Origin of the sequence: Microbacterium pullorum, assembly GCF_014836535.1 — a bacterium.
GTDB classification, from domain to species: Bacteria; Actinomycetota; Actinomycetes; order Actinomycetales; family Microbacteriaceae; genus Microbacterium; species Microbacterium pullorum.
Map to the genome: position 1 here is coordinate 57,672 of NZ_JACSQP010000005.1, position 57,671 is coordinate 115,342.

Genomic DNA, 57,671 nt, shown 5'->3' on the forward strand with positions numbered 1-57,671 from the left:
CGACAACGTCATCGTGGACGTCGGCGGGGTCGGCTTCTCGATCGCCGTCACCCCGCAGCTGTCGCGCGGGTTCCACGTGGGCGACGAGATCGTGCTGCACACCCACCTCGTCGTGAGAGAAGACGCATTGGCCCTGTACGGGTTCGAGTCGCGCGACGAGCTGGCCGTCTTCCTGCAGCTCATCAGCGTCTCAGGCGTCGGGCCGAAGTCGGCACTGGGCGTACTGGCGTCACTCACCGTCCCGCAGATCGCGCAGGCCGTTGCCGACGAGGACGACGCCCCGTTCCGCCGAGTCTCGGGTATCGGCCCGAAGACGGCGAAGCTGATCGTCGTGCAGCTCGCCGGCAAGTTGAAGGACATCGCGCTCAGCGCTGGGGGAGCCGGGCACGCCGCTGCGGGCGGCTCGGCGCACGAGAAGGTCATCGCCCAGGTCGTGGCGGCGCTGGTGAGCCTCGGCTGGAGCGAGCGCATCGCCGCCGAAGCAGCACGGCCGGTCGCCGATGCGGCATCCGACGGCGATCGCACCGACGTCTCCGCGCTGCTGCGACTGACCCTCGCGCAGCTCGGACCGGCACGCAAGGAGCCCACCGGTGGATGAGACCCGCGACGTCGCCGAGCCTCAGGACGAGATCGAACTCGCCGTCGAGGGTGCGCTGCGCCCCCTCTCGCTGGCCGAATTCGTCGGCCAGCACAAGGTGCGCGGCCAGCTGCAGCTGCTGCTGGATGCCGCGCGCATCCGCCAGCGCCCGGCCGATCACATCCTGCTGTCGGGCCCACCAGGACTGGGCAAGACCACTCTCGCGATGATCGTCGCGCATGAGAGCGAACGGCCACTGCGCCTCTCATCGGGGCCTGCCATCCAGCACGCCGGCGACATGGCCGCACTCCTGTCGAGCCTGACACCGGGCGAAGTGCTGTTCATCGACGAGATCCACCGCATGGCGCGTTCCGCCGAGGAGATGCTCTACCTCGCGATGGAGGACTTCCGCATCGACATCATGGTCGGCAAGGGTGCCGGCGCCACCAGCATCCCACTCGAACTCGCCCCCTTCACTCTCGTCGGCGCGACGACACGGTCGGGCATGCTGCCCAACCCGCTGCGCGACCGGTTCGGCTTCACGGCGCACCTGGAGTACTACGAGCCCGAGGAGCTGGAGCAGGTCGTGGAGCGCTCGGCGATCGTGCTGGGCGTGGGCCTGCCCCGCCACGCGCGCGCCGAGATCGCGCGCCGCTCCCGCGGCACACCCCGCATCGCCAACCGCCTGCTGCGGCGCGTGCGCGACTATGTACTGGTGCACGGCCAGTCCGGGCGCGCCGGCGGCGCCCCGGGCAGCCCCGCCGCGACGCAGGCCGATGTCAACGCGGCTCTCGAGCTCTACGACGTCGACCCGATCGGGCTCGACCGCCTCGATCGTGCGGTGCTCGATGCGCTCGTGCGCCGCTTCCGCGGTGGCCCCGTCGGACTCAGCACGCTCGCCGTGACGGTGGGCGAGGAGGCCGAGACCATCGAGTCGGTCGTCGAGCCCTATCTGGTGCGCATCGGGTTCATGGGACGCACCCCGCGCGGGCGAATCGCGACCCCTGAGGCCTACGCCCACCTGCGTGTCCCGCACGGCGACGGGTCCCTGCGCATCGATGACCTATAATCGCTGAAGGCTGTCGCCGCACTCTCCCTTGCGGGCTGCCACTTCGCACGCCCGAACCGAAAGGTGATCTCACCTCCATGGAATTCGCTGCCTTCTTCGCCGAATACGGCCTCATCGTCCTGCTCGGCCTGCTCCTGGTCTTCATGTTCTGGAGCTCGCGTCGCCGCATGCAGAAGCAGAAGGCCGAGCAGGAGGTCAAGGCACGCCAGACCGTTCCCGGCGCCGAGGTGCTGCTGCAGGGTGGTCTCTACGGAACGATCGTCGCGTACGACCCGGAGAACCTCGACCAGCCCGCGATCGTCGAGATCGCCCCGGGCGTCGACATCAAGGTGCACAGCCAGGCGATCCTCCGCGTCGTCGACCCGGCTGAGGGCGTCGTCACCGAGGACGAGCTCATCGAATCCGAGGCCGAAGAGGCCGAGTACGTCGCCGACGTCGCAGACGGCGACATCACGTCGATCGACGACGACCGCACGCGCGCGTCGGGCGATTCCACCGACACCGACCCGGGAACCAAGCCCCAGGCCTGATCCGCCCGCCGCCCCGGCGGCGTCCGAGAAAGCTGACCACTCGTGGCCACACCCACCCCCGTCCGGCACGCCTGGCGTGCGCTGACCGGACTGCTGGTCATCACCGCGGTCCTCTTCGGCATCAACGCCCTCGGCGTGCACGTGTTCGGAAAGAGCTCTTGGCTCCCCGAACTCGCCCTCGACCTGCAGGGTGGCACGCAGATCGTGCTCGAAGCGCAGACCGAGGACGGCGCGAACCCCAGCGCCGAGCAGATGGACCAAGCCGTCACCATCATCCGCCAGCGCGTCGACGCGTCGGGCGTGGGTGAGGCCGACGTCACCACCGAGGGCGGCCGCAACATCGTGGTGCAGATCCCGGGCGAGGCCGACGCCGCCACGCGCGAGCGCATCGAGGCCTCCGCCCAGCTGCAACTGCGCGCGGTTCTGTACACCGGAGCACCGGCGAACACCTTCGTCGGCGAGGACGGCACGGCGACGCCCTACCCGACTCCTGACCCGGCACTGCCCGCGACGCCGACGGCGGAGCCCACCAGCGGCAGCGACCTGGCGTGGGTCACCCCGGCGCTCGAGGCGCAGTTCCTCGCATACGACTGCGCCGACCCCGAGAACGATCCGGCATCCGCACCGGCCGACCAGCCGCTCATCACCTGCGACCCCTCGGGCACCGTGAAGTACATCCTGGGCCCGGTGGAACTCGACGGCTCGTCGATCTCCGACGCGAGCCACGGCATCGTGCAGCAGAACGGACAGTGGGCGGTCAACCTCGTCTTCGACGGCGAAGGCGCCAAGACCTTCGGCCAGATCAGCCAGCGCCTGTACAGCCAGACCCCGCCGCTGAACCAGTTCGCGTTCGTGCTCGACGGTTACGTGCTGTCGGCTCCCTCGATGAACGCGGTCATCCTCGACGGCAAGCCTCAGATCACCGGAAGCTTCACGCAGGAGTCGGCGCAGGTCCTCGCCGACCAGCTCAAGTACGGCGCCCTGCCGCTGAGCTTCGAGGTGCAGAGCTCCAGCACGATCTCGGCGACGCTCGGTTCGCAGCAGCTGCAGATCGGTCTCATCGCCGGGCTCATCGGTCTGCTGCTCGTCGCCATCTACTCGGTCGTCGTCTACCGCGCGCTCGGGTTCATCATCATCGCGTCGCTGCTGGTTATGGGCGTGCTGACCTACGTCGCCCTGTGCATCCTGGCCTGGCGCATGGGCTTCCGCCTGTCGCTGGCCGGCGTCGCGGGAATCATCGTCTCGATCGGCTTCACCGCCGACTCGTTCATCGTCTACTTCGAACGCATCCGTGATGAGCTGCGCGATGGCAAGAGCATCACCGGCGCCGTCGAGGACGGCTGGGGACGCGCCAAGCGCACGATCTACATCTCCAAGTCGATCAACATCCTGGCCGCCGTGGTGCTCTACATCCTGGCCGATGCCACGGTGAAGGGCTTCGCGTTCACGCTCGGTCTCACCACCGTGATCGATGTGGTGATCTTCGTGCTGTTCACCCATCCGGTGCTGCAGCTGCTCGCCCGCACCCGCTTCTTCGGGTCCGGTCATCCGCTGTCGGGGCTCGACCCCGCAGCCCTCGGCGCCGTCTACCGCGGCCGCGCCGAGTTCCGCACCCCCACCGCGTCCGTCAAGGGCGCAGCCGGCAAACGTGCGACCCGCGCGAAGGGCGAGGCGGAACGTCGCCAGACCATCGCGGAGCGCAAGCAGGCGCAACTCGCCGCAGCCCAGCGCGGCGGCGATACCAGCCGAACGAAGGAGGGGGACAACTGATGCGCTCCATGGGCAGCCTCGGCAATGACCTCTACACCGGCAAGACCTCGTTCCCGTTCGTCGGCAGGCGGCGACTCTGGTTCATCATCGCCGCGGTCCTCGTGATCGGCTCGGCCCTCGTGCCGCTGTTCCGTCCCATGCAGTTCTCGATCGAGTTCACCGGCGGATCGCAGTTCACCGTCTCCAACGTGGCCGTCACCGACCAGGCACTGGCGACCGACGCCGTGCAGTCGGTCGTGCCTGGCGCCACGACCAAGGTGACCACGGTCGGTGAGGACGCGATCCGCGTGCAGACCGACCAGATGACCGCCGATGAGACTCAGGGCGTCACCTCGGCCCTCGCCGAGGCCTACGACGTCACGACCGCCGACGTCACCTCGTCGTTCATCGGCCCCAGCTGGGGAGCCGACGTCACCCGGCAGTCGCTGTGGGGACTCGCGATCTTCCTCGCGCTGACCTTCCTCATCCTCGCGCTGTACTTCCGCACCTGGAAGATGTCGGCGGCCGCCATCATCGGTCTGGTCGACGTGCTCATCATCACGGTCGGCGTGTACGCGCTCTGCGGCTTCGAGATCTCTCCGGCCGCGGTCATCGGGTTCCTCACGATCCTCTCGTACGCCCTGTACGACACGACCGTGGTGTTCGACAAGATCAGGGAGAACACGATGGAGGACGGCGAGAGATCCAGCCGTCTGTTCGGCGAGTCGGTGAACCTCGCCGTCAACCAGACCCTCGTGCGCTCCATCAACACGACCGTCGTCGCGATCCTCCCGACCGGCGCGATCCTCTTCATCGGTGCGCTGTGGCTGGGCGCGCAGACGCTCACCGACATCTCGCTGTCGATCTTCGTGGGCACCATCGTGGCGGCGTACTCGACGGTGTTCGTCGCCGCTCCGCTGTACTCGTTGCTGCGCGAGAACGAGCCGGCGATCAAGGCGCGTGACGAGCGGGTGCGCGCCGCGCGCGCGCTCGCCCTCGCCGACGCCTGACGTCCAGCCGCGTCTGCGGGACGCGGGCGTAGAATTGTCGCGATGACCAGCCGAGCGGAGGTGAGCGCATGACCGAGACGGCGCCCGCCGCCCAGACCTCGTCGCTGCGCCGCCTCGTGCCCCGGATCTTCTCCCGTGCCGCGCGGCGAGATGACGTCAACCAGCTCCTGCGCACCGTGCGCACCCATCACCCCAAAGGCGATCTCGCGATCATCGAGCGCGCGTACGCCACCGCCGACAAGGCGCACGCGGGGCAGAAGCGCCAGAGCGGCGAGCCGTACATCACGCATCCGCTCGCCGTTGCTCAGATCCTCGCCGACCTGGGTCTCGGGCCCCGCGCGATCGCGGCGGCCCTGCTGCACGACACCGTAGAGGACACCGACTATCCGCTCGACCAGCTGACCGCCGACTTCGGCGACGAGGTGGCGATGCTGGTCGACGGCGTCACGAAGCTCGACAAGGTCAAGTACGGCGACGCGGCACAGGCAGAGACCGTGCGCAAGATGATCGTGGCGATGTCGCGCGACATCCGGGTGCTGCTGATCAAGCTGGCCGACCGCCTGCACAACGCGCGCACCTGGGGCTTCGTCCCGCCCGAGAAGGCGGCGAAGAAGGCGACCGAGACGCTCGAGATCTACGCGCCGCTCGCGCACCGCCTCGGCATCCAGGCGGTCAAGTCCGAGCTCGAAGACCTGTCCTTCGCGGTGCTGCACCCCAAGCTCTACGCCGAGATCGACAGCCTGGTCAAGCAGCGCACTCCGCAGCGGGAGCAGTACGTGCAGTCGGTCATCGAGGCCGTCGAGTCGGACCTGCGCGAACTGCGCATCCGCGGCCGCATCATGGGCCGGCCGAAGCAACTGTACTCGGTCTACCAGAAGATGGTCGTACGCGGCCGCGAGTTCGACGACATCTACGACCTCATCGGCATCCGCGTGCTCGTGAACACGGTGCGCGACTGCTACGCCGTGCTGGGTGCCCTGCACGCCCGCTGGACACCGCTGCCCGGCCGGTTCAAGGACTACATCGCCACCCCCAAGTTCAACCTGTACCAGTCGCTGCACACGACCGTCATCGGTCCGGGGGGCCGCACGGTCGAGATCCAGATCCGCACCAACGAGATGCACCAGCAGGCCGAATACGGTGTCGCGGCGCACTGGAAGTACAAGGAGCGGATGGCGGGCGGCAAGACCGACCCCAAGGCCGTGGACGCCGACCTCGCCTGGCTCGCCCACATCTCCGACTGGCAGGCCGAGACCGCCGACCCGGGGGAGTTCCTCGACTCGCTGCGGTTCGAGATCGGCGCCAAAGAGGTCTACGTCTTCACCCCCAAGGGGCGCGTGATCGGGCTTCCCGCCGGGGCGACGCCGGTGGACTTCGCCTACGCGGTGCACACCGAGGTCGGTCACCGCACGATGGGCGCCAAGGTAAACGGGCGCCTCGTGCCGCTGGAGTCCGAGCTCAAGAGCGGTGACGTGGTCGAGGTGTTCACCTCGAAGAACCCCGACGCCGGCCCCAGCCAGGACTGGCTCGGCTTCGTCAAGAGCACCCGCGCGCGCAGCAAGATCCGCGGGTGGTTCACCAAGGAGCGCCGCGAAGAGGCCATCGAGCAGGGCAAGGAGGCCATCGCCCGCGCGATGCGCCGCCAGAACCTGCCGCTCCAGCGCCTCATGAGCCAGGACTCGTTCGGCGAGGTCGCCCAACAGCTGCGCTACGAGGACGTCTCGGCGCTGTACGCCGCGGTCGGCGAAGGACACGTCTCCACCCAATCGGTGATCGAGAAGGTCACCGCCCTCGTCAGCCAGTCCGACACCGCGACCGGTCCGATCGACCTGCCGCAGCTGGGCCGCGCGCGTCAGCCTCGCAGCAGCGATTCGGGCGTCTTGGTGCGCGGGGCGCCCGACATCCTCGTCAAGCTCGCCAAGTGCTGCACGCCGGTCCCCGGCGACGAGATCATCGGCTTCGTCACCCGCGGCAGCGGCGTCTCGGTGCACCGCGCGGATTGCACCAACGTGCAATCGCTGATGGCCGACAAAGAACGCCTCATCGAGGTCGAGTGGGCGCCGACCACCAAGAGCCTGTTCCTGGTGCAGATCCAGGTCGAGGCGCTGGACCGCTCGGGTCTGCTCAGCGACGTGACCCGCGTGCTCAGCGAACATCACGTCAACATCCTGTCGGCGAGCGTGTCGACCACCAATGACCGGTTGGCGCTCAGCCGGTTCGTGTTCGAGATGGGTGACACCGTGCACCTGGACCGTGTGCTCAACGCGGTGCGTCGCATCGACGCGGTATACGACGTCTACCGGGTCACCTCCTCCTGACGTTCGCGCAGCCACTGCGCGGCCGCGCGTTTGTCGTGCACGGGCCCGCAGTCGGCGAGCCACCCCAGTGCGGCGTCGATGAGCGCGGGCTGGGAGCTCGCCATGCGCTCCGCCGCGGCACGGTCGGCCTCCTCCCGCGAGCGCACGAGGTCGGCGAGGGTGCGCACCGCAGTGGTGACCGCGGCGCCGCAGACGACCATGATGTCGCCGGCGGGCAGGCGCATGTCGCGGTAGCGCACCCGCAGGTCGATCGCGGGCGAGAGCCGCCGTGCCGTGATGCGCTGCACCGCGTGCCGGGCGGGCGGCTCGTCGAGCACACCGTGCACCCAGGCGGCGCTGAGGTGCGTCGCGGCGAGGGTGTCGCCCACCAGGGGCGCGAGTGAACCCGCGCGCAGCTCGAGCGTCTCGACCGCGTCTGCGGGCATGAACCCCTCGCCCACCTCCACGACGTCGCCGTCGAGGCGCGCGGCTGCCAGCTCCGCGACCGAGAGACGACCGCCGGCGAAGTAGAGGAACGGCGAGGACATGTGCGCCATCGTCTCGCATCCGCGGGGGCGCGCAACGCGAACCGGCCCCGACTGTGGACAGTCGGGGCCGGTGACGGGGCTGTGGAGGAGGATCAGCCGCCGAGAGCGGAGAGCCACGCCTTACGAGCGGCCAGTGACTCGGATGCCGCGGCCTCGGCCTTGCGGTCGCCGGCGCTACGCGCGGCTTCGAGCTCGGCCTCGAGCTTGTCGATGGCATCCGTGAGCTGGCGCGTCATGTCGTTGGCACGCGCCTTGGTCTCGGGGTTGTTGCGCTTCCAGTCGGCCTGCTCGCGGGTGTGCAGCGCCTGCTCGATCTTGCGCAGATCGTCGTCCAGTGCGCGCTCGACCTCGCGCGGGAAGATGCGACCCACCTCGTCCCACCGACGCTGGATGCCGGTGAGCAGCTGCCGGGCCTTCGCGATGTCCTTCTCCTCAGAGACGGCAGCAGCCTCGACGATGAGGGCACGGCGCACTTCGATCTTCTCCCGCGACTCCTCGGCATCCGCCTGCTCACGCTCGGCACGGGCGCCGTAGAGGGCGTCCCCGGCGGCCTTGAAGCGGGCCCAGAGGGCGTCATCGACCTTCTTGCCGGCGCGGCCGGAGCTCTTCCACTCGTCGAGCAGATCGCGGTACGCGCCGATGCCGTCCTCACCACGGGGAGCCAGCGCCTCGGCGCGCTCCACGAGCCGCGTCTTGCGGTCGCGGGCGGCCTTGTGCGTCTCGTCGAGCTCGGCGTAGAACTCGCGGCGGTGCTTGTCGACGGTGGAACGGGCGTCGCGGAATCGCTTCCACAGCTGCTGAGCCGTCGACTTCGGCAGACGCGGACCGTTCTGCTGGTGAGCCTGCCATTGGTCGAACAGTGAAGCCATCTCGGCGGTGGCCTGCTTCCACTGCACCGAGCGCGGGTCGCGCGCGGCGAGGGCCTCGGCCTGCTCGACGAGCGTCGTGCGGTGAGCGACGGCCCGGTCGACGGCTTCACGGGCGGCAGCGAGCTCTTCTTCCGACGCGGAGGCGAGCTCGGAGTCGAGGGCGTCGACGCGGGCATTGAGGGCGGCGAGGTCGCCGACGGCCATCGCGTCTGCGAGTTTGCCGCGCACGAGCGCGACGGCCGAACGCAGATCGGCGGCGGATGCGCCGCCGCGACGGTGACGCACCTCCAGCAGCGTCACTTCGCTGGCGAGGTCGGTGAACTTGCGCTCGAAGTAGGCAAGCGCCTCCTCGTGCGTGCCGTCGGGATACTGGCCCACGACGCGCCACTGGTCGCCTTCGCGCACCGAGACGGTGCCGTCATCGTCGACACGACCCCACGCGGCGGCGGGTGCCGTCGGTGCGGTCGCGGGCTTGGTGCCGGACTGCGGAGCGCGGGGGAGCGGCGGGCGCGGCGACGGGGCCGGGCTCGGCGACGGGGTGGGCGCGGCGGCCGGAGCGGCATCCTCGACGGGCACATCGCCCGGGGCCTCGACGGGCACATCGCCCGGGGCCTCGGCGGGCACATCACCCGGGGCCTCGACGGGCACATCACCCGGGGCCTCGACGGGCGTCTCGTCGGCGGAGGGCGATTCCTCTGCGGCCGGCTGCGCCGATGCCTCGGTCGGCTCGGCCTCAGTGGCCGTCGCGGCGGGCGCGGCGGACTCGATGACGTCCCCCGTCTCTGGCGCGTCGCTCGTGGGCGCGTCGGTGTCGGGGTTGTCGGGAGTGGGCTGTGCTGCGGCGTTCACGGAATAGTCCTCGTCGCGGCTGACGCCGCCTTCGCTGATCGGTCGGCTCACAGCCTAGTACGGCAGGGAGCCAGGTTCAGGGGGTGGTCGTCGGCTCGGGTGTGGGTTCGGTCGGGCTGGACGTCGGGGTCGGGGCGGGTGTCGGCTCGGGAGCGCCGGGGCCCGCCGTGAAGTACAGAGTCTGGCCGCCGATGACGGCGAGCACCAGCACACCGCCGACGATGCCGGCGATCGCGTTGTCGCGCGCCCGCCGTCGCGCCTGACCGCGGTGGAAGTCCAGGCGTGCCTGGTAGATCCGTGCACGCTCACGTGCGACGCGGTCGTCACGGCCCTTCGCCCCAGCTGCCACGGAACCTCCCTCGATCCCGGATGCCCGGGTGGCACGAGCCTACGCGGCCGCCAATCCGGGCCGCAAAACGGCGCGCGGCGCGAGGGTCGGTGGCCGCGATTAGCCTGGAGGGGTGACCTCTCCCGCAGCGCTCTTCCAAGGACAGACGCCGCTGCCGGTGCGCATGCGTCCCGTCTCGCTCGAAGAAGTGGCAGGCCAGCGCCACCTGCTGCGTCCCGGTTCGCCGCTCGTCGCGCTCGCATCCACCGAGACCCGCGGCGCTGCGGCATCCTCGGTCATCCTCTGGGGACCACCCGGCACCGGAAAGACGACGCTGGCGCAGGCCGTGGCGCGGTCGTCGGGCCGACGGTTCGTGGAACTGTCGGCGGTGACAGCCGGGGTGAAGGACGTGCGAGAGGTCATGCAGGAGGCACTGACCCAGCGCGACCTCTACGGGCAGTCCACCATCCTCTTCCTCGACGAGATCCACCGCTTCACCAAGGCGCAGCAGGACGCGTTGCTCCCGGGCGTGGAGAACGGCTGGGTCGTGCTCATCGCCGCGACCACCGAGAACCCGTCGTTCTCGGTGATCTCGCCACTGCTGTCTCGATCGCTGCTGCTGACCCTGCAGCCGCTCACCGACGAGGACCTCGGCATGCTGGTCGACCGCGCCGTCAGCGACGCGCGCGGTCTCGCCGGTGCCGTGACCCTCGGCGACGAGGCGCGCGCGGCCCTCATCCGGCTGGCATCCGGCGATGCCCGCCGCGCGCTCACGGCGCTCGAGGCCGCCGCGGGCATGGTCGACGTCGATGGCGACACAGGCCAGCCGCCGGAGATCACCGCCGACCACGTCGCGCAGGCCGTCGACCGGGCGCTGCTGCGCTACGACCGGCAGGGCGACGAGCACTACGACGTGATCAGCGCGTTCATCAAGTCGATCCGCGGGTCCGACGTGGATGCCGCGATGCACTACCTCGCCCGCATGATCGAAGCCGGCGAGGATCCGCGCTTCATCGCGCGGCGCCTCGTGATCTCGGCCTCCGAGGACATCGGTCTGGCCGATCCGCAGGCGCTGGGCATTGCGGTGGCCGCCGCCGACGCCGTGGCGTTCATCGGCATGCCCGAGGGGCGCATCCCGCTCGCCGAGGCCACCGCGTACCTGGCGACCACCGCGAAGTCCAACGCCGCGTACAACGCGATCAACGCCGCGATCGCCGATGTTCGCGCCGGCGGATTCGGCCGGGTGCCGATGCATCTGCGCGACGCGCACTACCCGGGCGCCAAGCGACTGGGGCATGGCAAGGGTTACGTCTACCCGCACGATCTCGACGTCGGCGTCGCGACGCAGCAGTACCTGCCCGACGAGCTGCGCGGACGCCGGTACTACGAGCCCACCGGGCGCGGCGTCGAGCGCGACATCTCCGCCCGTGTGGAGAAGATCCGCAAGATCCTCGGCGACTGACCCCGTCGCCGCGTCGCGGCCATCACCCGCGCCCCGCGCCCCGCGCCCCGCGCCCCGCGTGAGCCGCTCGAGTGTCGCGTTCGGTGGGTGTCTACTCGCGGAAGCGTGCGCATGTGACACCCGAGCAGCCCCGGGGGCCCGGGCGGGCGCGAGCGGCGGACGGGCTCAGGCGGCTCGGAGGCACGATCTGTTAGGCTTGATCGGCTCGAAACCCAGTTTTCGGGCATCCCCTCTTCTCTTCAACCACCTCCCGGCATGCCCCGGCGTGCAGTCCGGACAGGGCGAGGAGAGGCGATACGTCCGTGAGCCGCGAAAGTCGCGGCCACGTCATCGGAAGGAACACTTCGTGGCAACGAAGTCCCAGGACCGCCGCAAGGTCCGTCTGTCGCGCGCCCTCGGCGTCGCACTGACCCCGAAGGCCGCCCGCTACCTCGAGAAGCGTCCCTACGCTCCCGGCGAGCACGGCCGCACCAAGCGCAAGCAGGACAGCGACTACGCCGTCCGTCTGCGCGAGAAGCAGCGTCTGCGCGAGCAGTACGGCATCCGCGAGAAGCAGATGCGCAACACCTTCAACGAGGCACGTCGCAAGGACGGCCTGACGGGTGAGAACCTCGTCGAGCTGCTGGAGATGCGTCTGGACGCGCTCGTCGTGCGTTCCGGCCTCGCCCGCACCACCGCGCAGGCTCGCCAGCTCGTCGTGCACCGTCACATCCTCGTCGACGGCCAGACCGTGGACCGCCCGTCGTTCCGCGTGAAGCCGGGTCAGCTCATCCACGTCAAGGCCAAGAGCGAGGGCCTCGAGCCCTTCCAGGTCGCGGCCGCCGGCGGTCACGCCGAGGTGCTGCCCCCGGTTCCGGGCTACCTCGAGGTCGAGCTCGACAAGCTGCAGGCGCGCCTCGTGCGTCGCCCGAAGCGCGCCGAGGTGCCCGTCACGTGTGACGTGCAGCTCGTCGTCGAGTACTACGCCGCTCGCTGACCTACCGTCAGACAGCGCACACATGCGCGTGAAGGGCGTCGGGGTGACCCGGCGCCCTTCACGTTTTGCACCTAACATTGAAAAGCGCCGCCGACGGCGGCGCGCAACGCGAGGATGTGGTGACGTGAAGAAGCTGGTGTGGTTCGTCCTGGGGATCAGCGCCGGATTCGTGCTGGCCCACCTGGTCGACAAGGACCCGCGCGGGCACGAAGTGCTCGCCGACCTCGACGCGCGCATCTCCGAGTTCACCGACCGGATGGGCGACGCGTATCGCGAGCAGGAGGCGCAGCTTGCCGCTGTCGTCACCGCCGCCACGCGCACCGACGCCTGACTTCTTCCCCACTCGTCCGGCTGCCCGTAGCGGTGCTGGACCCTGCCTTCGAGGACACCCGAAATGAAGACCGCTGAGATCGCCCAGCGCTACCTCGACTACTTCGAGAAGAACGGCCACACCATCGTGCCGTCCGCCTCGCTGGTGACCGACGACCCCGCTCTGCTGTTCACCGTCGCGGGCATGGTGCCGTTCATCCCGTACCTGAGCGGCGATGTCCCCGCGCCGTACGCCCGGGTCGCCGACGTGCAGAAGTGCCTGCGCACGAACGACATCGAAGAGGTCGGCAAGACCCCGCGCCACGGCACCTTCTTCCAGATGCTCGGCAACTGGTCGTTCGGCGATTACTTCAAGGAAGACGCGATCCGCTACGCGTGGGAACTGCTGACGGCGCCCGAGGCCGACGGCGGTCTCGGTTTCGACGCGAAGGACCTGTGGGTCACCGTCTACGAAGAGGATGACGAGGCGTTCGAGCTGTGGGAGCGCATCGCGGGCCTGCCCGCGGAGCGCATCCAGCGCCTGGGCAAGGACACGAACTACTGGAGCACGGGCCTCCCGGGCCCGGCCGGGCCCTGCTCGGAGATCTTCTTCGACCGCGGCCCCGAGTACGGCGCCGACGGCGGTCCCGCCACCGACGATGACCGCTACGTCGAGATCTGGAACCTCGTGTTCATGCAGTACGAGATCACGAACGTCCGCTCCAAGTACGACTTCGACATCGTGGGGGAACTCCCCAACAAGAACATCGACACCGGCATGGGCCTGGAGCGCATCGCGTTCATCAAGCAGGGTGTCGACAACATGTACGAGACCGACCAGGTACGCCCCGTGTTGGATGCCGCGGTCGCGCTGTCCGGCCGCGCGTACGGGGCGAACCACGAGGACGATGTGCGCTTCCGCGTGGTCGCCGACCACGTGCGCTCATCGCTCATGCTGCTCTCCGACGGTGTTACGCCGTCCAACGACGGTCGCGGCTACATCCTGCGCCGCCTCATGCGCCGCGCCATCCGCTCGATGCGCCTGCTCGGCGTCGAGGGCCCCACGTTCGCGCAGCTGTTCGCCGTCTCGCGCGACGCGATGAAGGACACCTACCCGGTCGTCGAGAGCGATTGGGCACGCATCTCGCAGTACGCCCTCGCCGAAGAGGCGACGTTCCTGCGCACGCTCGCTGCGGGGGAGACCATCCTCGAGGAGTCGCTCGCGCAGACGCGCGCCGCAGGCGGCTCGACCGTCCCGGGCGCCGAGGCGTTCCTGCTGCACGACACCTACGGCTTCCCGATCGACCTCACCCTCGAGGTCGCCGAGGAAGCAGGCCTCACCGTCGATCGCGCCTCGTTCGACAGGCTCATGAAGCAGCAGCGCGACCGGGCCAAGGCCGACGCGCGCTCGCGCAAGCGGCTGCTGGCAGACACCAGCATCTACCGCGTTTTCCGCGCGCACGGCGAGACGGTCTTCACCGGCTACACCGACCTCGAGACCGAATCGCGGGTGCTCGGCATCCTCGTCGACGGCGCCTCGGTCGATCGGGCCCTCACCGGCCAGATCGCCGAGGTGATCCTCGCCGAGACCGCCCTGTATGCCGAGTCCGGCGGCCAGGTCGCCGACAAGGGTGTGATCGTCGGGCCCGGCTACGAGCTCGACGTGATCGATGTGCAGCGTCCGGTCGCCGGCCTCATCAGCCACACCGTCGAGGTCACCACCGGCGAAGTCGGCGTCGGTCAGGCGGCGACGACCGTCGTGGATGCCGCGAACCGCCGTGCCGCCCGTCAGGCGCACTCCGCGACGCACCTCGTGCACGCCGCCCTCCGCGACACGCTGGGCAAGACCGCCACCCAGGCCGGATCCCTCAACCGCGCCGGCTACCTGCGCTTCGACTTCACGTGGGGCCAGTCGCTCTCGCCTGAGACCCGCAGCGAGATCGAGGAGATCGCCAACAATGCGGTGCGCGACAACCTCGAGGTCACCACGCGCGTGCTGCCGCTGGCCGAGGCCAAGGACCTCGGTGCGCAGGCGCTGTTCGGCGAGAAGTACGGCGACGTCGTGCGCATGGTCGACATCGGCGGCCCCTGGTCGCGTGAGCTCTGCGGTGGCACCCACGTGTCTTCGAGCGCCGAGATCGGCCTGGTCAATCTTGTCGGCGAGTCGTCGGTCGGCGCGTCCAACCGCCGCGTCGAAGCGCTCGTGGGTCTGGATGCCTTCCGCGAGCTGGCCGCCGAGCGCGCCATCGTCTCGCAGCTCACCTCTACCCTCAAGACGCCGCGCGATCAGCTGCCCGCCCGCATCGCCGAGCTCGCCGCCAACCTCAAGGCCGCGGAGAAGAAGATCGCGCAGTTCGAGGCGCGCGCCCTCGGCGAGCGTCTGCCGCAGCTGGTCGACTCCGCCCGGCGCATCGGCCGGTTCCAGGTCGTCGCGCAGTCGCTGGGCACCGCCGGCTCCGCCGACGACGTGCGCTCGCTCGCCCTGCAGGTGCGCGACCGACTGGGCGCGGATGCCGCGGCAGTCGTGGCGCTGGGTGCCGAGGTCGGCGGTCGCGCCGTGGTCATCGTCGCCACCAACGACACCGCCCGCACCGCGGGCGCCAAGGCCGGCGTGCTCGCGAAGTCGGCAGCTGCCGCCCTCGGCGGCGGCGGCGGTGGACGCGACGACGTCGCCCAGGGTGGTGGAACCGATGCCGCAGCCATGCCTGCCGCGCTCGACGCGATCACCTCCGCCCTGGAGTCGCAGGCCGCGTGAGCGGGTTTCGACGGGGCGTGCGCATCGGCGTCGACGTGGGCAAGGCGCGTGTCGGCGTCGCCAAGTGCGATCCGGACGGGTTGCTGGCGACCCCGGTTGAGACGGTGCCGCGCAACGAGCACTCGGTCGCGCGGGTGCGGGAGATCGCCGCGGAACACGACGCGCTCGAGCTGCTCGTAGGCCTTCCGCTGAACCTGCGCGGCGAGGACACGCTCTCGACGGCCGATGCGCGGGAGTTCGCGGCGGCCCTCGCCGACACCGGAGAAAGGCCGGTGCGGCTGGTCGACGAGCGACTGAGCACGGTGTCGGCGCATGCGGCGTTGAGACAAAGCGGGCGCTCGCAGCGAGATTCTCGTAGCATTGTCGATCAGGTCGCCGCCGTCGTCCTCCTCCAGCATGCACTCGACGTGGAGAAGAGCACGGGACGCCCGCCCGGAACCCCGATGCCCCCGGCCCAGGAGCCCGCCTGATGCCCTCTCCGTCCTCACCATTCGACGATTCGCTGGCCGACATGTTCGGCAAGCTGCCCGACCCCCGGCACCGCGCCGTGATCGGTCGTGCGACCGAATCGGCGACCCTGGGAGGACCGACCGGCGAGAGCGCCGCGGTGGACGAGCCGCCGGCCGCTGACGCGTCGGAACGCGCTGCGGCAGCCCGCGAGAACGCCCCCGAGGCGGACACCGACGCACCGGCATCCGCTCCAGCCGACGCGCCCGCCGCACCTCTCTCGCGCCGTGCCGCGCGCGCTGCGGCGCGCACGCCCGAGCGTGACTCCGACGCCGAGCCCGCCACGCCGCACGCTCCGGCCGTGCAGGCTGCCCCATCGGCCCCCGCTGCGCAGCCCGTGCCCGCCGCGCCGCGCCCGGCCACGAACGCCGCGCCTGTCGGAGCGGAAGACCACGACCTCCGCTCCGACACCGGTGACACCGAGACTCCTGCCCCGCGCGTGCCTGCGCGGCCCGCAGCCACCGCGACGCTCGACGCCCTGTTCACCGGCGAGGTGTCGGTCGACCAGATCGGCGCGCCCCCGCCGCCGCCCGACAAGCGCCGTCGGCGCATCGGCGGCTGGGTGGCCCTCGCCATCGTGCTGGCGCTCTTGGGTGGCATCGCCGCCGGCGGCCTCTGGGTGTGGAACACGTACGAGGAGCCGATCCGCGAGTTCATGGGGTGGGAGGAGCCGAAGGACTACCCGGCGGGCGAAGCGACCGGTGAAGCGACGGTCACGATCATCTTCGGCGACACCGGACAGCCGATCTCCCAGAAGCTCTACGACGCCGGGGTCACCATGACCGCGGACGCGTTCTACGACTACCTCATCGACACCGGACAGAACCCGCCGTTCCAGCCCGGCGTATACGCCCTGCAGCAGCGGATGACCTCCGCCGCCGCACTGGACGCGCTGCTGGATCCTGCCAACAAGCTCTCCAACGCGGCCCAGCTGCGCGAGGGTCTCACGGTGGAGCAGTCGCTGCCGCTGCTCGCCGAGGGTCTCGCGCTGCCGATCGAGGACTTCCAGGCGGCAGTGGCCACCCCCGCCGACTACGGCGTGCCCGCCGACAGCCTGGAGGGCTGGCTGTTCCCGGCGACGTACACATTCGACCCGGGCGTCACCGCCACAGATGTGATCCGCACGCTCGTCAACCGCACGGCCGAATCGCTGGACAGCGCCGGGGTCCCCGTCGAACAGCGCCAGGAGATCCTGACGATCGCGTCGATCATCCAGCGCGAAGCGCGATTCGAGGACGACTTCTACAAGGTGTCGCGCGTCATCCAGAACCGGCTCTCGCCCGACAACGAAGAGACCTCCGGGCTGCTGCAGATGGACTCCACCGCGCAGTACGGATACCAGGAGATGCACGACGGCACCGTGAGTTCGTCGGCCGAAGCCCTCGCCGACGACAACCCGTGGAACACCTATCAGCACCCCGGGTTGCCGATCGGCCCGATCGCCAATCCCGGCGACCTCGCCATCGACGCGGCGATGCACCCGGCCGACGGGCCCTGGATGTACTTCGTCACGGTGAACCTCGACACCGGCGAGACGGTGTTCACCAACACCGGCGCCGAGCACGAGCAGGCTGTCAAGCAGTGGCAGCAGTGGTGCGCGGACAACCCCGACTCGGGCTGCTGAGGGTGGGGGAACGCACTGCGCTGGAGGTCTGGGGCGACCCCATCGCGCACAGCCGTTCGCCGCAGCTGCACGCTACCGCGTACGGCGTGCTGGGGCTGGACTGGACCTACGGTCGCCGCCAGGTGACCGAGGCCGCCTTCGCCGAGACACTGGCATCCGTCGCCCCGCGCACGCGCGGACTGTCACTGACGATGCCGCTGAAGGGCGCGGGGTTCGCCGCCGCCACCCGGCGCGACGCGCGCGCCGAGGCCACGGGGGCGGTCAACACCCTGCTGCTCACCGAGGGCTCACCCCGCGGCTTCAACACCGACGTCGGCGGCATCGTGCGGGCGCTGCGTGAAGCGGGCGTCGACGGCCTCGATGAGGCCCGCATCGTCGGAGCGGGCGCGACGGCCACGTCCGCCCTCGTGGCCGTCGCCGAGCTCGGCGCACGTCGGGTCGAGGTCGTCGCGCGCCGCCCCGAAGCCGTTGCGCCGCTGCGGCGACTCGGCGACACGCTCGGCGTCTCCGTGGCGGCCGTCGGCTTCGACGTCACCGCGCACACCCCGGTAGCCGTGACCGTCGCGACCCTGCCGGGCGGCGCGGCCCTGGCTACGCCCGCGGTCGACGCGCTGGCCCAGGCCGGCGGGCTGCTCATGGACGTCGTCTACGGCCACTGGCCCACGGCGCTGTCGACAGCGTGGGACCGCGCCGGGCACCCCGCGCTGTCGGGCGAGGGGATGCTGCTGCACCAGGCTCTGCTGCAGGTGCGGGTGTTCGTCGCCGGCGACCCCGGCACCGAGCTGCCCGACGAGCACACCGTGCTCGCCGCGATGCGCCGCGCGCTCATGGGAGGATAGGCGAATGCTCCGCGTGCTCACGGCCGGCGAATCGCACGGCCCCGAACTCGTCGCCATCATGGAAGGCCTGCCCTCCGGCGTGCCCATCAGCCGCGACGCCATCCAAGCCGACCTCGCCCGCCGAAAGCTGGGCTACGGGCGAGGCTCCCGCATGAAGTTCGAGCAGGACGAGCTCACCCTCTCGTCCGGCGTGCGTCACGGCTTCAGCCTCGGCAGCCCCATCGCCCTGCGCATCGGCAACACCGAATGGCCCAAGTGGGTCGAGGTGATGAGCCCCGAACCGGTCGAGCTCACCGACAAGTCGCGGGGCCGCAGCGCACCGCTGACCCGGCCGCGCCCCGGGCACGCCGACCTCGTCGGCATGCAGAAGTACGACTTCGACGAGGCACGCCCCATCCTCGAGCGCGCCAGCGCCCGCGAGACCGCCGCCCGCGTCGCGCTGGGCGCGGTGGCCCGGGCGTTCCTCAGCGAGCTCGGCATCCGCCTGGTCAGCCACACCCTGTCGATCGGTCCGGTGCGTGTGCCCGATGACGCGGCCCTCCCGACCCCCGACGACGTCGACGCGCTCGACGCCGATCCGCTGCGGTGCTTCGACCCCGCCACAAGCGCGGCGATGGTCGCCGAGGTCGACGACGCCCGCAAGGACGGCGACACCCTCGGCGGCATCGTCGAGGTGCTCGCCTACGGCCTGCCTCCGGGGCTCGGCTCCCACGTGCAGTGGGACCGGCGCCTCGACGCGAAGCTCGCCCAGGCGCTCATGAGCATCCAGGCCATCAAGGGCGTCGAGGTCGGCGACGGCTTCGAGACGACACGTCGGCGCGGCTCCGCGGCGCACGACGAGCTGTTCGCGACGGATGCCGGCATCACCCGTTCCAGTGACCGTGCCGGCGGCACGGAGGGCGGCATGTCCACCGGTACCGTGCTGCGGGTGCGCGCGGGCATGAAGCCGATCGCGACCGTGCCGCATTCGCTGCGCACCGTCGATGTGACCACCGGCGACGCCGCCTCCGCCCATCACCAGCGCTCCGACGTCTGCGCTGTGCCCGCAGCGGGTGTCGTCGCCGAGGCGATGACCGCGATGGTGCTCGCCGACGTCGTGCTGGAGAAGTTCGGCGGCGACAGCGTCGCCGAGACGCGTCGCAACCTGCAGTCCTACCTCGCCGCCATCCCCGAAACCCTGCGCACGACGACGGCCAGCGACACCGCGCTGGCATGAGCGCGCTGGTGCTCATCGGCCCCATGGGGGCCGGCAAGACGAGCGTGGGCCGCAAGCTCGCCAAGCGCCTGGGGCTGTCGTTCACCGACACCGATGCCGAGATCGTGCGCGAGCACGGCCCGATCGCGCAGATCTTCGCCACCCATGGGGAACCGCATTTCCGCGAGCTCGAGCGTCAAGCGGTGTGCGCAGCCCTCAGCGGCGGCGGTGTCGTCGCACTGGGCGGGGGAGCGGTGACGCACCCCGACATCCGCGACGCCCTCGCCGCCCACCGCGTGGTGCTGCTGACCGTCGAGCCCGAGACCATCGCCGCACGTCTGCGTGCCGCCTCCCGGCCGGTGACGTCGCGGCCGCTGCTGCACGGCGACGACGCGCTCGCGCGGTGGCAGGAGATCTACCAGGCCCGTCGTGAGATGTACGAGGCCGCCGCCGATGCGACCTTCGACACCTCGCACGGCCCCATCCAGGACATCGTCGACGCCGTCGCACAGTGGGCGGTCGACACCGAGCCGCCCGAGGAGCAGCAGGTATGAGCGACACCACGACCATCTCGGTCACCGGCACGGCCGACTACGACATCGTGGTGGGGCGCGGCATCCTCGACCGCCTCCCCACCCTCGTGCCCGACGAGGCGCGCAAGGTGCTCGTCGTGCACCCGCCCACGCTGCGCGACGCCGCCGAGGCACTGCGCCTGTCGCTGGCCGACGCACTCGGCGGCGGCCGGCAGGTGCTGCTGGCGGAGATCCCCGACGCCGAGGCGGGCAAGCGCATCGAAGTGGCCGCCTTCTGCTGGCAGGTCATGGGTCAGGCCGACTTCACCCGCACCGACCTCGTCATCGGCTTCGGCGGGGGAGCGGTCACCGACCTCGCCGGCTTCGTCGCGGCCACCTGGCTGCGGGGAGTCAAGGTCGTGCTCGTGCCCACCACGGTGCTCGCGATGGTCGATGCCGCCGTGGGCGGCAAGACCGGCGTGAACACCGCGGAGGGCAAGAACCTCGTGGGCGCCTTCTGGGCCCCGCACGTCGTGCTGTGCGACCTCGAGCTGCTCGACACGCTCAGCCAGAACGAGCGTGTCGCCGGCTTCGCCGAGGTGGCCAAAGCCGGTTTCATCTGGGCGCCCGAGATCCTCGACCTCATCGAGGCCGACCCCGTCGCCGCCGTCGACCCCGCCTCCCCGGCATTCCGGCGCAGCATCGAGCTGGCGATCGGCATGAAGGCGCACGTGGTCAGCGAGGATTTCCGCGAGGCGGGCCTGCGGGAGATCCTCAACTACGGCCACACCCTCGGGCATGCCATCGAGCACGCCGAGCGCTACCAGTGGCGCCACGGCGCTGCGGTGTCGGTGGGCATGATGTTCGCCGCCGAGCTCTCCCGGCTGGCCGGGCGCCTGCCGGATGCCGCGGTGCAGCGCCACCGCGACATCCTCGGCACCCTCGGGCTGCCGCTGAGCTACCGGCCCGGAGCGTGGCCGCAGCTGCTGGCGACGATGCAGCGCGACAAGAAGACCCGCGCCGGCATGCTGCGTTTCATCGTGCTCGACGACATCGCCCGGCCCACCGTGCTGCAGGCCCCCGACGAGTCGCTGCTGTTCGCGGCGTACCAGGAGCTCGCCGAGTGACACCGGCCACCGTGCGCCGCGTGCGCGCGGACGAATGGCGGCGCGTGCGGCGACTGCGCATCGAGGCGGTGAGCGATCCCGACGCCGGCATCGCGTTCCTCTCGACTCCCGAACAGGAGCGCGCCCGCGACGATGCGTTCTGGCAGCAGCGCGCAGCGGATGCCGCCTCCGGCGACACGGCGGCCCAGTTCGTCGCGGAGTCCGCCGACGGCTGGGTCGGCACAGCCACCGTGCTGGTGCGTCCGTCCGGGGCGGCCGACCACACCGGGCGGACGGTGTGGACCACCCGCGCGGACGTCGTCGGCGTCTACGTGCGCCCAGACCACCGCGGGTCGGGGGCCGTCGACGGTCTGCTCGACGCCGCGGCGCACCGGGCCGCCTCACTCGGGCTGCGCCGACTCACCCTCGACGTGCACGCCGACAACACCCGCGCGCAGGCCGCGTACCGACGGGCAGGTTTCGTGCCGACGGGGGAGAGGTTCACCTCCACCATCGGGGCGGAACTCGTGATGGCGCGCGCCCTCTGACACCGCGCGCCGCGCACCGCGCACCGCGTGTGAGCCACGAGCGCCCGGCATCCATCCCCGGCGCAGGAGAAATCACCGCACCAGGAGATTTCGGCCGGATCCGTCCTGTCCCGGTGAGATCTCCTGTGGTGGTGCGACGGCGCCACGCGCGGCGCGTCGGTGCTCCTGGCCGCCGATAGGGTTTCAGAGTGACCACACCCCGTCGCCTGCTGCTCGTCAACGGCCCCAACCTCAACCTCCTCGGCGTCCGCGAGCCCGCGATCTACGGTCGCGAGACCCTCGCCGATGTCGAGCGCATCGTGTCGGATGCCGCCGCGGCGCGGGGATTCGAGGTGCGCGCCGTGCAGAGCAACCACGAGGGCGTGCTGCTGGACGCCATCCACGCCGCCCGCGACGACTGCGCCGGCATCGTCATCAACCCCGGCGGACTGACGCACACCTCGGTCGTGCTGCGCGATGCCCTGACGGGGGTGGGACTGCCGGTCGCCGAGGTGCACATCTCCGATGTGCGGGCCCGCGAGGCCTTCCGGCAGCACTCGTACATCTCAGACATCGCCGCCGTGCATGTGGCCGGCGAAGGGGTCGCCGGCTACGCCCGGGCGACCGCCCTGCTCATCGACGTCATCGCCGGTCACGCCGAAGGCTGAGAGACGACGCGCCGTCATCACGTAGAATCGAACGCCGGGCACGCCCGCGGCGCCCGACTCCCTCACACGAACGGACTTCTCCCTCTCATGGCATCCACCGCAGACATCAAGAACGGCGTCGTCCTCAGCATCGACGGCCAGCTCTGGAACGTCATCGAGTTCCAGCATGTCAAGCCGGGCAAGGGCGGCGCCTTCGTGCGCACCAAGCTCAAGAACGTCGTGTCGGGCAAGACCGTCGACCGCACGTACAACGCCGGCGCCAAGATCGAGATCGAGAACGTCGATCGTCGCGACTTCACGTACCTGTACAACGACGGCGACAGCTTCGTGTTCATGGACGTCGCCGACTACGACCAGATCTCCGTGCCCGCCACCGTCGTCGGCGACGCGAAGAACTTCCTGCTGGAGAACCAGCAGGTGCAGATCGCGATGAACAACGGCAACCCGCTGTACATCGAACTGCCGGCGTCGGTCGTGCTGGAGATCACCTACACCGAGCCCGGCCTGCAGGGCGACCGCTCGTCGGCCGGCACCAAGGCGGCCACCGTCGAGACCGGGTACGAGATCCAGGTTCCGCTGTTCGTCGAGCAGGGCACGAAGGTCAAGGTCGACACCCGCACGGGCGACTACCTCGGCCGCGTCAACTGATCGCGGCGTCACCGGTTCATGAGTGCACGCACCAAGGCGCGCAAACGCGCCCTCGACATCCTCTACCAGTCCGACATCCGCGGTGACGACCTGGGCGTGACCCTGGCCGCCGAGGCCAAGCGAGCCGCCAACGAGCCGGCCCGCGAAGCGTCGTGGCTCTACGCCCGAGAGATCGTCGACGGCGTCATCGACAACCGCGAGGAGATCGACGAGCAGATCACGACGGTCTCCAAGGACTGGTCGCTCGCCCGCATGCCCGCCGTCGACCGCGCGCTGCTGCGCATGGCCGCGTGGGAGATCCTCTACAACGACGCCGTCCCCGCCGCCGTCGCGATCGACGAGGCCGTCGAACTGGCCAAGGAGTTCTCCACCGACGACTCCGGCTCGTTCGTGCACGGCGTGCTCGCGCGCATCGCCCGCTCGTCCTGACCGGCGGATGCCGCGGGGGCGCGGGCCCGACATGTCCACGGGGTCGGCGAGGATGAAGGCATGACCTCGCGCGCGGCTCCCGACTGGCGCGAGCTGCTCACGGCGCCCGCACCGGGGGAGCCGGGGCCGCAGCTCGCCCTCGGGGTGGAGCTGCGGCGGCGCGTGCGCCGCACCGAGTCGCGCTGGGCCCCCACCCGCATGGAGACCGCCACCGCGCGCGGTCTGGCCGAACCCTCCGTCGACGTGTCGCTGGGGCTGCGGCCGCTGGAGCGCTCCACCCGCGGCTGGATCAAGGGGCACGCCACCTGGGATGCCCTGCGCCGCCCCGGCCACGGCTACGACCCCGCTCAGGCGCGCTGGTTCGTCGAGCTCTACAGCCTCGTCCGCGACGCCCGGACGCTGGGCACCATGCCCGACGGGTCGGAATGGCTGACGCTCGACGACGTCGAGTCGCACCTGCTGTGGCCGCACCTGGCCGGCGCCCGCGCACGCGGCATCGCGGTGACCGCCCGGTCGGCAGCGCAGACGGTGGCCCTCGCGCAGGACGCGAGCGTCACCCTCCACACCGAGCGGGGGCCGGATGGCCTGATCGTCACTGCGCAGGTGACGATCGACGACGCGCCGGTGCCGACCGCCGAGGTGCGCACGATCGGACATGTGGGCCTGTACCGCGTGGCGACCGCGGGAGAGCGGATCGCGCTCACCCTGGCCCCGGCCGAGGTGCCGGCTCCCGCACGCGCGGTGCTGCGCACCCGCGAACCCGTGCTGGTTCCTCGCGCCGAGGCCGACGAGTTCCTGCGCGACCATCTGCCGCGCCTCGCCCGCCAGGCGCCGGTGACCCTCGGCCGCGGTGTCGAGCTGCCGCCTGCGCTTCCGCCGCGCCTCGAGGTGGCGGTGCGGTTCGAACCCGGCGACCGGGTGGAGTACGCGCTGACGTGGCGCTACGCCGGTGCACCGCCGATGCCGTACGCCGCGACGGGCACCGCGGGCGACCGTGACATCGCGCAGGAGAAGCGCCTGCAGGACCGGGTCGAGGCGGCGTGGCGCGGCGCGAGCGACCTGCCGTTCCGCGACGCCGGCGCGTTCACGGGCGCGGATGCCGCCGAGTTCGCGGCCGCCGTGCTGCCCGCCGTGCAGCGGATCGACGGCATCGACGTCGACGTCACCGGCATCCGCCGCAGCTACCGCGAACTCACCGGCACCCCGGAGATCACCGTCACCACGGTGGAGACCACCGACCGCGACTGGTTCGACCTCGGCATCATCGTCACGATCGACGGCCGCCGCATCCCGTTCACCCCGCTGCTGACCGCGCTCACCCGCCGCCGGCGCAAGATGCTGCTGAGCGACGGCGGCTACTTCTCCCTCGCCCACCCCGCGCTGGACCGGCTGCGGGAATTGCTGGAGGAAGCCGCCGAGCTGGACGAGTGGGACACCGGCCCGCGCATCAGCCGGTACCAGACGGCGCTCTGGTCGGACTTCGAGGACCTCGCCGACCAGGCTCAGCCCGCCGTCGCGTGGCGGGCCACGGTGGCGGGGCTGCGGGAGACCGGCGGTGTGCCGGCGACGGCAGTGCCGGCGGCGATCAGAGCGCAGCTGCGCCCCTACCAGCAGCAGGGGCTCGACTGGCTGGCGTTCCTGTGGCGGCACCGGCTCGGCGGCATCCTCGCCGACGACATGGGGCTCGGCAAGACCCTGCAGACCCTCGCCCTCATCGCCCACACCCGCGACGAGGGGGAGCGGCGGCCGTTCCTCGTCGTCGCCCCCACCTCCGTCGTCGCGACCTGGCGCAGCGAAGCCGAGCGCTTCGCCCCCGACCTCGTCGTCGCGACCATCCGCTCCCGCACCATCACGCGCGACAGGTCGCTGGCCGACCTCGCGGCCGGCGCCGACGTGGTGGTCACCTCCTACGCGCTGCTGCGCCTCGACGAGGCGGAGTACGCCGGCATCGAGTGGGCGGGCCTCATCCTCGACGAGGCCCAGTTCGTCAAGAACCCCGCCACCAAACTGCACCGCGCCGTCAAGGCGCTGCAGGCCGACGTGACCTTCGCCATCACCGGCACGCCGCTGGAGAACAGCCTCACCGAGCTGTGGGCGCTGCTCTCGCTCACCTCTCCCGGCCTGTTCCCCTCGGCCCGGCGCTTCCGCCAGGAGTACGTGGGCCCCATCGAGCAGGGCAAGACCCCTGAGAACGCCGAGGGCGCGCCGTACCGCGAGCGTCGCCTGGCACGGCTGCGCCGGCGCCTCCGGCCGTTCCTGCTGCGGCGCACGAAAGACGTCGTGGCCTCCGACCTGCCACCCAAGCAGGAGCAGGAACTGCGCGTGCAGCTGAGCGACGATCACCGCGCGCTCTACGACACCGTGCTGCAGCGCGAGCGGCAGAAGGTGCTGGGGCTGCTCGACGACCTCGACCGGCAGCGGTTCATCGTCTTCCGCTCCCTGACGCTGCTGCGGCTGCTGAGTCTCGCCCCCGCCCTCATCGACGGCCGTCACGCCCGGCTGGGCTCCAGCAAGCTCGACGCGCTTGTGGATCACGTCAGCGAGCTCGCCGCCGAGGGTCACCGCGCGCTGGTGTTCAGTCAGTTCACGTCGTTCCTGCAGCTGGCGGCGCGACGACTGGATGCCGCGGGCATCGCCTACGCGTGGCTCGACGGATCCACGCGGCGCCGCGAGGACGTCGTCGCCGACTTCCGCAGCGGCGACGCGCCGGTGTTCCTCATCAGTTTGAAGGCCGGCGGCTTCGGCCTGACCCTCACCGAGGCCGACTACGTGTTCGTGCTCGACCCGTGGTGGAACCCCGCCGCCGAGTCGCAGGCGGTGGACCGCACCCACCGCATCGGGCAGACCCGGCCCGTCAACGTCTACCGTCTGATCGCGGAGGGCACGATCGAAGAGAAGGTCATGGCCCTGCAGCAGCGCAAGGCCCGACTCTTCACGTCGGTGATGGACGATGACGACCTGTTCTCCGCCGCGTTGACCGCCGACGACATCAGGGATCTGCTCGACGGCTGAGCATAGACACGGCCGCGCAGACCAATCCGCCGCAACCCGCCCCGTAGAATCGAGAGCTGTTGACAGGGGAGGAATCCATGCGCATCACGGGCCTCGGCCATGCCGGAATGTTCATCGAGACGACGGGCGGCACGATCCTCTGCGACCCGGTGGTCAAGCCGTCGTTCTACGGGTCGTGGTTCGTCTTCCCCGACAACCGGGCTCTGGACTGGGAACGCTACGGCAACGCCGACTTCCTCTACATCTCGCACCGTCACCGCGATCACTTCGACCCGTGGCTGCTGGAGACCTATGTCCGCAAGGACATCGAGGTGCTGCTGCCGGAGTATCCGACCGACGACCTCGAGCAGGATCTGCGCAAGCTCGGGTACGACAACATCACCTACACCCGCGCCGGCGAGATCATCCAGCGCGGTGACCTGAAGCTCATGATCACGCCGCTGCGCGCCCCGAGCGACGGGCCCATCGGGGACTCCAGCCTGTCGGTCGACGACGGCACGGCGTCGATCCTGAACCAGAACGACTCGCATCCGCTGGATCTCGAGAAGCTGCTGGCGTTCGGCAAGCCCGAGGCCTACTTCACGCAGTTCTCCGGAGCGATCTGGTGGCCCATGGTCTACGACCTGCCGCAGGACGCCAAGGTCAACTTCGCCCACCTCAAGCGCGAGGCGCAGCACAAGCGTGCGATGTTCTACATCGAGAAGGTCGATGCGCCGCACGTGTACCCGATGGCGGGTCCGCCGATGTTCCTGCGCGACGACCTGTTCCGCTACAACGGGCTCGGCGAGCACAACGACTCGATCTTCACCGACCAGGCACAGTTCCTGGCGCGCATGAAGGAAGAGGCCCCGCAGTATGCCGGCCACGTCTTCATCCCCGGCACCGTCGTCACGATCGCCAACGGCGAGCAGACCGTCGAGCAGACGCTGTACACCGAGGCTGAGATCGACCGCATGTTCACCGACAAGTGGGGCTACCTCGAGGAGCAGCGCGCCTCGCGCCAGGACGAGATCCGCGCCGAAGAGGCCTCGCGCGCCCCGGTGCTGCCGCCGGACGAGATGCTCGCCGAGCTGAAGGCCTGGTGGGAGCCGCTGCTGCGCCGCGGCCGCATCTTCCGTGAGGGCGTGGGCGGCCCGGTGCGCATGACGATCGGCGAGCTCGACCTCTGCGTCGATTTCCCCAAGGCCAAGGTGCGCGAATACGCGGGGGAGGAGACCAGCTACTGGTTCACGATCCCCGCCGACCTCGTCTCGACGAACATCGCCGAGCACGAGATCGACTGGTCGAACTCGATCTTCCTGTCGCTGCAGTTCCAGGCCGGGCGCGTCGGCAAGTTCAACGAGTTCATCTACACGTTCTTCAAGTGCCTCTCCCGCGACCGCATCGAGTACGTCGAGAACTGGTACGCCGAGCAGTCCGACGTCACCGAGGACATCCAGCTCGAGGACTGGGTCGTGCAGCGCCGCTGCCCGCACCTGCGCGCCGACCTCTCCAAGACCGGCAAGATCGAGGGCGACGTGCTGACCTGCTCGCTGCACGACTGGAAGTGGGACCTGAAGACGGGCAAGTGCCTGTCCACCCTCGGCCACCCCATCCGCGCCAGCCAGGTGGAGGACGACCTGCACAAAGCCGCGACGACGCCCGCAGCCTGACGCGGCGGACGTAGGATCGCGGCGTGCGACGCCGACGGATGGACCCCCTGCAGATCGTCGACGTCTTCGTCTACGTGGTCGTGCTCAACCTCGCCACGGAGTACTTCCCCACCGTGCTGATGGAGACCTTCACGATCTCGCTCCTCACCGCCGTGATGCTCAAGCTCGTGCTCGAACTCGTCCTGCATGCGAAGACCCGGGTGCTCCGACGCGTGCGTGACTCCTCCACGCTCTCGCGACGCATCGTGTCGATCGCGATGCTCGTGCTGCTGCTTCCCGCGAGCAAGTTCCTCGTGCTCTGGCTGGAGGACGCGGTGTTCGGAGATGCCGTGAGTCTCGGCGGGTTCTGGTCGGTGACGCTGCTGATCTTCGCGCTCATGGGCGCCCGGTGGGGTGTGCGCCGGCTGCTCGCGCCCACCACAGGTCGCTCCGCGACCGGGTAGGGTGGGGAGCACCAACCCAGCAACCTTTAACACCGTCCTGTGAGGCGGAGAAGGGAGCGGCGGATGAGCACGCGCACCGTGCTGCATGAGGCCGACATCGCCCGAGCCCTGACTCGGATCTCCCACGAGATCCTCGAGTCCAACAGGGGCCCCGAGGGCCTCGTGATCCTGGGGATCCCCACGCGCGGCGTGAACCTCGCCGAGCGCATCGGAGCGCTGATCGCCGACTTCGGCGGCAACACGGTTCCCGTCGGCGCCCTGGACGTCACGATGTACCGCGACGACCTGCACCGCAACCCGACGCGGGCGCCGCACCCGACCCAGATCCCCGCGGGCGGCATCGACGGCAAGACCGTCGTGCTGGTGGACGATGTGCTCTTTTCGGGTCGGAGCATCCGTGCCGCCCTCGACGCGTTGCAGGACATCGGCCGCCCCGCCGCGGTGCGCCTGGCGATCCTCGTCGACCGCGGACACCGCGAACTGCCGATCCGCCCCGACTTCGTCGGCAAGAACCTGCCCAGCGCCCGCGAAGAACGCGTCAACGTGCGCCTCGCCGACGTCGACGGCGTCGAGGAGGTGACGATCGAGTCATGAGGCATCTGCTCGACACCCGCACCCTCACCCGTGACGGGGCGCTGCGCATCCTCGATGTCGCCGAGGACATGGCCGACACGCAGCGCCGCGAGGTCAAGAAGCTCCCGACGCTGCGCGGCAAGACCGTCGTGAACCTCTTCTTCGAGGACTCCACCCGCACCCGCATCTCGTTCGAGGCCGCCGCCAAGCGCCTCTCCGCCGATGTCATCAACTTCTCCGCGAAGGGCTCGTCGGTCTCCAAGGGCGAGTCGCTGCAGGACACCGCCCAGACGCTGCAGGCGATGGGGGCGGATGCCGTCGTCATCCGCCACGGCGCGTCCGGGGCCCCGCGCACCCTCGCCACGAGCGGCTGGATCACCGCGGGAGTGGTCAACGCCGGCGACGGGACGCACGAGCATCCCACCCAGGCGCTGCTGGACGCCTTCACCATCCGCAAGCGCTTCTTCGGCGCCGACAGCCGCGGCCGCGATCTCGCGGGGCTGCGGGTGACGATCGTCGGCGACGTGCTGCATTCGCGCGTCGCACGCTCCAATGTGTGGCTGCTGACCACCCTCGGTGCGATCGTCACCCTCGTCGCCCCGCCGACCCTCGTGCCGCAGGACGTCTCGGCCTGGCCGGTGCACATCCGCTACGACCTCGACGAGGCGATCGCCGACGAGCCCGACGCGCTGATGATGCTGCGAATCCAGGCGGAACGCATGAATGCCGCGTATTTCCCGACTGAACGGGAGTATTCCCGCCGGTGGGGACTGGACGCCGCGCGCTTGGCCCGTCTTTCGACGGATAGCATTGTCATGCACCCGGGTCCGATGAACCGGGGCCTGGAGATCTCCGCCGACGCCGCCGATTCGCCGCGCTCGACCGTGCTCGAGCAAGTGACGAACGGCGTGTCCGTGCGGATGGCCGCCCTCTATCTGCTGCTGGCAGGGGAGCGCACACGAGCTGGAGAGGACGGACGATGAGCGAGACCATCCTCATCCGCGGAGCACGCATCCACGACGAGGCGACCGCGGGCCGCTCGGCGGATCTGCTGATCGACGACGGGCGCATCGTAGAGGTGGGCAGCGGACTGACCCGTGCCGGCGCGAAGGTCATCGACGCCGACGGCCTCATCGCCCTCCCCGGCCTGGTCGACCTGCACACGCATCTGCGCGAGCCCGGCTACGAGGCCTCCGAGACGATCCTCAGCGGCTCGCGTGCGGCTGCCGCCGGCGGGTACACCGCCGTGTTCGCCATGCCGAACACTTCGCCCGTGGCCGACACGGCGGGCGTCGTGGAGCAGGAGCTCGCCCTCGGCGAGGCGGCCGGTTACGTCACGGTGCAGCCGATCGGCGCCGTCACCGTCGGACAGAAGGGCGAGCGCCTGGCCGAACTCGGCGCCATGGCCTCGTCGCGCGCCCGGGTGCGCGTGTTCAGCGACGACGGCTTCTGCGTGTGGGATCCGCTCATCATGCGCCGCGCCCTCGAGTACGTGAAGGCGTTCGACGGTGTCATCGCCCAGCACGCCCAGGACCCACGGCTGACCGAGGGCGCCGAGATGAACGAGGGCACCGTGTCGGCCGAACTCGGTCTCACCGGCTGGCCGGCCGTCGCAGAGGAGTCGATCATCGCGCGCGACGTGCTGCTGGCAGAACACGTCGGCTCACGTCTGCACGTCTGCCATCTCTCGACGGCGGGATCGGTGGACATCATCCGCTGGGCCAAGAAGCGCGGCATCGCGGTGACCGCGGAGGTCACCCCGCACCACCTGCTGCTCACCGAGGAACTGGTGCGCGACTACGACGCCAGCTACAAGGTGAACCCGCCGCTGCGGCGCGAAGAGGACGTGCAGGCGGTGCGCGAGGGCCTGGCCGACGGCACGATCGACATCGTCGCGACCGACCACGCGCCGCACCCCGCCGAGGCGAAGGCCTGCGAGTGGCAGGCCGCCGCCAACGGCATGGTGGGCCTGGAGAGCGCGCTGCGCGTCGTGCAGCAGGCGATGGTCGACACCGGCCTGCTCGGCTGGGAGGACGTTGCCCGCGTCATGTCGACCGCGCCCGCCCGCATCGGGCGCCTCGACGGCCACGGTACGCCGCTGGCCGTCGGCGAGGCGGCATCGCTCACCCTCTACGACCCGACGCCGGTGCGCCCGTTCGGCCGCGGCGACCTGCACGGTCGCAGCGTGAACTCGCCCTATCTCGAGCGCGAACTGCCGGGCGAGGTGCGCTGGACGCTGCACCGCGGCGTCATCACCGTCGCCGACGGAGCACTGCGCGAGACGGTGGTGACCGCATGACGCAGGAAGGCGCACTGCTGGTCGTCATCGCCGTCGCGCTCGGCCTCCTCGGTCTCCTCGCCTGGGGCTGGCATCGGCGCACCCGCCGGGACTCCGGCCTCGTGCCGCCGGTCGGCGAGGTGCCCGCCGGTGCCGCCGTCATCGGCGTCTTCCCGGTGCTGTACGTCGCGACCACCGCTCACGACCAGCCGCTGGAGCGCCTCGCGGTGCGCGGCCTCGGCTTCCGCTCGCGCGCCGACGTCACCGTCACCGACGCCGGTGTGGCGCTGGATCTCACCGGTCAGCCCCGGCTGTTCATCCCGCGTGCCCAGATCCTCGCCGCCTCGCAGGCGACGGTCGCCATCGACCGCGTCGTCGAGCGCGACGGTCTGGCCCGCCTCGACTGGCACTTGACCACCCCCGACGGCACGACCGTCGTCGATTCCTACTTCCGTCCACAGCAGACCTCCGCGCGCGCGCTCGTCGACGCACTGCGGCAGCTCTCCGACCCCGCTCCCACGACAGGAGGCGACGCGTGACACTGTTCACCCGCGACCCCGCTGTGCTCGTCCTCGAGGACGGCACCCGCCACACCGGACACGCCTACGGCGCGCGCGGCACGACCCTCGGCGAAGTGGTGTTCTCCACCGGCATGACCGGTTACCAGGAGACCCTCACCGACCCGTCGTACGCCGGCCAGATCGTGCTGCAGACCGCCCCCCACATCGGCAACACCGGCATGAATGCCGAGGACCCCGAGTCCCGGCGCATCTGGGTGGCCGGCTACATCGTGCGCGACCCCTCGCGGGTCGTGTCGAACTGGCGCGCCGACACGTCGCTCGATGAGGCGCTCGTCGCCGACGGGGTCGTGGGCATCAGCGGCATCGACACTCGCGCCGTGACGCGCCACATCCGCTCCGCCGGCAGCATGCGCGGTGGCGTGTTCAGCGGCGAGGCCGCCGGCCTCGACGCCGAGGAGCAGCTGCGTCTGGTGCGCGAGGCGCCGCAGATGGCAGGCCTGAACCTGTCGGCAGCCGTCTCGGTGGCCGCCGCCGAGGTGACCCCCGCCACCGCCGACCGCATCGGCCCGCTCGCCGTGCTCGACCTGGGCGTCAAGCAGTCCACCGTCGACAACCTCGCCGCGCGCGGGTTCGACGTGCACGTGCTGCCGCAGGACGTCACGATCGACGACATCCGCGCCATCGAGCCGGTGGGTGTGTTCTACTCCAACGGACCCGGCGACCCCGCGGCATCCGATGACCATGTCGCGCTCCTGCGCGGCGTGCTCGATGAGAAGCTGCCGTTCTTCGGCATCTGCTTCGGCAACCAGCTGCTGGGCCGCGCCCTCGGCTTCGGCACGTACAAACTGCCGTTCGGCCACCGCGGCATCAACCAGCCCGTGCTGGACCGTCAGACCGGTCGGGTGGAGATCACCGCCCACAACCACGGGTTCGCCGTCGACGCGCCGCTGGACGGCGTCACCGACAGCCCTGCCGGCTACGGCCGAGTGGAAGTGAGCCACGTCGGCCTCAACGACGACGTCGTGGAAGGGCTGCGTGCCCTCGACATCCCCGCGTTCTCGGTGCAGTACCACCCCGAGGCCGCCGCCGGACCCCACGACGCCAACTACCTGTTCGACCGCTTCCGCGACCTCGTGCTCGCGAACCTGGAGACCACGAAGAATGCCTAAGCGCGACGACATCCACTCCGTCCTCGTCATCGGATCCGGCCCGATCGTCATCGGTCAGGCCTGCGAGTTCGACTACTCCGGCACGCAGGCCTGCCGGGTGCTGCGCGAGGAGGGCGTGCGCGTCATCCTCGTCAACTCCAACCCGGCGACGATCATGACCGACCCCGACTTCGCCGATGCGACCTACATCGAGCCCATCACGTGGCAGGTGATCGAGACGATCATCGCCAAGGAACGCCCCGACGCGATCCTGCCGACGCTCGGTGGCCAGACCGCACTGAACGCGGCGATCGACCTGCACAACCACGGCATCCTCGAGAAGTACGACGTGGAGCTCATCGGCGCGAACTTCGAGGCGATCAACAAGGGCGAAGACCGCCAGATCTTCAAGCAGCTGGTGATCGACGCCGGCGCCGAGGTCGCCGCCTCCCGCATCGCGCACACGATGGACGAAGTGCTCGCCGCGGCCGACGAGCTCGGCTACCCGCTCGTCGTGCGCCCGTCGTTCACGATGGGCGGTCTCGGCTCCGGCTTCGCCTACGACGAGCGGGACCTGCGCCGCATCGCCGGCGCGGGCCTGCGCGACTCGCCCACCACCGAGGTGCTGCTGGAGGAATCGATCCTCGGGTGGAAGGAGTACGAGCTCGAGCTCATGCGCGACACCGCCGACAACACGGTGGTCGTCTGCTCGATCGAGAACGTCGACCCGGTCGGCGTGCACACCGGCGACTCGATCACCGTCGCCCCGGCGCTGACCCTCACCGACCGCGAGTACCAGAAGATGCGCGACATCGGCATCGACATCATCCGCGCGGTGGGCGTGGACACCGGCGGCTGCAACATCCAGTTCGCCGTCGACCCCGCCACCGGCCGCATCATCGTGATCGAGATGAACCCGCGCGTGTCCCGCTCGTCCGCGCTGGCGTCGAAGGCCACCGGCTTCCCGATCGCCAAGATCGCCGCGAAGCTCGCCATCGGCTACCGGCTCGACGAGATCCCCAACGACATCACCAAGGTGACGCCGGCGAGCTTCGAGCCGACGCTGGACTACGTCGTGGTGAAGGTGCCCCGCTTCAACTTCGAGAAGTTCCCCGCCGCCGACGTGACCCTGACGACCACCATGAAGTCGGTGGGCGAGGCGATGGCGATCGGCCGCAACTACGCCACCGCACTGCAGAAGGCGCTGCGCTCGCTCGAGAAGCGCGGCTCCAGCTTCCACTGGGGCGACGAGGAGCGGTCGGTCGACGAGCTGCTGCAGATCTCCCGCACGCCCACCGACGGGCGCATCGTCGTGCTGCAGCAGGCCATGCGCAAGGGCGCCACGATCGAGCAGGCCTTCGAGGCCACCGGCATCGATCCGTGGTTCCTCGACCAGATCGTGCTCATCAACGAGGTGGCCGAGTACGTGCGGGCCGCTGCCGAGCTCGACACCGAGACCCTCCGCACCGCGAAGGATCACGGCTTCAGCGACGCGCAGATCGCGCAGCTGCGCGGCACTTCCGAGGCCGAGGTGCGCGGCATCCGCCACGGGCTGTCGATCCGGCCGGTCTACAAGACGGTGGACACGTGCGCGGGGGAGTTCCCCGCCCTCACGCCGTACCACTACTCCAGCTACGACCTCGAGACCGAGGTCACGCCGTCGGAGCGCACCAAGGTCGTGATCATCGGGTCCGGGCCCAACCGCATCGGCCAGGGCGTGGAGTTCGACTACTCGTGCGTGCACGCGTCGTTCGCACTGTCGGATGCCGGCTACGAGACGGTCATGGTCAACTGCAACCCCGAGACGGTGTCCACCGACTACGACACCAGCGACCGGCTGTACTTCGAGCCGCTGACGCTCGAAGACGTGCTGGAGGTGCTGCACGCCGAGTCTCGCTCGGGAACCATCCTCGGCGTCGTCTGCCAGCTGGGCGGTCAGACCCCGCTCGGGCTCGCGAAGGGCATCGAAGCGGCCGGCTACACGATCCTCGGCACGCAGCCCGAGGCGATCGACCTCGCCGAGGAGCGCGAGCTGTTCTCGCGCCTGCTCGACGAGGCGGGCCTCGTCGCCCCGCGCAGCGGTACCGCGATCGACGCCGACGGCGCGGTCGCGGTGGCCGAGGGCATCGGCTACCCGGTGCTCGTGCGTCCGAGCTTCGTGCTCGGCGGGCGCGGCATGGAGATCGTCTACGACACGCCCAGCCTGCACGACTACTTCGCTCGCATCGCCGACCAGGCCATCATCGGCCCCGGCATGCCGCTGCTGGTGGACCGCTTCCTCGACGACGCCGTGGAGATCGACGTCGACGCGCTCTACGACGGCACCGACCTGTACATCGGCGGCGTCATGGAGCACCTCGAAGAGGCCGGCATCCACTCGGGCGACTCCAGCTGCACGCTGCCGCCGATGTCGCTCGGCCGGGGCGAGATCGACCGCGTGCGCGAGGCGACACGGGCGATCGCCGAGGGCGTCGGGGTGCGAGGGCTGCTGAACGTGCAGTTCGCCGTCAGCGCCGGTGTGCTCTACGTCATCGAGGCGAATCCCCGTGCCAGCCGCACCGTGCCCTTCGTCTCCAAGGCCCTCGGCATCCCGCTCGCCAAGGCCGCCAGCCGCATCATGGTCGGCGCGACCGTCGCCGAGCTGATCACCGAGGGCATGCTGCCCGCGCAGGACGGCTCGCGCGTGCCACTGGACGCGCCCATCGCCGTCAAGGAGGCGGTGCTGCCGTTCAAGCGGTTCCGCACCAAGGACGGCCGCATGGTCGACTCCGTGCTCGGCCCGGAGATGCGCTCGACCGGCGAGGTCATGGGCATCGACCGGGACTTCCCGACCGCGTTCGCCAAGAGCCAGGCCGCCGCCTACGGCGGCATGCCGCTGGAGGGGACCGTGTTCATCTCGGTCGCCGACGACGACAAGCGCGCCGTGATCCTCCCCGCCCACCGGCTGCAGGAACTCGGGTACACGATCACCGCGACCGAGGGTACCGCCGAGATCCTGGCGCGCAACGGCATCCGCGTGGAGGTGGTGCGCAAGTACTCCGAGACGATGGCGAGCGGCGAGACCAACATCGTGGACCTCATCAACGCCGGCGAGATCGACATCATCGTGAACACGCCCTCGGGCGGTATGTCGCGTGCCGACGGCTACGAGATCCGCGCCGCGGCGGTCGCCGCCGACAAGGCGCTGTTCACCACGATGGCCGTGCTCGGTGCCGCCGTCACCGCCCTGCCGGTGCTGCGCGAGGGTTTCCGCGTGCGGAGCCTGCAGGAGTACGCCGCCGACCGGGCCGCCAGATGACCGGGTTCGGCCGCCGCCTGCAGGACACGCTCGCGACGCAGGGACCTCTCTGCGTCGGAATCGACCCGCACGAGCGCCTGCTCGCCGACTGGGGCCTCAGCGCCTCGGCGGCGGGCGTGCGCGAGTTCGGGCTGCGTGTCGTGGATGCCGCGGCCGGACGGGTCGGCATCGTCAAGCCACAGGTGTCGTTCTTCGAGCGCTGGGGGTCGGCGGGTTTCGCCGCGCTCGAGGAGGTGCTGGCCGAGGCCCGCGGGCGCGGTCTGCTCGTCATCGCCGACGCGAAGCGCGGTGACATCGGCACCACGATGGACGCATACGCCCGTGCTTGGCTGACACCCGGATCGCCGCTCGAAGCCGATGCCGTGACCCTCAGCCCGTATCTGGGGGTGGGGGCGCTCATCGGGACCCTCGATTACGCCGTCGCCCAGGGCAAGGGCGCGTTCGTCCTCGCCGCGACGAGCAACCCCGAGGCTCGGCGGCTGCAGGCCGCACGCGACGGCGACCGGTCGGTCGCGGCGATCGTGATCGACGAGGTGTCGGCGTTCAACGCCCGCACCACCGAAGAGGGACAATGGGGGAGCGTGGGTGTCGTCGTGGGGGCGACCGTCGACACCGTGGCCGCCGGCATCGCGGCGGCCATCCGTCCGCCGGCGCCGATCCTCGCACCGGGGTTCGGTGCGCAGGGGGTGGAGCCGGGGGACTTCGCCCACCTGTTCCAGGCCCTCGCTTCGCCCGTCGTGGCGAACGAGAGCCGCAGCATCCTGTCGGCTGGGCCGGCCGACATCGTCCAGCGCATCGCCGAACGCGCCGCGCTCTATTCGAAAGTGAACCATGGCTGACGCTCAGCACCCGCCCGAGGTCGACCGCGCCGCAGCATCCCGCCGCGCCGTCGCCGCCCGCCGCGAACGCGCCGCGCTCAAGCGCGACGTCGCCACGCGAGTGATCTCCCCGCAGGAGTTGTTGCGCCGCGCCCTGGCCGAGCCGACGTCGCCGGCCGGCGCGATGCGCGTGCCCGAATTCCTCACGGCCATCCCCGCCATCGGTGAGGGCAAGCGCGACCGCATCCTCGCCGACCTCAACATCTCGCCGGTCAAGCGGCTCGGCGGACTCGGCGCGCGTCAGCGTGTCGCGCTGCAGCGCTTCCTCGACGAGCGGTGGCCGGAGCCGACGCCCCGCGAGGGCCGCAGCCGGCTGATCGTGCTCGCCGGCCCCACCGCAGTGGGCAAGGGCACGGTCGCCGCAGAGATCAAGGCGCATCACCCCGAGATCCTGCTGTCGGTGTCGGCCACCACCCGCGCACCGCGTCCGGGCGAGGTCGAGGGCGAGCACTACTTCTTCGTCTCCGATGCCGAGTTCGACCGTCTCGTCGCCGAAGGCGAGCTGCTCGAGCACGCCACCGTGCACAACCGCCACCGCTACGGCACCCCGCGCGCGCCCATCGATGCCGCGCTGGCCGCCGGACGCACCGTGCTGTTGGAGATCGACCTGCAGGGTGCGCGCCAGGTGCGCGCAGCCGAGCCCAGCGCGACGCTGGTGTTCCTGCTGCCGCCCAGCTGGGATGAACTCGTGCAGCGTCTCGTCGGGCGCGGCACCGAAGACGATGAAGAGCGCGCCCGGCGGCTGCGCACCGCGAAGAAGGAGCTCGCCGCCCAGGGCGAGTTCGACTTCCACGTCGTCAACGACGACGTGGCACGCGCCGCCGCCGAGATCGCCGCCCTCGTCCGCTGACCGCGCCCCGGGGCATCCTGCTCGACACATCCGCCGAGCAGGTAGACTGGGCTGATGCCTCGGTTCAGCCGAGCGCGCAGACTTTCGCAGAAAACGACCTCAGGAGGTCCCGCATGGCCACTCGCGACCAGGGAATCATCGACCCGCCCATCGACGCACTGCTGAGCAAGGTCGACTCCAAGTACCAGCTCGTGATCTACGCGTCCAAGCGGGCGCGCCAGATCAACGACTACTACTCCGACCTGCACGAGGGCAACCTCTTCGACAACGTCGGCCCGCTCGTCGACTCCACCGTCGAGGACAAGCCCCTCACGATCGCGCTGCACGAGATCCACGAAGACAAGCTGCGCCTGCGCCACGTCGAGTGAGTCAGACACACCTGTGACGCCGTGCGGCGGACCGCTTCCGAGCATGTCCGCCGCACGGCGCATACTTGTGCCCATACCCGCCGCCTTCGTCCTGGAGCATCGATGACCGACCTGCGACTGTTCACCTCCGAGTCCGTCACCGAGGGCCACCCCGACAAGATCTGCGACCAGATCTCCGACAGCATCCTCGATGCGATCCTCGCCGAGGATCCGAACGGCCGCGTCGCCGTCGAGACGCTCGTGACCACGGGGCTCGTCCACGTGGCGGGCGAAGTGTCCACGAGCGCGTATGTCGAGATCCCCGCCATCGTGCGCGATGTCGTCAACCGCATCGGCTACACCTCCAGCGACGCCGGGTTCGACGGCAGCTCGTGCGGAGTGAGCGTGTCGATCGGCGCGCAGTCCTCCGACATCGCCGCGGGCGTCGACAAGGCGTTCGAGCGCCGCGAAGACGGCTCGGAAGACCCGCACGACCTGCAGGGCGCCGGCGACCAGGGCATCATGTTCGGCTACGCGACGACCGAGACGCCGCAGCTCATGCCCATGGCCATCTGGACGGCCCACCGCATCGCCGAACGACTCGCCGACGTGCGTCGCTCGGGTGAACTGCCGTTCCTGCGCCCCGACGGCAAGACGCAGGTCACCCTCGGCTACGACGGTCACACCCCCCGCACCGTCGAGTCGGTCGTGCTGTCCACCCAGCACCAGGCCGACATCTCGCAGAAGGCGCTGCGGGCCGCGGTGCGCGCCGAGGTCATCGACCCGGTGCTGCAGGAGACCGGGCTCGAGCTTCCCGACGTCACCTACTTCATCAACCCCGCGGGGCCCTTCGTCACCGGCGGCCCCAAGGGCGACGCCGGGCTCACCGGCCGCAAGATCATCATCGACACCTACGGCGGGGCAGCCCGCCACGGCGGTGGCGCGTTCAGCGGCAAGGACCCGTCGAAGGTCGACCGCTCCGCCGCGTACGCCATGCGCTGGGTCGCCAAGAACGCCGTCGCGGCGGGCCTCGCGGAGCGCCTCGAGGTGCAGGTGGCGTACGCCATCGGCAAGGCCAAGCCCGTCGGGCTCTACGTCGAGACGTTCGGCACCGGCCACGTCGCCGACGATGTCATCCGCCGCGCCATCCGCGAGGTGTTCGACCTGCGTCCGAAGGCCATCATCGATCAGCTCGATCTGCTGCGCCCCATCTACGCGCAGACCGCCGCCTACGGCCACTTCGGCCGTGAACTGCCCGACTTCACGTGGGAGCGCACCGACCGCGTCGAGGAGCTGCGCGCGGCCGCAGGCCTCTAGTGGAACCCGCGGGTGCCGATGTGAGCACGCGTCGCGTCGCGCGCGTGCTCATCGACTCGCCGCTGCCGCAGCTGGACCGACTGTTCGACTACGAGATCCCACCGGAGCTCGCAGACACCGTCGCCCCCGGCATCCGGGTGCGCGTGCCGCTGCGCACCGCCGGGCGCCTCGTCGACGCGTACGTCATCGAGATCGACGAGACGGATGCCGCCGGGCGGCCGCTGTCGCTGGTCGAATCCGTCATCTCCACCGTCGAGGTGCTGCCGGCGGGCCTGTACGCGCTCGCCCGGCGCGCCGCCGACCGGGCGGCCGGCTCCGCGTCGGACATCCTGCGACTGGCGGTCCCCAAACGCATGGTGCGCGCCGAGAAGGCGTGGTTCGCCGCCGACCCGGTGGCGGCGCCCACCATCGCCGACACCGACGTCGCCTGGGCCGAGGGCGTGCTCGACGCGTTCCCCGGGCTTCCCGACGCGCTGAGTGCGGGGGAGCGGCTCGCGCTGGACGCGCCCCCGCGACCGGCCACCCTCGCCTCGGGGGAGGACGTCGGCGCGTGGGCGGAGCTGCTCGCCGCCGCCGCCGTGCGCACCCTCGCCGCCGGCCGCAGCGCCGTGCTCGTCGTCCCCGACCACCGCGACCAGGCGCAGCTCGAGCTCGCCCTCGCGGGACGGGTGCCCTCCGACGCGCTCGTGCGCGACGACGCCCGACGGTCGGGTCCGGAGAGGTACGCCTCGTACCTGCGGGTGCTCGCGCCGCAGCCGTGCATCGTGGTCGGCAACCGCTCCACCGTGTACTCCCCGGCTCACCACATCGGGCTCGTCGTGATCTGGGACGACGGCGACCCGCTGCTGGCCGAACCCCTGAGCCCCGGCGTGCACGCCCGCGACGCGGCCCTCGTACGTCAGGAACTCGACGCCACCGCGCTGCTGTTCGCCGGGCACACCCGCACCACCGACGTCGAACGCCTCGTCGCGATCGGCTGGGTGCGCGAGGTTCCGGCACGGCGGCGCGCGAGCCCGCGCGTCGTGCTGTCGGCGACGCGCGAAGGCGAATCGCGCGGTGCCCGGGTGCCGTCATCTGCGTTCGCGGCGGCTCGCGAGGCCCTGGCATCCGGACCCGTGCTCGTCCAGGTCGCGCGGCCGGGTTATGCCCCCGTGCTCGTCTGCGCCGACTGCCGCACCCCCGCCCGGTGCCCGCACTGCGCGGGTCCGCTGCGTGCCCGGCGCCCCGGCGCCGTGCCGGAGTGCGGCTGGTGCGGCCGCAGCGCCCCGGCCTGGCGCTGCGCGTCGTGCGACAGCGTGAAGCTGCGCATGGCGTCGTCGGGCAGCGAGCGCACCGCCGACGAGCTCGGTCGGGCGTTCCCGGGGGTGCGCATCATCGTCGCCGACGGCACCCATCCCGTCACCCGGGTGGATGCCACCCCGGCACTGGTCATCGCCACCCGCGGGGCCGAGCCGATCGCGGCGGGCGGATACCGCGCCGTCGTGCTGCTGGACGGTGACCGCATGCTCATGGCCGACGAACTGCGCATCGGTGAGTCGTGCCTGCGGTGGTGGTCCAACGCGGCCGCCCTCGCCGCCCCGGGCGCGCCCGTGCACCTGGTGGGCGTCACCGGCGGCGTCGCACGGGCCCTGGCCACCTGGACGCAGCCGGCGTACGCGCGCAGCGAGCTGGCCGAACGTGCCCCGCTGCACATGCCGCCGGTGGTACGCGTGGCCACGGTCGACGGCTCCGCCGCCGCCGTGCGCACCTGCGTCGACACACTGCGCGAAGACCTCCCGAACCTCGGCGATGAGGCGGTGCTCGGCCCCGTCAGCACCGAGAACGGCTCACGGGCGGTGGTGCGCTTCGACTACGGCGCCGGCCGAGCCGTCGCCGACAGCCTGCGCTCGTCGGTCATCGCCGATGCCCTGCGCGCGCGACGCTCCACGAAGGGACGCCAGGCCCCGGCCCGTGCGACCCTGAGAGTGCGCGTCGATGTCCCCGATCTGGATCTGTAAGGAAACCCCATGCGTCTCGTCTTCGCGGGCACCCCCGAGCCCGCCGTCCCGTCGCTGCGTGCCCTCGCCGCCTCCGGCCACGACCTCGTCGGGGTCGTGACCCGCACCGATGCGCCGCTCGGCCGCAAGCGCGTGCTCACACCGTCACCGGTCGCGCAGGCCGCCGCCGAGCTCGGCCTGCCGGTGATCAAGGCCGACCGCCTCAACGCCGAAGCGACCGAGCGCATCGCGGCGCTGCGCCCCGACCTCGGGGTGATCGTGGCGTACGGCGGGCTCGTGCGCGAGCCGCTGCTGTCGCTGCCGCCGCACGGCTGGATCAACCTGCATTTCTCGCTGCTGCCGCGCTGGCGCGGTGCCGCTCCCGTGCAGCACGCCCTCATCGCCGGCGACCGCACGACGGGGGCGAACGTGTTCCAGCTCGTCGCCGAACTCGACGCCGGTGACGTGCTGGGGGAGATCACCTACGAGGTGCCCGAGACCGCGACGGCCGGCGACGTGCTCGCCGACCTCGCCATCAGCGGCGCGGGGCTCGTGACCGACGTGGTCGACGCGATCGCCGCGGGCACGGCGCGGGCCGTGCCGCAGACGGGGGAGCCGACCTTCGCCGGCAAGCTCACCCTCGCCGATGGCGCCCTGGATTGGTCTCAGCCCGCGACGCGCATCGTCGACCGCGTGCGCGGCACGACGCCCGAGCCCGGTGCGCACACGACGGTGGCGGGGCAGCGGCTGAAGGTGCTCGCGGCGACCGTGGCACCGGATGCCGGTGGCCTGGAGCCCGGCCGCATCGGCCTGGTCGGCCGCGACGTGGTGGTGGGTGCGGGCGAGGGCGGCGTGGTGCTGCACCGGGTGCAGCCCGCCGGCAAGGCGGCCATGGCCGCCGGCGACTGGTGGCGCGGTGCGCGTCTGACCGATGCGGTGGCCGGCGCATGAACGGCGCGACCCTGGCCCGACGCGTCGCGTTCGAGACGCTGCGCGGTGTGCACGAGTCCGACGCGTACGCCAACCTGCTGCTGCCCAAGGAGATCCGCCTCGCCGGGCTCTCGACCGCCGACGCGGGGCTGGCGACCGAACTGACCTACGGCACGCTGCGCCGGCAGGGCACGTACGACGCGATCATCGCGGATGCCGCGGGGCGCCCGGTCGAGGACATCGACCCGCCGGTGCTCGACGCGCTGCGGCTGGGCGTTCACCAGCTGCTCTCGACGCGCGTGGCATCCCACGCCGCCGTCAACGAATCGGTCTCGCTCGCACGCGCGGCCGTCGGCCAGAGCGCCGCCGGCTTCGTCAACGCCGTGCTGCGGCGGGTGTCGCGGGAGACGCCCGGCGACTGGATGCAGCGCATCACCGCGGCGGCGCGTTCGGACGACGAACGCCTCGCGCTGGCGCACGCCCACCCGGTGTGGGTCATCCGCGCGTTCCGCCGGGCGCTGGCCGCAGAGGGCCGCGCCGACGAGCTCGAACAGCTGCTCGCCGCCGACAACGTGTCGCCGCAGGTGACGATGACGGCGCTGCCGGGGCTCGCGGAGATCCCCGCGGACGCGCAGCAGACGCCTTACTCGCCGTACGGCTTCCGCCTGGGCGGCGGGGCACCCGACGCGATGATCGCCGGGGCGGGCGGGCGCGTGCGCGTGCAGGACGAGGGCTCGCAGCTGGCCGCCCTCGCCCTGGTGGGGGCGGCGCCGGTGCGGGCGGGGGAGCGGTGGCTCGACCTGTGCGCCGGTCCCGGCGGCAAGACCGCGATCCTCGCCGCCGAAGCACTCGAGCGTGGCGTGCACCTCGATGCGAACGAGCCGTCGGCCCACCGCGCCCGACTGGTGCGCGACTCGGTCGCCGGTGTGCCACTCGAGGTGCCGGTGAGTCAGGAAGACGGTCGTGACCGCGCCCTCGCGGCAGCCGGCCAATACGACCGCGTGCTCGTCGACGCCCCCTGCACGGGCCTCGGCGCGCTCCGCCGTCGGCCGGAGGCGCGCTGGCGCAAGAGCCCGTCGGATGTCCCCGAGCTCACCGACTTGCAGCTGGGGCTCGCGAGGGCCGCCGTGCAGGCGCTGCGCCCCGGCGGCATCCTCACGTACGTCACGTGCTCGCCGCATCTGGCCGAGACGGCCGCGATCGGTGCGGAGCTGCTTCGCGAATTCGGCGACGGCCTCGAAGAGCTCGACGCCCGCGCCGTGGTCTCCTCCGTCGCCCGCACCCCGCTGGATCTGCCGGCGCAGGTCGACGGCTCGGGCCGCGCGCAGCTGTGGCCGCACCGTCACGGCACCGACGCGATGTCGATCACCCTCCTGCGCCGCCGCTGACCCCCGCCGCGCCGCGCGTTCGCGTCGCCGCGCCGTGCCGCGGTCGCCCCGCCGCGAGAGCTGCTCAAGTGTCACTCGTGCACAGTTCCGCGGCGCCACACCCGCCACACCCGACACCGGAGCAGCCCGCACCGCCCACCCGCGGCGCCCGAGGGCTGCTGCGGTGTCGCGTGTGCGCAGTCCCGCGGCGCAGCACCCGCCACACGCGACACCGGAGCAGCTCGCGGCCGCGGGCGCGGCCGCGGCCGCGGGGCGATACTCACCGCGATGGATGCCGGAACGTGCGCGGCCGCCCGCCGAAGCCGCGCCGCACGCCCGCAGATCCCCGGGCCGTTCCGGTGTCGCTCCGGCACAGTCCGTCGGCCGCACATCCACCACGACCGACACCGGAGCAGCCCGCGGTCCGGCGCCCGACATCCGGGGGCTGCTGCGGTGTCGCGTGTGCATAGTCCCGCGGCGTGACCACCCGCCATATGCGACACCGGAGCAGCCCCCGGGCGCGCGACCGCGGTCTGCGGCACCCGGCCAGCCCGCGGCCCGGGATAATGAAGGCGTGACTGACAACGACGTGCGCATCAACCCGAGCATCCTCGCCGCCGACTTCGTCAACATGCAGGCCGACCTCGCCCGCATCGCGACGGCCGACTTCGTGCACGTGGACGTCATGGACAACCACTTCGTGCCGAACCTCACGTTCGGGCCGCAGATGGTCGGGCGCATCCAGGACACCAGCCCCATCCCGCTGGATGTGCACCTCATGATCGACGAGCCCGATCGCTGGGCACCGGAGTATGCCGAGCTCGGCGCCGAATCGGTCACATTCCACCTCGAAGCGGCGACCGACCCGATCTCACTCGCACGGCGCCTGCGCCAGATCGGCGCCCGGGCCGGCGTCGCGGTCAAGCCCGGCACCCCCGTGGAGGGGCTGTTCGACTCGCTCGACGAGTTCGACCAGATCCTCGTGATGACGGTGGAACCCGGCTTCGGCGGTCAGTCGTTCATGCCCGAGACCATGCCGAAGCTGCGGATGCTGGCCGACGAGGCCCGCCGACGCGGCAGCGCCGTGTGGCTGCAGGTCGACGGCGGCATCGGCGAATCGACGATCGCCCAGGCCGCCGAGGCCGGCGCCGACACGTTCGTGGCCGGGTCCGCCGTATTCGGCGCGACCGATCCGCAGGCCGCGATCACGGCCCTGCGCACCGCGGCGGGCCGCGCCCACCGGCACTGACCGGTAACCTGTCAAGGTGAAGACGTTCGACACCCTGTTCGCCGAGTTGTCCGCCACGGCGCAGCAGCGCCCCGAAGGGTCGGGAACCGTCGCGCAGCTGGATGCGGGCGTGCACGCGATCGGCAAGAAGATCGTCGAAGAGGCCGCTGAGGTCTGGATGGCCGCCGAGTACGAATCGCAGGATGCCGCGGCGGAGGAGATCTCCCAGCTGCTGTACCACCTGCAGGTGATGATGCTCGCGAAGGGGCTGAGCCTCGACGACGTCTACCGTCATCTCTGAGCCCACGCCCACACCCGCGCATCCATCCCCACACCGAAAGCCACCCATGCTGCGTATCGCCGTGCCGAACAAGGGCTCCCTCGCCGACACCGCCGCCGAGATGCTCGCCGAGGCGGGCTACACGGGCCGCCGTGACCCGAAGGACCTGCACGTCATCGACCCGGTCAACGAGGTCGAGTTCTTCTACCTGCGCCCCAAAGACATCGCCACCTACGTCGGCTCCGGCGCACTGGATGTCGGCATCACCGGCCGTGACCTGCTGCTGGACGCCCGCATGCCGGGGGCGCGCGAGATCGAATCCCTCGGCTTCGGCGCGTCGACCTTCCGTTTCGCGGGCCCTCCCGGCCGCTTCGCCACGCTCGCCGACCTCGACGGCGTGCGGGTCGCCACCGCCTACCCGGGCCTGGTCGACGCGTACCTCGACGAGCACGGCGTGGCGGTGGACCTCGTGCCGCTGGACGGTGCCGTGGAATCGGCCGTGCAGCTGGGCGTCGCCGACGCCGTCGCCGATGTGGTCTCCACCGGGACGACACTGCGCCAGGCGGGCCTCGAGATCTTCGGCCCGGTGCTGCTGCAGTCCGAGGCCGTGCTGATCGGCGCTCCCGTCGAAGCGCCCGGCGCCGAGACCCTGCTGCGGCGCCTGCGCGGCGTCATGGTCGCCCGCCGCTACGTGCTGGTCGACTACGACCTGCCGGCGAACCTCGTCGATGAGGCCGTCACGATCGCCGGCGGCATCGAGTCGCCCACCATCTCGCCGCTGCGCGACCCGGCGTGGGTCGCCGTGCGCGTGATGATCGAGCGCACGCGCGCCAACCAGGTCATGGACGCCCTCTACGCCATCGGCGCCCGCGCGATCCTGGTGACCGCCATCCACAACGCGAGGCTCTGATGACCCTCGCGTGCCGCGTCATCCCGTGCCTCGACGTCGCGGCGGGCCGCGTCGTCAAGGGCGTGAACTTCGCGAACCTGCGCGACATGGGCGACCCGGTCGCCCTCGCCCGCATGTACTACGAGCAGGGCGCCGACGAGATCACCTTCCTCGATGTCACCGCCACCGTCGATGACCGTGCCACGACCTACGACGTGGTGCGCCGCACCGCCGAAGAGGTCTTCATCCCGCTGACCGTCGGTGGGGGAGTGCGCTCCGCCGACGACGTGGCCAGGCTGCAGGCGGTGGGGGCCGACAAGATCGGCGTCAACTCCGCCGCCATCGCCCGCCCCGCCCTGCTCTCCGAGATCGCCGACCGGTTCGGCTCGCAGGCCCTCGTGCTGTCGCTGGATGTGAAGCGGTCGGATGCCACGGCTTCGGGGTTCGTCGTGACCACCCACGGCGGACGCACCGAGACCACGCTGGATGCCCTGGACTGGGCCCGCGAGGCCATCGACCGCGGTGCCGGCGAGCTGCTGGTGAACTCCATCGACGCCGACGGCACGAAGACGGGCTTCGACCTGCAGCTGATCGGCCTCATGCGCGAGCTCGCCAGCGTGCCCGTCATCGCCTCCGGAGGAGCCGGTGCCGCAGCCGATTTCGCCCCGGCCGTGCACGCCGGCGCCGACGCGGTGCTGGCAGCGTCGGTGTTCCACTCCGGCCAGCTGAGCATCGCCGACGTCAAGGACGCCCTCGCCGCCGACGGCGTGCTGGTGCGCGGACGGGAGGACGCATCATGACCGAATCCGTGGACGACCGCATCGCGCGGGTGCGCTTCGACGACGCGGGCCTCGTCGCGGCCATCATCCAGCAGTGGGACACCCGCGAGGTGCTCATGCTGGCGTGGATGGATGCCGAGGCACTCCGGCGCACCCTCACCACCGGCCGCGTGACGTTCTGGTCGCGCTCGCGCGGGGAGTACTGGCGCAAGGGCGACACGTCCGGGCACATCCAGCTCGTGCGCGGCGCACGCCTGGATTGCGACGGCGACGCCGTGCTGATCGAGGTCGAGCAGATCGGCGCGGCCTGCCACACCGGCACCCGCACCTGCTTCGACGTCGACGACCTGCACCCGCAGACGGCGCTGTCATGACCCGTCGCGCACGCCTGATGGCCGTGCTCGCGATCGTGGTCGCCGGCGGTGCCGCCGTGATCTCGTCCACGCAGACGTGGCTGCACGTCACCCTCACCGACGGCGCGGCCGACTCGCTCGCCGTGCCGGGCACCGCCGCCGTCCCGGTGCTGGCCCCGCTCGGGCTCGCCGCTCTGGCACTCGGCCTCGCCCTCACGATCGTGGGGCGCGTGCTGCGCTACGTCTTCGGCGTGATCGCGATCGCCATCGGCGCGTCGCTGCTGGCCCTCGTCTGGCCCGTGGCGATCGACCTGCCGCTGCCCGCCGTCGCCGCCACCGTGACCGAGGCCACCGGCCTCAGCGGTCTGGAGGCCGTGTCGGCCCTCGTCGCCGAGATCACCGCGACAGCCTGGCCGTGGGTGGCCCTCGTGGCCGCCGTCGTGCTGATCGCCGGCGGCGCGTTCACCCTTGCCACCGCCCACACGTGGCGCGGTTCCGGCCGCCGCTACCGCACCGACACACCCGCCGCCGGCACCGGCGGAACCGCGGGATCGCGCCCCCACGACGCGATCGACTCGTGGGACGACCTGTCCCGCGGCGCGGACCCGACGGCCTGACCCCGCTAGACTGAACCGAGCGGCCGCCCTGCCGCTCGGCACGCGAAGGAGATCCATGAGCAACCACATCGGCGACCCCGGTCACGGACATTCCCCGGCAGCATGGACCGCCGTCGTGATCATGCTTCTCGCGGTGGTTCTGGGCACGGTGTTCTTCTGGCTGGATATGCCGGCACTGGTATGGGCTTCGGCCGCCCTCGTCGTGGTCGGCGCGCTCGTCGGGTGGGGCATGGCCAAGGCCGGTTACGGCGTCAACGGCCCCAAGTACGCGCCGAAGCAGCATTGAGTATCCTCGCTGACCTCACAGCCGGCGCAGTCGAGGACGCCCAGGCACGCCAGCAGCTGCGTCCGCTCGCGGAGGTGGAGCAGTCGGCGCTCGCCCAGGCTCCCGCCCTCGACGCGTTGCACGCTCTCGCACCCGCGGGCCAGGTCAAGATCATCGCCGAGGTCAAGCGCGCGAGTCCTTCGCGTGGCGACCTGGCATCGATCCCCGACCCCGCCCACCAGGCATCGCTCTACCAGACCGGGGGAGCGAGCGCGATCTCGGTGCTGACCGAGGGCCGCCGCTTCAAGGGCAGCCTCGCCGACCTCGAGGCCGTGAAGGCCGCCGTGTCGGTGCCGGTGCTGCGCAAGGACTTCATCGCGACGCCCTACCAGGTGCTCGAAGCACGCGCGAGCGGCGCCGACCTCGTGCTGCTCATCGTGGCCGCCCTCGAGCAGCCGGTGCTGGCGCAGCTGCACAGCCTCGTCCTCGACCTCGGCATGACGCCGCTGGTGGAGACCCACTCGCTCGACGAGGTGCACCGCGCCGCCGACATCGGCGCACGCCTGGTCGGGGTCAACGCCCGCGACCTCTCGACGTTCGAGATGGATCGCGACCTGTTCGGCCGGTTGGCCGAGCACCTGCCGTCGGATGCCGTGAAGATCGCGGAATCCGCCGTGCTCACCCCCGCCGACGTCACGCACTACCGCGCCGCGGGCGCCGACGTCGTCCTCATCGGGGAGGCGCTGGTCACCGGCGACCCCGTCTCGACCCTCACTGCTTTCCTGGAGGCCGGCTCATGAGTCTGCGCGATGCCGCTGGACCCTTCTTCGGCGACTTCGGCGGCCGGTACATGCCGGAATCGCTCATCGCCGCGATCGACGAACTCACCGCGGTGTACGACGCCGCGAAGATCGATCCGTCGTTCCAGGCCGAGTTCGAGGGCCTGCTGCGCTCGTACGCCGGCCGCCCGTCGCCGCTGACCGAAGTGCCCCGGTTCGCCGAGCACGCCGGCGGCGCCCGCGTGTTCCTCAAACGCGAGGACCTCAACCACACCGGGTCGCACAAGATCAACAACGTCATCGGGCAGGCGCTGCTCACGAAGCGCCTCGGCAAGACCCGCGTCATCGCCGAGACCGGCGCCGGTCAGCACGGCGTCGCCACCGCCACGGCGGCTGCGCTCTTCGGCTTCGACTGCACCGTCTACATGGGCGAGGTCGACACCGAGCGCCAGGCGCTCAACGTCGCGCGCATGCGGCTGCTGGGCGCCGAGGTGATCCCGGTCACGACGGGCTCGCGCACGCTGAAGGATGCCATCAACGAGGCATACCGCGACTGGGTCGCCAGTGTCGAGACGACCAACTACATCTTCGGCACCGCGGCCGGCCCCCACCCGTTCCCCGCGATGGTGCGCGACTTCCAGAAGATCATCAGCGAAGAGGCCCGCGCGCAGCTGCTCGACGAGGTCGGACGTCTGCCCGACGCGGTCGTCGCCTGTGTCGGCGGCGGATCGAACGCGATCGGGATGTTCGATGCGTTCCTCGACGACGCCGACGTGAAGCTGTACGGCGTGGAGGCGGCCGGCGACGGTGTCGACACCCTCCGTCACGCGGCATCCATCGAGCGTGGCCGCCCCGGCGTGCTGCACGGTGCGAAGACCTTCGTCCTGCAGGATGAGGACGGTCAGACCGTCGAGTCGCACTCGATCTCCGCGGGCCTCGACTATCCCGGCGTCGGCCCCGAGCACGCGTGGTTGGCGTCGATCGGCCGCGCCGAGTACATCCCCGCGACCGACACCGAGGCGATGGAGGCCCTGCGACTGCTCAGCCGCACCGAGGGGATCATCCCCGCGATCGAGTCGGCCCACGCGCTGGCGGGCGCCATGCGTCTCGGCCGCGAACTCGGACCGGATGCCGTGATCGCCGTCAGCCTCTCCGGCCGCGGCGACAAGGACATGGACACCGCGGCCCGCTGGTTCGGGCTCTACGGCGACGAGGCTCCCGCCCCGGTGGTCACGCCGCCCGAAGACGACGCCGCTGCCGGTGAAGGGATCGAACTGTGACCTCCCGCGTCGCCGCCGCCATCGACAAGGCCGCCGCCGAGGGACGCGGTGCGTTCGTCGGCTACCTGCCGCTCGGGTTCCCCGACCTGCAGGCGAGCATCGAGGCCGCCGTCACCCTCGCCGAGAACGGCGCCGACATCCTCGAGCTCGGCCCTCCCTACTCCGACCCCGTGATGGACGGCACCGTCATTCAGGAGGCGACCCAGACCGCCCTCGCGGCCGGGTTCCGACTTCGTGACATCTTCACCGCGGTGCGGGAGATCACTTCGCGCGTCGAGGTCCCCGTGCTGGTGATGACGTACTGGAACCCCGTCATGCAGTACGGCGTCGACCGCTTCGCCGATGACCTGCTCGCCGCGGGCGGCGCGGGACTCATCACCCCCGACATCACTCCCGACACTGCGGGCGAGTGGATCGCGGCATCCGAGCGCACCGGCCTCGACCGGATCTTCCTCGCCGCCCCCACCTCCACCGACGAGCGGCTCGACCTCATCGTCGGCGCATCGACGGGGTTCGTGTACACCGTCTCGACGATGGGCATCACGGGGGAGCGGGCGGATCTGGATGCCGCCGCGCGCACGCTCGTGCAGCGGCTGCGCGACCGCGGCTGCGAACGCGCCTGCGTCGGCATCGGCATCTCGACCGCCGACCATGTCGCCGGAGTGCTGGACTACGCCGACGGGGCGATCGTGGGCACCGCCCTCGTGCGGGCGCTCCGCGACGGCGGACTCGACGCTCTCGCCGCCACGACACGCGCCCTCACCGCCGGCGCCACCGCGAACTAGACTTTCTCGGGCCGGACCGCCTCCGCCCTCCGAACGCAAGGACCCGATCTCCCATGATCCACGCCGCAGCGAGCGTCGTCGCCAGCATCCCGAGCCCGTCCGTCAGTTACTGGGACCTGGGTCCGCTGCGCATCCACTTCTACGCGCTGTGCATCATCGCCGGGATCATCGCCGCGGCGCTGCTGACCAACCGCCGCCTCACCCGGCGTGGTGCGGAGCCGTGGGTCGTCCTCGACATCTCGCTGCTCGCGGTGCCGCTGGCCATCGTCGGCGCGCGCATCTTCCACGTGCTCACCCATCCGGGGTTCTACTTCGGCCAGGGTCGACAGTGGTGGAACCCGTTCGAGCAGGACGCCATCTGGAATATCTGGGACGGCGGCATCGCGATCTTCGGCGCCCTCCTCGGCGGCGCCGTGGGTGCGTGGCTGGGCTGCCGCTGGACCGGCATCCGCTTCTGGAGCTTCGCCGATGCACTGGCCCCCGGCCTGCTGCTCGCGCAGGCGATCGGCCGGTTCGGCAACTGGTTCAACCAGGAACTCTACGGCGTGCCCACCGACCTGCCGTGGGGCCTGGAGATCGACTACCCCAATGCTGCGTGGCCGGTCGGCCTGCCCGAAGGGACCCTCTTCCACCCCACGTTCCTGTACGAGTCGCTGTGGAACCTCCTCGGCGTGCTGGTGCTGCTGTGGGCCGGCCGCAAGCTGCGCCTGCAGTGGGGACGGCTGTTCGGGCTGTACCTCGTCTGGTACTGCGCGGGCCGCGTGGTGTGGGAATCGATCCGCATCGACCCGAGCGAAGTCTTCCTCGGCCTTCGCACGAATGTGTGGGCCGCGATCTTCGGTGTCGTGGTGGGGCTCGTCATCATCGTCGTGCAGAAGCGCCGCCACACCGGCAATGAGCCGTCGGTATATGTGCCCGGGCGCCAGTGGCAGCCCGATGGGGCTGTACACTCTCAGAACACCGAAGACTTCGTCGACGTGAGCGCACCCCCCGCGTCCGATGTCCCCGAGGAGACAGCCACAAGCGCAGTTCCCCGCACATAGCTTTCAGGGCCGACGTCGTCCCGTCTTGAGTCTCAGAGTAAGGACGGCAGGTATGCCTTCGAGCCCCCGTCGCGACGCCGGATCCCTCTCGGCGTTCCCGCCCCGCCAGGGCATGTACAACCCCGCGTTCGAGAAGGATGCGTGCGGTCTGGCGATGGTCGCCACCCTCCGCGGTCACGCCGGCCACGACATCGTGGAGCTGGCGCTGACGGCGTTGCGCAACCTCGAGCACCGCGGTGCCATCGGTTCGGATGCGGGCACCGGTGACGGAGCCGGCATCCTCACGCAGATGCCGGATGCCTTCCTGCGCGCGGTCGTGGACTTCGACCTGCCTGCTGCGGGGGAGTACGCCGCCGGAATGGCGTTCCTGCCGCGCGAACACGATGCCCGCGAGTCCCTGAAGACCGGCATCGAGGAGCTCGCCGCCCGCGAGGGGCTGACGGTGCTGGGCTGGCGCGTGGTCCCGACCGCCGAGGACAACCTCGGCAAGCTGGCCCACGACGCACGTCCCGCGTTCGAGCAGCTGTTCCTCTCCCGCCCCGCCATCGGCGGTGCGCCGGCGTTGTCGGGCATCGCCCTCGACCGGCGCGCCTATCGGCTGCGCAAGCGCGCCCAGCATGAGCTGGGCGCGTATTTTGTCTCCCTGTCGTGCCGCACGCTCGGGTACAAGGGCATGGTCACGACACTGCAGCTCGAGCCGTTCTATCCCGATCTGCAGGACGAGCGCTTCACGTCCGAGCTCGCCGTCGTGCACTCGCGCTACTCCACCAACACGTTCCCGTCGTGGCCGCTGGCCCAGCCGCTGCGCATGCTCGCGCACAACGGCGAGATCAACACCGTCAGCGGCAACCGCAACTGGATGCGTGCACGGCAGTCGCAGCTCGAATCCGAGCTGCTCGGCGACATCCGCCCGCTGCTGCCGATCTGCACCGACGGCGCGAGCGACTCGGCGTCGTTCGACGAGGTGCTGGAGCTGCTCACCCTGACCGGCCGCAGCCTGCCCCACGCCATCATGATGATGGTGCCTGAGGCGTACGAGAAGCAGGCCGACATCGCGCCGGATCTGCGCGCGTTCTACGACTACCACTCCATGCTCATGGAGCCCTGGGACGGCCCGGCCGCCCTGATCTTCACCGACGGCACGCTGGTCGGAGCCACGCTCGACCGCAACGGGCTGCGCCCGGGTCGCTGGACCGAGACCACCGACGGCCTCGTCGTCATCGGCAGCGAGACCGGCGTGCTCGACTTCGAACCATCGCGCATCAAGCGGCGCGGCCGGCTGAGCCCGGGGCGCATGTTCCTCGTCGACACCGCACAGCGCCGCATCGTGGAGGACTCCGAGATCAAGGCGAACCTGGCCGCCTCCGAGCCGTGGGAGTTGTGGCTGCGACAGCGGCTGCAGCTGTCGGAGCTCCCGGAGCGCGAGCACATCGTGCATCCCATCGCCTCCATCACCCGCCGCCAGCGCACCTTCGGCTACACCGAGGAGGAGGTGCGGATCCTGCTGACCCCGATGGGACAGAACGGCGCGGAGCCGATCGGCGCCATGGGGTCGGACACGCCGATCGCGGTGCTCAGCGAACGGCCGCGGCTGCTGTTCGACTACTTCGTGCAGCAGTTCGCCCAGGTCACCAACCCGCCGCTGGACTCCATCCGCGAAGAGGTCGTCACGAGCCTGCGCGCCGGTCTCGGCCCCGAGCGCAACCTGCTGTCCGCCGGCCCCGACCACGCGCGCCAGATCACGCTGGACTTCCCGGTGATCGACAACGACGAGTTGGCGAAGATCCACAACATCGAGCGCATCATGCCCGGCCGCCGGGCGGTGACGCTCAAGGGCCTCTACCACTTCGATGCCGGCCCGCATTCGCTGCAGGCGCGGCTGGAGGAGCTGTGCGCCGAAGCGGAGCAGGCGATCGAGGACGGTGCGGAGTTCCTCATCCTCTCCGACCGCGACTCGAATAAGGACCTCGTCCCGATCCCGTCGCTGCTCATGGTCTCCGCCGTGCACCATCACCTCATCCGCAAGCAGAACCGCATGAAGGTCGGGCTCGTGGTCGAAGCCGGCGACGTGCGCGAAGTGCACCATGTCGCGACCCTCATCGGCTACGGCGCCTCCGCCGTGAACCCCTATCTCGCGATGGAATCGGTCGAGTACCTGGTGCGCGCCGGCTTCATCACCGGCATCACCCCGGAGAAGGCCGTCACCAACGTGATCTACGCCCTCGGCAAGGGCGTGCTGAAGATCATGTCGAAGATGGGCATCTCCACGGTGTCCTCCTACGCCGGCGCCCAGGCGTTCGAAGCCGTGGGGCTGTCGCGGGAGTTCATCGACGCGTACTTCACCGGCACCGAGACCAAGCTCGGCGGCATCGGCATCGAGCAGATCGCTGCCGAGAACCAGGCCCGACACGACTGGGCCTACCCGCAGGACGGCGCGGCGCGCGCCCACGAACGGCTGTGGACCGGCGGCGAGTACCAGTGGCGTCGCGACGGCTCGCCGCATCTGTTCAACCCCGACACGATCTTCCGGCTGCAGCATTCCACCCGTTCGCGCCGGTACGACATCTTCCGCGAGTACACCAGGCTCGTCGACGACCAGGCGAAGGAACTCAAGACCCTCCGCGGCATGTTCACGCTGCGCACGGGCCAGCGGCCCGCTGTGCCGCTGGACGAGGTCGAACCGGTGTCGTCGATCGTCAAGCGGTTCTCCACCGGCGCGATGAGCTACGGCTCCATCTCGAAGGAGGCCCACGAGACGCTCGCCATCGCGATGAATCGCCTGGGCGGCAAGTCGAACACCGGTGAGGGCGGCGAGGACGTCGACCGGCTGCTGGATCCCGAGCGCCGCAGCGCCATCAAGCAGGTGGCATCCGGCCGGTTCGGGGTCACGAGCATGTACCTCACCCACGCCGACGACATCCAGATCAAACTCGCCCAGGGCGCCAAGCCCGGCGAGGGCGGTCAGCTGCCCCCGGCGAAGGTGTACCCCTGGATCGCGCGCACCCGCGGCGGCACCCCCGGGGTCGGCCTCATCTCGCCCCCGCCCCACCACGACATCTACTCGATCGAAGACCTCAAGCAGCTGATCTTCGACCTCAAGCGCGCCAACCCGAAGGCCCGGGTGCACGTGAAGCTCGTGAGCCAGTCGGGCATCGGCGCGGTCGCCGCCGGCACCGCCAAGGCCCTCGCCGACGTGATCCTCGTCTCCGGTCACGACGGCGGCACGGGTGCAAGTCCACTGAACTCCCTCAAGCACGCCGGCACGCCGTGGGAGCTGGGGCTCGCCGAGACGCAGCAGACACTCATGCTCAACGACATGCGCGACCGCGTCGTGGTGCAGGCCGACGGCCAGCTCAAGACCGGACGCGACGTCATCATCGCGGCGCTGCTGGGTGCCGAGGAGTTCGGGTTCGCGACCACCGCGCTCGTCGTGGAGGGGTGCATCATGATGCGCGTCTGCCACCTCGACACCTGCCCCGTCGGGGTGGCGACGCAGAACCCGGTGCTGCGGGAGCGGTTCACCGGCAAGGCCGAGCACGTCGTGAACTTCATGGAGTTCCTGGCCCAGGAGGTGCGCGAGTACCTCGCCGAACTCGGTTTCCGCTCGCTCGACGAGGCCGTCGGCCACAGCGAACTGCTGGACGTCAACGGTGCGATCTCGCACTGGAAGGCGAACGGGCTCGACCTCACGCCGATCCTGCGCGGTCCCGTCTTCGCCGAGACGGCTGCCCGTCGCAACACCCGCAGCCAGGACCACGAGCTCGAGGAGCACTTCGACGTGCAGCTCATCGAGCGCGCGCAGGACGTCATCACCCACGGCGGTCAGATCACGATCGATCTGCCCATCCGCAACACCGAGCGGGCGGTCGGCACGATGCTCGGCAACCGGGTGACCCTCGCGCACGGCGCGAACGGTCTGCCGTCGGGCTCGATCGTGGTGAATCTCACCGGCTCCGCCGGCCAGTCGTTCGGCGCGTTCCTCCCTGCCGGAATCACGCTGCGGCTCGAGGGCGACTCGAACGACTACGTCGGCAAGGGCCTGTCGGGCGGTCAGATCGTCGTGCGCCCGCCGAAGGATGCCACCTTCGACGCCTCCCGCAACGTCATCGCCGGCAACGTCATCGGCTACGGCGCGACGCAGGGCACCATGTTCCTGCGCGGCGTCGTGGGGGAGCGGTTCTTCGTGCGCAATTCCGGTGCCACAGCCGTGGTCGAGGGCGTCGGCGACCACGCCCTCGAGTACATGACCGGCGGTCTCGCCGTCATCCTCGGCGCCACCGGCCGCAACCTCGGCGCCGGCATGTCGGGTGGAAACGCCTACATCCACCGGCTCGACACCGCGCTGGTGAACCGCGAATCGCTCGCCAGTGGCGAGCTGGAACTGATGGAAATGGGTGCGGGGGACATCGAGATCCTCCGCGACCTGTTGCTGCAGCACGTCGCCGAGACCGATTCGGCTCTCGCGGCATCCCTGCTGGAGAACTTCGACGTCGCGGCCACGGAATTCGTCCGCGTCGTCCCGCGTGATTACGCGGCCGTTCTGCAGACCCGCCAAAAGGCGGCCGCCGAGGGGCTGGACCCCGACGGCGATGTCGTCTGGAATCGCATCATGGAGGTGACCGGTGGCTGACCCGAAGGGCTTTCTGAAAGTCACCGAGCGCGAGCTGCCGCCGCGCCGGCCCGTACCCGTCCGCATCCTCGACTGGAAAGAGGTGTACGAACCGGGCGACTCCGCGGTGCTGCGCCGCCAGGCCGGGCGCTGCATGGACTGCGGCGTGCCGTTCTGCCACAAGGGGTGCCCGCTGGGCAACCTCATCCCGGAGTGGAACGACCTCACCTGGCGCGGCCAGCCGCGCAGCGCCATCGAACGGCTCCACGCCACCAACAACTTCCCGGAGTTCACCGGTCGGCTGTGCCCCGCGCCCTGCGAGAGCGCGTGCGTGCTGGGGATCAACCAGCCCGCCGTGACCATCAAGCAGGTCGAGGTGTCGATCATCGACGAGGCATTCGCCCGCGGCTGGGTGGAGCCCGAGCCGCCGGCTCGCCTGACCGGCAAGACCGTCGCCGTCGTCGGTTCCGGGCCCGCGGGCCTCGCCGCCGCCCAGCAGCTCACCCGTGCCGGCCACACCGTCGCCGTGTTCGAGCGCGACGACCGCATCGGCGGGCTGCTGCGCTACGGCATCCCGGACTTCAAGATGGAGAAGCGCCACCTCGAGTCGCGTCTGCGTCAGATGCAGGACGAGGGCACACGGTTCCGTGCCGGAGTGGAGATCGGCAAGGACATCACGTGGGACCAGCTCCGTGCGCGTTACGACGCGGTCGTGGTCGCCACCGGTGCCACCGTGCCGCGCGATCTGCCGATCCCCGGGCGCGACCTCGCCGGCGTGCACTTCGCGATGG

52 protein-coding genes (2 of these 52 cut by a window edge) are annotated in these 57,671 nt (G+C 70.7%); 49 read left to right on the forward strand and 3 right to left on the reverse strand.

The features are described 5' to 3' along the window. From ruvA to H9651_RS09320, 6 genes are all read left to right on the forward strand, one after another. A protein-coding gene (ruvA, locus tag H9651_RS09295; protein WP_191719033.1) for a Holliday junction branch migration protein RuvA crosses the window boundary here: on the forward strand, positions 1-598 show its 3' portion. Its footprint begins 41 nt before the window's first position; the window shows 598 of its 639 coding nt (coding positions 42-639); its start codon lies beyond the left edge, outside the window; its stop codon occupies positions 596-598. Continuing rightward, positions 591-1,646, forward strand: a complete 1,056-nt coding sequence (gene ruvB / locus H9651_RS09300) for a Holliday junction branch migration DNA helicase RuvB (protein WP_191719034.1) — start codon at positions 591-593, stop codon at positions 1,644-1,646. The genes ruvA and ruvB overlap by 8 nt, the downstream gene beginning before the upstream one ends. A 77-nt stretch (positions 1,647-1,723) precedes the next feature. After that, entirely contained in the window at positions 1,724-2,176 is a 453-nt protein-coding gene (locus tag H9651_RS09305) for a preprotein translocase subunit YajC (protein ID WP_191719035.1), read from the forward strand. Between the two features lie 42 nt (positions 2,177-2,218). Continuing rightward, on the forward strand, positions 2,219-3,946 hold the full coding sequence (secD, locus tag H9651_RS09310; RefSeq protein WP_191719036.1) for a protein translocase subunit SecD: 1,728 nt from the start codon (positions 2,219-2,221) through the stop codon (positions 3,944-3,946). Next, positions 3,946-4,935 carry a protein translocase subunit SecF gene (gene secF / locus H9651_RS09315; protein WP_191719037.1) on the forward strand — a complete coding sequence of 330 codons (990 nt, stop codon included), beginning with the start codon at positions 3,946-3,948 and terminating at the stop codon, positions 4,933-4,935. Before secD ends, secF begins: the two co-directional genes overlap by 1 nt. A 68-nt stretch (positions 4,936-5,003) precedes the next feature. Next, positions 5,004-7,253 (forward strand): RelA/SpoT family protein, encoded by a 2,250-nt coding sequence (locus H9651_RS09320; RefSeq protein ID WP_191719038.1) that lies wholly within the window; start codon positions 5,004-5,006, stop codon positions 7,251-7,253. On the opposite strand, the gene H9651_RS09325 is transcribed toward H9651_RS09320, so the two are convergent. The 3 genes from H9651_RS09325 to H9651_RS09335 all read right to left on the reverse strand — a co-directional run bounded on the left by H9651_RS09325 (position 7,232) and on the right by H9651_RS09335 (position 9,847). Beyond that, positions 7,232-7,780: an SAM-dependent methyltransferase gene (locus H9651_RS09325; protein WP_191719039.1), complete on the reverse strand. Its 549-nt coding sequence runs from the start codon at positions 7,778-7,780 to the stop codon at positions 7,232-7,234. The genes H9651_RS09320 and H9651_RS09325 overlap by 22 nt on opposite strands. A gap of 92 nt (positions 7,781-7,872) precedes the next feature. Then, positions 7,873-9,498 (reverse strand): DUF349 domain-containing protein, encoded by a 1,626-nt coding sequence (locus tag H9651_RS09330; RefSeq protein WP_318244829.1) that lies wholly within the window; start codon positions 9,496-9,498, stop codon positions 7,873-7,875. A 76-nt stretch (positions 9,499-9,574) separates the two neighbouring features. Next, complete coding sequence (locus H9651_RS09335; protein WP_191719040.1) at positions 9,575-9,847, reverse strand: dioxygenase; 273 nt, start codon at positions 9,845-9,847, stop codon at positions 9,575-9,577. A 163-nt stretch (positions 9,848-10,010) separates the two neighbouring features. Here H9651_RS09335 and H9651_RS09340 point away from each other — a divergent pair, with 163 nt between their 5' ends. The 43 genes from H9651_RS09340 to H9651_RS09550 form a co-directional block, all read left to right on the forward strand. Continuing rightward, complete coding sequence (locus tag H9651_RS09340; RefSeq protein WP_191719300.1) at positions 10,011-11,288, forward strand: replication-associated recombination protein A; 1,278 nt, start codon at positions 10,011-10,013, stop codon at positions 11,286-11,288. Between the two features lie 346 nt (positions 11,289-11,634). Further along, a complete protein-coding gene (gene rpsD, locus H9651_RS09345) occupies positions 11,635-12,264 on the forward strand; it encodes a 30S ribosomal protein S4 (protein WP_191719041.1) in 630 nt (209 codons plus the stop codon). A gap of 124 nt (positions 12,265-12,388) precedes the next feature. Continuing rightward, entirely contained in the window at positions 12,389-12,595 is a 207-nt protein-coding gene (locus tag H9651_RS09350) for a hypothetical protein (protein ID WP_191719042.1), read from the forward strand. Between the two features lie 63 nt (positions 12,596-12,658). Next, positions 12,659-15,328, forward strand: a complete 2,670-nt coding sequence (gene alaS / locus H9651_RS09355; protein ID WP_191719043.1) for an alanine--tRNA ligase — start codon at positions 12,659-12,661, stop codon at positions 15,326-15,328. Further along, the gene (ruvX, locus tag H9651_RS09360) at positions 15,325-15,798 is read left to right on the forward strand and encodes a Holliday junction resolvase RuvX (RefSeq protein WP_191719044.1); all 474 of its coding nucleotides are present in this window, start codon (positions 15,325-15,327) and stop codon (positions 15,796-15,798) included. The genes alaS and ruvX overlap by 4 nt, the downstream gene beginning before the upstream one ends. After that, positions 15,798-17,459: an endolytic transglycosylase MltG gene (gene mltG / locus H9651_RS09365; RefSeq protein WP_225216597.1), complete on the forward strand. Its 1,662-nt coding sequence runs from the start codon at positions 15,798-15,800 to the stop codon at positions 17,457-17,459. The genes ruvX and mltG overlap by 1 nt, the downstream gene beginning before the upstream one ends. 2 nt (positions 17,460-17,461) lie before the next feature. After that, positions 17,462-18,298 carry a shikimate dehydrogenase family protein gene (locus tag H9651_RS09370; protein ID WP_191719045.1) on the forward strand — a complete coding sequence of 279 codons (837 nt, stop codon included), beginning with the start codon at positions 17,462-17,464 and terminating at the stop codon, positions 18,296-18,298. A 4-nt stretch (positions 18,299-18,302) separates the two neighbouring features. Further along, positions 18,303-19,514: a chorismate synthase gene (gene aroC, locus H9651_RS09375; protein ID WP_191719046.1), complete on the forward strand. Its 1,212-nt coding sequence runs from the start codon at positions 18,303-18,305 to the stop codon at positions 19,512-19,514. Further along, a complete protein-coding gene (locus tag H9651_RS09380) occupies positions 19,511-20,047 on the forward strand; it encodes a shikimate kinase (RefSeq protein ID WP_191719047.1) in 537 nt (178 codons plus the stop codon). Before aroC ends, H9651_RS09380 begins: the two co-directional genes overlap by 4 nt. Then, positions 20,044-21,132 carry a 3-dehydroquinate synthase gene (gene aroB, locus H9651_RS09385; protein WP_191719048.1) on the forward strand — a complete coding sequence of 363 codons (1,089 nt, stop codon included), beginning with the start codon at positions 20,044-20,046 and terminating at the stop codon, positions 21,130-21,132. Before H9651_RS09380 ends, aroB begins: the two co-directional genes overlap by 4 nt. Further along, on the forward strand, positions 21,129-21,659 hold the full coding sequence (locus H9651_RS09390) for a GNAT family N-acetyltransferase (RefSeq protein WP_191719049.1): 531 nt from the start codon (positions 21,129-21,131) through the stop codon (positions 21,657-21,659). The genes aroB and H9651_RS09390 overlap by 4 nt, the downstream gene beginning before the upstream one ends. Before the next feature lie 188 nt (positions 21,660-21,847). Then, positions 21,848-22,306: a type II 3-dehydroquinate dehydratase gene (locus tag H9651_RS09395; RefSeq protein WP_191719050.1), complete on the forward strand. Its 459-nt coding sequence runs from the start codon at positions 21,848-21,850 to the stop codon at positions 22,304-22,306. Positions 22,307-22,393: 87 nt separating this feature from the next. Continuing rightward, positions 22,394-22,954 carry an elongation factor P gene (gene efp, locus H9651_RS09400; protein ID WP_191719051.1) on the forward strand — a complete coding sequence of 187 codons (561 nt, stop codon included), beginning with the start codon at positions 22,394-22,396 and terminating at the stop codon, positions 22,952-22,954. Positions 22,955-22,972: 18 nt separating this feature from the next. Further along, the gene (gene nusB, locus H9651_RS09405) at positions 22,973-23,383 is read left to right on the forward strand and encodes a transcription antitermination factor NusB (protein ID WP_191719052.1); all 411 of its coding nucleotides are present in this window, start codon (positions 22,973-22,975) and stop codon (positions 23,381-23,383) included. 60 nt (positions 23,384-23,443) lie between these two features. Next, a complete protein-coding gene (locus H9651_RS09410) occupies positions 23,444-26,395 on the forward strand; it encodes a DEAD/DEAH box helicase (RefSeq protein ID WP_191719053.1) in 2,952 nt (983 codons plus the stop codon). Positions 26,396-26,472: 77 nt separating this feature from the next. Beyond that, positions 26,473-28,047 (forward strand): Rieske 2Fe-2S domain-containing protein, encoded by a 1,575-nt coding sequence (locus H9651_RS09415; RefSeq protein ID WP_191719054.1) that lies wholly within the window; start codon positions 26,473-26,475, stop codon positions 28,045-28,047. Between the two features lie 23 nt (positions 28,048-28,070). Further along, positions 28,071-28,490: a hypothetical protein gene (locus tag H9651_RS09420; RefSeq protein WP_318244831.1), complete on the forward strand. Its 420-nt coding sequence runs from the start codon at positions 28,071-28,073 to the stop codon at positions 28,488-28,490. A 63-nt stretch (positions 28,491-28,553) separates the two neighbouring features. Then, entirely contained in the window at positions 28,554-29,084 is a 531-nt protein-coding gene (pyrR, locus tag H9651_RS09425) for a bifunctional pyr operon transcriptional regulator/uracil phosphoribosyltransferase PyrR (RefSeq protein ID WP_191719055.1), read from the forward strand. Continuing rightward, complete coding sequence (locus tag H9651_RS09430) at positions 29,081-30,046, forward strand: aspartate carbamoyltransferase catalytic subunit (protein ID WP_191719056.1); 966 nt, start codon at positions 29,081-29,083, stop codon at positions 30,044-30,046. Before pyrR ends, H9651_RS09430 begins: the two co-directional genes overlap by 4 nt. Beyond that, positions 30,043-31,362 (forward strand): dihydroorotase, encoded by a 1,320-nt coding sequence (locus H9651_RS09435; protein ID WP_191719057.1) that lies wholly within the window; start codon positions 30,043-30,045, stop codon positions 31,360-31,362. Before H9651_RS09430 ends, H9651_RS09435 begins: the two co-directional genes overlap by 4 nt. Continuing rightward, positions 31,359-31,880 (forward strand): PH-like domain-containing protein, encoded by a 522-nt coding sequence (locus H9651_RS09440; protein ID WP_191719058.1) that lies wholly within the window; start codon positions 31,359-31,361, stop codon positions 31,878-31,880. Before H9651_RS09435 ends, H9651_RS09440 begins: the two co-directional genes overlap by 4 nt. After that, positions 31,877-33,031, forward strand: coding sequence for a glutamine-hydrolyzing carbamoyl-phosphate synthase small subunit (carA, locus tag H9651_RS09445; protein WP_191719059.1), 1,155 nt, complete (start codon positions 31,877-31,879; stop codon positions 33,029-33,031). Before H9651_RS09440 ends, carA begins: the two co-directional genes overlap by 4 nt. Continuing rightward, positions 33,024-36,308 carry a carbamoyl-phosphate synthase large subunit gene (carB, locus tag H9651_RS09450; protein WP_191719060.1) on the forward strand — a complete coding sequence of 1,095 codons (3,285 nt, stop codon included), beginning with the start codon at positions 33,024-33,026 and terminating at the stop codon, positions 36,306-36,308. The genes carA and carB overlap by 8 nt, the downstream gene beginning before the upstream one ends. Further along, positions 36,305-37,147, forward strand: coding sequence for an orotidine-5'-phosphate decarboxylase (pyrF, locus tag H9651_RS09455; protein ID WP_191719061.1), 843 nt, complete (start codon positions 36,305-36,307; stop codon positions 37,145-37,147). Before carB ends, pyrF begins: the two co-directional genes overlap by 4 nt. Next, positions 37,140-38,036 (forward strand): guanylate kinase, encoded by an 897-nt coding sequence (gene gmk, locus H9651_RS09460; RefSeq protein WP_191719062.1) that lies wholly within the window; start codon positions 37,140-37,142, stop codon positions 38,034-38,036. The genes pyrF and gmk overlap by 8 nt, the downstream gene beginning before the upstream one ends. A 113-nt stretch (positions 38,037-38,149) precedes the next feature. Beyond that, a complete protein-coding gene (gene rpoZ / locus H9651_RS09465) occupies positions 38,150-38,404 on the forward strand; it encodes a DNA-directed RNA polymerase subunit omega (protein ID WP_191719063.1) in 255 nt (84 codons plus the stop codon). A 102-nt stretch (positions 38,405-38,506) separates the two neighbouring features. After that, positions 38,507-39,700, forward strand: coding sequence for a methionine adenosyltransferase (gene metK / locus H9651_RS09470; RefSeq protein ID WP_191719064.1), 1,194 nt, complete (start codon positions 38,507-38,509; stop codon positions 39,698-39,700). Positions 39,701-39,720: 20 nt separating this feature from the next. Then, positions 39,721-41,697 carry a primosomal protein N' family DNA-binding protein gene (locus tag H9651_RS09475; protein ID WP_191719065.1) on the forward strand — a complete coding sequence of 659 codons (1,977 nt, stop codon included), beginning with the start codon at positions 39,721-39,723 and terminating at the stop codon, positions 41,695-41,697. Positions 41,698-41,706: 9 nt separating this feature from the next. After that, positions 41,707-42,627 carry a methionyl-tRNA formyltransferase gene (gene fmt, locus H9651_RS09480; protein WP_191719066.1) on the forward strand — a complete coding sequence of 307 codons (921 nt, stop codon included), beginning with the start codon at positions 41,707-41,709 and terminating at the stop codon, positions 42,625-42,627. Beyond that, complete coding sequence (locus tag H9651_RS09485; RefSeq protein ID WP_191719067.1) at positions 42,624-43,994, forward strand: RsmB/NOP family class I SAM-dependent RNA methyltransferase; 1,371 nt, start codon at positions 42,624-42,626, stop codon at positions 43,992-43,994. Before fmt ends, H9651_RS09485 begins: the two co-directional genes overlap by 4 nt. 553 nt (positions 43,995-44,547) lie before the next feature. Beyond that, the gene (gene rpe / locus H9651_RS09490) at positions 44,548-45,222 is read left to right on the forward strand and encodes a ribulose-phosphate 3-epimerase (RefSeq protein WP_191719068.1); all 675 of its coding nucleotides are present in this window, start codon (positions 44,548-44,550) and stop codon (positions 45,220-45,222) included. Between the two features lie 16 nt (positions 45,223-45,238). Further along, on the forward strand, positions 45,239-45,502 hold the full coding sequence (locus H9651_RS09495) for a phosphoribosyl-ATP diphosphatase (RefSeq protein WP_191719069.1): 264 nt from the start codon (positions 45,239-45,241) through the stop codon (positions 45,500-45,502). A 46-nt stretch (positions 45,503-45,548) separates the two neighbouring features. Then, the gene (hisG, locus tag H9651_RS09500; RefSeq protein ID WP_191719070.1) at positions 45,549-46,391 is read left to right on the forward strand and encodes an ATP phosphoribosyltransferase; all 843 of its coding nucleotides are present in this window, start codon (positions 45,549-45,551) and stop codon (positions 46,389-46,391) included. Further along, positions 46,391-47,170 (forward strand): imidazole glycerol phosphate synthase subunit HisF, encoded by a 780-nt coding sequence (gene hisF / locus H9651_RS09505; RefSeq protein WP_191719071.1) that lies wholly within the window; start codon positions 46,391-46,393, stop codon positions 47,168-47,170. Before hisG ends, hisF begins: the two co-directional genes overlap by 1 nt. Continuing rightward, positions 47,167-47,523, forward strand: a complete 357-nt coding sequence (gene hisI, locus H9651_RS09510) for a phosphoribosyl-AMP cyclohydrolase (RefSeq protein WP_191719072.1) — start codon at positions 47,167-47,169, stop codon at positions 47,521-47,523. The genes hisF and hisI overlap by 4 nt, the downstream gene beginning before the upstream one ends. Further along, positions 47,520-48,119 (forward strand): Trp biosynthesis-associated membrane protein, encoded by a 600-nt coding sequence (locus tag H9651_RS09515; RefSeq protein WP_191719073.1) that lies wholly within the window; start codon positions 47,520-47,522, stop codon positions 48,117-48,119. The genes hisI and H9651_RS09515 overlap by 4 nt, the downstream gene beginning before the upstream one ends. Positions 48,120-48,174: 55 nt before the next feature. After that, the gene (locus H9651_RS09520; protein WP_191719074.1) at positions 48,175-48,405 is read left to right on the forward strand and encodes a DUF6704 family protein; all 231 of its coding nucleotides are present in this window, start codon (positions 48,175-48,177) and stop codon (positions 48,403-48,405) included. 2 nt (positions 48,406-48,407) lie between these two features. Next, complete coding sequence (gene trpC / locus H9651_RS09525) at positions 48,408-49,184, forward strand: indole-3-glycerol phosphate synthase TrpC (protein ID WP_191719303.1); 777 nt, start codon at positions 48,408-48,410, stop codon at positions 49,182-49,184. After that, the gene (trpB, locus tag H9651_RS09530; protein ID WP_191719075.1) at positions 49,181-50,443 is read left to right on the forward strand and encodes a tryptophan synthase subunit beta; all 1,263 of its coding nucleotides are present in this window, start codon (positions 49,181-49,183) and stop codon (positions 50,441-50,443) included. The genes trpC and trpB overlap by 4 nt, the downstream gene beginning before the upstream one ends. Next, entirely contained in the window at positions 50,440-51,228 is a 789-nt protein-coding gene (gene trpA / locus H9651_RS09535; protein WP_191719076.1) for a tryptophan synthase subunit alpha, read from the forward strand. The genes trpB and trpA overlap by 4 nt, the downstream gene beginning before the upstream one ends. Positions 51,229-51,281: 53 nt before the next feature. Continuing rightward, complete coding sequence (gene lgt / locus H9651_RS09540; RefSeq protein WP_191719077.1) at positions 51,282-52,271, forward strand: prolipoprotein diacylglyceryl transferase; 990 nt, start codon at positions 51,282-51,284, stop codon at positions 52,269-52,271. Between the two features lie 52 nt (positions 52,272-52,323). After that, positions 52,324-56,901 carry a glutamate synthase large subunit gene (gene gltB, locus H9651_RS09545; protein ID WP_191719078.1) on the forward strand — a complete coding sequence of 1,526 codons (4,578 nt, stop codon included), beginning with the start codon at positions 52,324-52,326 and terminating at the stop codon, positions 56,899-56,901. Further along, positions 56,894-57,671: the 5' portion of a glutamate synthase subunit beta gene (locus tag H9651_RS09550; protein ID WP_191719079.1), read on the forward strand. 689 nt of this gene lie beyond the right edge of the window; 778 of the gene's 1,467 nt are visible here — the first part of the coding sequence; the start codon lies at positions 56,894-56,896; its stop codon lies off the right edge, out of view. Before gltB ends, H9651_RS09550 begins: the two co-directional genes overlap by 8 nt.

Excerpts from the sequence above, each read along its gene's own strand:
- H9651_RS09305 (WP_191719035.1), top strand. The coding sequence starts at position 1,724 with ATGGAATTCGCTGCCTTCTTCGCCGAATACGGCCTCATCGTCCTGCTC.
- secF (WP_191719037.1), top strand. The coding sequence starts at position 3,946 with ATGCGCTCCATGGGCAGCCTCGGCAATGACCTCTACACCGGCAAGACC.
- H9651_RS09320 (WP_191719038.1), top strand. The coding sequence starts at position 5,004 with ATGACCGAGACGGCGCCCGCCGCCCAGACCTCGTCGCTGCGCCGCCTC.
- H9651_RS09325 (WP_191719039.1), bottom strand. The coding sequence starts at position 7,780 with ATGTCCTCGCCGTTCCTCTACTTCGCCGGCGGTCGTCTCTCGGTCGCG.
- H9651_RS09340 (WP_191719300.1), top strand. The coding sequence starts at position 10,011 with ATGCGTCCCGTCTCGCTCGAAGAAGTGGCAGGCCAGCGCCACCTGCTG.
- alaS (WP_191719043.1), top strand. The coding sequence starts at position 12,659 with ATGAAGACCGCTGAGATCGCCCAGCGCTACCTCGACTACTTCGAGAAG.
- mltG (WP_225216597.1), top strand. The coding sequence starts at position 15,798 with ATGCCCTCTCCGTCCTCACCATTCGACGATTCGCTGGCCGACATGTTC.
- aroC (WP_191719046.1), top strand. The coding sequence starts at position 18,303 with ATGCTCCGCGTGCTCACGGCCGGCGAATCGCACGGCCCCGAACTCGTC.
- H9651_RS09380 (WP_191719047.1), top strand. The coding sequence starts at position 19,511 with ATGAGCGCGCTGGTGCTCATCGGCCCCATGGGGGCCGGCAAGACGAGC.
- aroB (WP_191719048.1), top strand. The coding sequence starts at position 20,044 with ATGAGCGACACCACGACCATCTCGGTCACCGGCACGGCCGACTACGAC.
- efp (WP_191719051.1), top strand. The coding sequence starts at position 22,394 with ATGGCATCCACCGCAGACATCAAGAACGGCGTCGTCCTCAGCATCGAC.
- nusB (WP_191719052.1), top strand. The coding sequence starts at position 22,973 with ATGAGTGCACGCACCAAGGCGCGCAAACGCGCCCTCGACATCCTCTAC.
- H9651_RS09410 (WP_191719053.1), top strand. The coding sequence starts at position 23,444 with ATGACCTCGCGCGCGGCTCCCGACTGGCGCGAGCTGCTCACGGCGCCC.
- H9651_RS09415 (WP_191719054.1), top strand. The coding sequence starts at position 26,473 with ATGCGCATCACGGGCCTCGGCCATGCCGGAATGTTCATCGAGACGACG.
- pyrR (WP_191719055.1), top strand. The coding sequence starts at position 28,554 with ATGAGCACGCGCACCGTGCTGCATGAGGCCGACATCGCCCGAGCCCTG.
- H9651_RS09430 (WP_191719056.1), top strand. The coding sequence starts at position 29,081 with ATGAGGCATCTGCTCGACACCCGCACCCTCACCCGTGACGGGGCGCTG.
- H9651_RS09435 (WP_191719057.1), top strand. The coding sequence starts at position 30,043 with ATGAGCGAGACCATCCTCATCCGCGGAGCACGCATCCACGACGAGGCG.
- H9651_RS09440 (WP_191719058.1), top strand. The coding sequence starts at position 31,359 with ATGACGCAGGAAGGCGCACTGCTGGTCGTCATCGCCGTCGCGCTCGGC.
- carB (WP_191719060.1), top strand. The coding sequence starts at position 33,024 with ATGCCTAAGCGCGACGACATCCACTCCGTCCTCGTCATCGGATCCGGC.
- pyrF (WP_191719061.1), top strand. The coding sequence starts at position 36,305 with ATGACCGGGTTCGGCCGCCGCCTGCAGGACACGCTCGCGACGCAGGGA.
- gmk (WP_191719062.1), top strand. The coding sequence starts at position 37,140 with ATGGCTGACGCTCAGCACCCGCCCGAGGTCGACCGCGCCGCAGCATCC.
- rpoZ (WP_191719063.1), top strand. The coding sequence starts at position 38,150 with ATGGCCACTCGCGACCAGGGAATCATCGACCCGCCCATCGACGCACTG.
- metK (WP_191719064.1), top strand. The coding sequence starts at position 38,507 with ATGACCGACCTGCGACTGTTCACCTCCGAGTCCGTCACCGAGGGCCAC.
- fmt (WP_191719066.1), top strand. The coding sequence starts at position 41,707 with ATGCGTCTCGTCTTCGCGGGCACCCCCGAGCCCGCCGTCCCGTCGCTG.
- H9651_RS09485 (WP_191719067.1), top strand. The coding sequence starts at position 42,624 with ATGAACGGCGCGACCCTGGCCCGACGCGTCGCGTTCGAGACGCTGCGC.
- hisG (WP_191719070.1), top strand. The coding sequence starts at position 45,549 with ATGCTGCGTATCGCCGTGCCGAACAAGGGCTCCCTCGCCGACACCGCC.
- hisF (WP_191719071.1), top strand. The coding sequence starts at position 46,391 with ATGACCCTCGCGTGCCGCGTCATCCCGTGCCTCGACGTCGCGGCGGGC.
- hisI (WP_191719072.1), top strand. The coding sequence starts at position 47,167 with ATGACCGAATCCGTGGACGACCGCATCGCGCGGGTGCGCTTCGACGAC.
- H9651_RS09515 (WP_191719073.1), top strand. The coding sequence starts at position 47,520 with ATGACCCGTCGCGCACGCCTGATGGCCGTGCTCGCGATCGTGGTCGCC.
- H9651_RS09520 (WP_191719074.1), top strand. The coding sequence starts at position 48,175 with ATGAGCAACCACATCGGCGACCCCGGTCACGGACATTCCCCGGCAGCA.
- trpB (WP_191719075.1), top strand. The coding sequence starts at position 49,181 with ATGAGTCTGCGCGATGCCGCTGGACCCTTCTTCGGCGACTTCGGCGGC.
- lgt (WP_191719077.1), top strand. The coding sequence starts at position 51,282 with ATGATCCACGCCGCAGCGAGCGTCGTCGCCAGCATCCCGAGCCCGTCC.
- gltB (WP_191719078.1), top strand. The coding sequence starts at position 52,324 with ATGCCTTCGAGCCCCCGTCGCGACGCCGGATCCCTCTCGGCGTTCCCG.